This window comes from Clostridium sp. AM34-9AC (assembly GCF_003480225.1).
Taxonomy (GTDB): Bacteria; Bacillota; Clostridia; order Lachnospirales; family Lachnospiraceae; genus Acetatifactor; species Acetatifactor acetigignens.
Map to the genome: position 1 here is coordinate 7,269 of NZ_QUIU01000030.1, position 42,977 is coordinate 50,245.

General features: G+C 50.1%; 36 protein-coding genes. 29 read left to right on the top strand and 7 right to left on the bottom strand.

What is annotated here, in order from left to right:
- Nucleotides 1-166 precede the first annotated feature (166 nt).
- Complete coding sequence (gene nudC / locus DW835_RS15240) at nucleotides 167-1,102, bottom strand: NAD(+) diphosphatase (protein WP_347559397.1); 936 nt, start codon at nucleotides 1,100-1,102, stop codon at nucleotides 167-169.
- A 404-nt stretch (nucleotides 1,103-1,506) separates the two neighbouring features.
- On the opposite strand from nudC, the gene DW835_RS15245 reads away from it, so the two are divergent.
- The 6 genes from DW835_RS15245 to DW835_RS15270 all read left to right on the top strand — a co-directional run bounded on the left by DW835_RS15245 (nucleotide 1,507) and on the right by DW835_RS15270 (nucleotide 12,418).
- Nucleotides 1,507-2,472, top strand: coding sequence for a phospho-N-acetylmuramoyl-pentapeptide-transferase (locus tag DW835_RS15245; RefSeq protein ID WP_118505127.1), 966 nt, complete (start codon nucleotides 1,507-1,509; stop codon nucleotides 2,470-2,472).
- A 201-nt stretch (nucleotides 2,473-2,673) separates the two neighbouring features.
- Nucleotides 2,674-3,174, top strand: a complete 501-nt coding sequence (gene greA / locus DW835_RS15250) for a transcription elongation factor GreA (RefSeq protein ID WP_118669641.1) — start codon at nucleotides 2,674-2,676, stop codon at nucleotides 3,172-3,174.
- Between the two features lie 151 nt (nucleotides 3,175-3,325).
- Nucleotides 3,326-4,861 (top strand): HAD hydrolase-like protein, encoded by a 1,536-nt coding sequence (locus DW835_RS18740; RefSeq protein ID WP_118669640.1) that lies wholly within the window; start codon nucleotides 3,326-3,328, stop codon nucleotides 4,859-4,861.
- 252 nt (nucleotides 4,862-5,113) lie between these two features.
- A complete protein-coding gene (locus DW835_RS15260; RefSeq protein WP_022313132.1) occupies nucleotides 5,114-5,917 on the top strand; it encodes a glycosyltransferase in 804 nt (267 codons plus the stop codon).
- A gap of 307 nt (nucleotides 5,918-6,224) precedes the next feature.
- Nucleotides 6,225-10,772, top strand: a complete 4,548-nt coding sequence (gene gltB / locus DW835_RS15265) for a glutamate synthase large subunit (RefSeq protein ID WP_118731396.1) — start codon at nucleotides 6,225-6,227, stop codon at nucleotides 10,770-10,772.
- 152 nt (nucleotides 10,773-10,924) lie between these two features.
- A complete protein-coding gene (locus tag DW835_RS15270; protein ID WP_118669638.1) occupies nucleotides 10,925-12,418 on the top strand; it encodes a glutamate synthase subunit beta in 1,494 nt (497 codons plus the stop codon).
- On the opposite strand, the gene DW835_RS15275 is transcribed toward DW835_RS15270, so the two are convergent.
- Together DW835_RS15275 and DW835_RS15280 are read right to left on the bottom strand one after the other, a co-directional pair.
- Nucleotides 12,399-13,181, bottom strand: coding sequence for a type III pantothenate kinase (locus DW835_RS15275; RefSeq protein WP_172594785.1), 783 nt, complete (start codon nucleotides 13,179-13,181; stop codon nucleotides 12,399-12,401). The two genes, DW835_RS15270 and DW835_RS15275, sit on opposite strands and share 20 nt — an antisense overlap.
- A gap of 13 nt (nucleotides 13,182-13,194) precedes the next feature.
- Nucleotides 13,195-13,824: an ECF transporter S component gene (locus DW835_RS15280; protein ID WP_118669636.1), complete on the bottom strand. Its 630-nt coding sequence runs from the start codon at nucleotides 13,822-13,824 to the stop codon at nucleotides 13,195-13,197.
- Nucleotides 13,825-14,021: 197 nt separating this feature from the next.
- Here DW835_RS15280 and coaBC point away from each other — a divergent pair, with 197 nt between their 5' ends.
- Complete coding sequence (gene coaBC, locus DW835_RS15285) at nucleotides 14,022-15,218, top strand: bifunctional phosphopantothenoylcysteine decarboxylase/phosphopantothenate--cysteine ligase CoaBC (RefSeq protein WP_117466170.1); 1,197 nt, start codon at nucleotides 14,022-14,024, stop codon at nucleotides 15,216-15,218.
- Between the two features lie 135 nt (nucleotides 15,219-15,353).
- The gene (gene trpS, locus DW835_RS15290; protein WP_022313406.1) at nucleotides 15,354-16,442 is read left to right on the top strand and encodes a tryptophan--tRNA ligase; all 1,089 of its coding nucleotides are present in this window, start codon (nucleotides 15,354-15,356) and stop codon (nucleotides 16,440-16,442) included.
- A gap of 62 nt (nucleotides 16,443-16,504) precedes the next feature.
- Here the strand turns inward: trpS and DW835_RS15295 are convergent, their stop codons facing one another.
- The gene (locus DW835_RS15295; protein ID WP_118669635.1) at nucleotides 16,505-17,965 is read right to left on the bottom strand and encodes a DUF6056 family protein; all 1,461 of its coding nucleotides are present in this window, start codon (nucleotides 17,963-17,965) and stop codon (nucleotides 16,505-16,507) included.
- Between the two features lie 135 nt (nucleotides 17,966-18,100).
- Here DW835_RS15295 and DW835_RS15300 point away from each other — a divergent pair, with 135 nt between their 5' ends.
- Nucleotides 18,101-19,252, top strand: coding sequence for an SH3 domain-containing protein (locus DW835_RS15300; protein ID WP_022313404.1), 1,152 nt, complete (start codon nucleotides 18,101-18,103; stop codon nucleotides 19,250-19,252).
- A gap of 104 nt (nucleotides 19,253-19,356) precedes the next feature.
- Here the strand turns inward: DW835_RS15300 and DW835_RS15305 are convergent, their stop codons facing one another.
- Nucleotides 19,357-19,689, bottom strand: a complete 333-nt coding sequence (locus tag DW835_RS15305) for a nuclear transport factor 2 family protein (RefSeq protein WP_118539162.1) — start codon at nucleotides 19,687-19,689, stop codon at nucleotides 19,357-19,359.
- A gap of 13 nt (nucleotides 19,690-19,702) precedes the next feature.
- On the bottom strand, nucleotides 19,703-20,491 hold the full coding sequence (locus DW835_RS15310; RefSeq protein WP_117466166.1) for an SDR family oxidoreductase: 789 nt from the start codon (nucleotides 20,489-20,491) through the stop codon (nucleotides 19,703-19,705).
- 183 nt (nucleotides 20,492-20,674) lie between these two features.
- Between DW835_RS15310 and DW835_RS15315 the strand changes: the two genes are divergently transcribed.
- The 7 genes from DW835_RS15315 (at nucleotide 20,675) to DW835_RS15345 (ending at nucleotide 26,236) form a co-directional block, all read left to right on the top strand.
- On the top strand, nucleotides 20,675-22,081 hold the full coding sequence (locus DW835_RS15315) for a PLP-dependent aminotransferase family protein (RefSeq protein WP_243037209.1): 1,407 nt from the start codon (nucleotides 20,675-20,677) through the stop codon (nucleotides 22,079-22,081).
- 206 nt (nucleotides 22,082-22,287) lie between these two features.
- Nucleotides 22,288-23,310 carry a stage V sporulation protein AD gene (locus DW835_RS15320; RefSeq protein WP_118505145.1) on the top strand — a complete coding sequence of 341 codons (1,023 nt, stop codon included), beginning with the start codon at nucleotides 22,288-22,290 and terminating at the stop codon, nucleotides 23,308-23,310.
- Nucleotides 23,311-23,423: 113 nt separating this feature from the next.
- Nucleotides 23,424-23,675: a hypothetical protein gene (locus DW835_RS15325; RefSeq protein ID WP_022153424.1), complete on the top strand. Its 252-nt coding sequence runs from the start codon at nucleotides 23,424-23,426 to the stop codon at nucleotides 23,673-23,675.
- Nucleotides 23,676-23,764: 89 nt separating this feature from the next.
- Nucleotides 23,765-24,139, top strand: coding sequence for a RidA family protein (locus tag DW835_RS15330; protein ID WP_022312675.1), 375 nt, complete (start codon nucleotides 23,765-23,767; stop codon nucleotides 24,137-24,139).
- A 166-nt stretch (nucleotides 24,140-24,305) separates the two neighbouring features.
- Nucleotides 24,306-24,812 carry a shikimate kinase gene (locus tag DW835_RS15335; RefSeq protein ID WP_022313590.1) on the top strand — a complete coding sequence of 169 codons (507 nt, stop codon included), beginning with the start codon at nucleotides 24,306-24,308 and terminating at the stop codon, nucleotides 24,810-24,812.
- A 46-nt stretch (nucleotides 24,813-24,858) separates the two neighbouring features.
- The gene (locus DW835_RS15340) at nucleotides 24,859-25,821 is read left to right on the top strand and encodes a DMT family transporter (protein WP_243037210.1); all 963 of its coding nucleotides are present in this window, start codon (nucleotides 24,859-24,861) and stop codon (nucleotides 25,819-25,821) included.
- A 58-nt stretch (nucleotides 25,822-25,879) separates the two neighbouring features.
- The gene (locus DW835_RS15345; RefSeq protein WP_022313592.1) at nucleotides 25,880-26,236 is read left to right on the top strand and encodes a SpoVA/SpoVAEb family sporulation membrane protein; all 357 of its coding nucleotides are present in this window, start codon (nucleotides 25,880-25,882) and stop codon (nucleotides 26,234-26,236) included.
- Nucleotides 26,237-26,295: 59 nt separating this feature from the next.
- On the opposite strand, the gene DW835_RS15350 is transcribed toward DW835_RS15345, so the two are convergent.
- Nucleotides 26,296-26,790, bottom strand: coding sequence for a DUF5721 family protein (locus DW835_RS15350; protein ID WP_118669666.1), 495 nt, complete (start codon nucleotides 26,788-26,790; stop codon nucleotides 26,296-26,298).
- A 339-nt stretch (nucleotides 26,791-27,129) separates the two neighbouring features.
- On the opposite strand from DW835_RS15350, the gene DW835_RS15355 reads away from it, so the two are divergent.
- The 13 genes from DW835_RS15355 (at nucleotide 27,130) to DW835_RS15415 (ending at nucleotide 42,938) form a co-directional block, all read left to right on the top strand.
- Nucleotides 27,130-27,966: a DegV family protein gene (locus DW835_RS15355; RefSeq protein WP_118669665.1), complete on the top strand. Its 837-nt coding sequence runs from the start codon at nucleotides 27,130-27,132 to the stop codon at nucleotides 27,964-27,966.
- 523 nt (nucleotides 27,967-28,489) lie between these two features.
- On the top strand, nucleotides 28,490-30,343 hold the full coding sequence (locus tag DW835_RS15360; RefSeq protein ID WP_118669668.1) for an NAD(P)-binding protein: 1,854 nt from the start codon (nucleotides 28,490-28,492) through the stop codon (nucleotides 30,341-30,343).
- A 27-nt stretch (nucleotides 30,344-30,370) separates the two neighbouring features.
- Nucleotides 30,371-32,113 (top strand): NADH-dependent [FeFe] hydrogenase, group A6, encoded by a 1,743-nt coding sequence (locus tag DW835_RS15365; RefSeq protein WP_118669667.1) that lies wholly within the window; start codon nucleotides 30,371-30,373, stop codon nucleotides 32,111-32,113.
- 256 nt (nucleotides 32,114-32,369) lie between these two features.
- Nucleotides 32,370-32,834, top strand: a complete 465-nt coding sequence (gene rimP, locus DW835_RS15370) for a ribosome maturation factor RimP (RefSeq protein WP_117466160.1) — start codon at nucleotides 32,370-32,372, stop codon at nucleotides 32,832-32,834.
- Between the two features lie 97 nt (nucleotides 32,835-32,931).
- Nucleotides 32,932-34,056 (top strand): transcription termination factor NusA, encoded by a 1,125-nt coding sequence (nusA, locus tag DW835_RS15375; RefSeq protein ID WP_022313423.1) that lies wholly within the window; start codon nucleotides 32,932-32,934, stop codon nucleotides 34,054-34,056.
- A gap of 3 nt (nucleotides 34,057-34,059) precedes the next feature.
- Nucleotides 34,060-34,332 carry a YlxR family protein gene (locus tag DW835_RS15380; protein WP_022313422.1) on the top strand — a complete coding sequence of 91 codons (273 nt, stop codon included), beginning with the start codon at nucleotides 34,060-34,062 and terminating at the stop codon, nucleotides 34,330-34,332.
- Nucleotides 34,319-34,636: a ribosomal L7Ae/L30e/S12e/Gadd45 family protein gene (locus DW835_RS15385; protein WP_022313421.1), complete on the top strand. Its 318-nt coding sequence runs from the start codon at nucleotides 34,319-34,321 to the stop codon at nucleotides 34,634-34,636. Before DW835_RS15380 ends, DW835_RS15385 begins: the two co-directional genes overlap by 14 nt.
- Nucleotides 34,637-34,653: 17 nt before the next feature.
- Nucleotides 34,654-37,668, top strand: a complete 3,015-nt coding sequence (gene infB / locus DW835_RS15390; RefSeq protein ID WP_118669664.1) for a translation initiation factor IF-2 — start codon at nucleotides 34,654-34,656, stop codon at nucleotides 37,666-37,668.
- A 212-nt stretch (nucleotides 37,669-37,880) separates the two neighbouring features.
- Nucleotides 37,881-38,303, top strand: coding sequence for a 30S ribosome-binding factor RbfA (gene rbfA, locus DW835_RS15395; protein WP_118669663.1), 423 nt, complete (start codon nucleotides 37,881-37,883; stop codon nucleotides 38,301-38,303).
- The gene (locus tag DW835_RS15400) at nucleotides 38,303-39,259 is read left to right on the top strand and encodes a bifunctional oligoribonuclease/PAP phosphatase NrnA (protein ID WP_118669662.1); all 957 of its coding nucleotides are present in this window, start codon (nucleotides 38,303-38,305) and stop codon (nucleotides 39,257-39,259) included. The genes rbfA and DW835_RS15400 overlap by 1 nt, the downstream gene beginning before the upstream one ends.
- Nucleotides 39,259-40,173 carry a tRNA pseudouridine(55) synthase TruB gene (gene truB, locus DW835_RS15405; protein ID WP_117569056.1) on the top strand — a complete coding sequence of 305 codons (915 nt, stop codon included), beginning with the start codon at nucleotides 39,259-39,261 and terminating at the stop codon, nucleotides 40,171-40,173. Before DW835_RS15400 ends, truB begins: the two co-directional genes overlap by 1 nt.
- 2 nt (nucleotides 40,174-40,175) lie before the next feature.
- Nucleotides 40,176-41,087, top strand: a complete 912-nt coding sequence (locus DW835_RS15410; protein ID WP_118669661.1) for a bifunctional riboflavin kinase/FAD synthetase — start codon at nucleotides 40,176-40,178, stop codon at nucleotides 41,085-41,087.
- Between the two features lie 198 nt (nucleotides 41,088-41,285).
- On the top strand, nucleotides 41,286-42,938 hold the full coding sequence (locus tag DW835_RS15415) for a Na/Pi cotransporter family protein (protein ID WP_117569054.1): 1,653 nt from the start codon (nucleotides 41,286-41,288) through the stop codon (nucleotides 42,936-42,938).
- Nucleotides 42,939-42,977: the final 39 nt, after the last annotated feature.

The window sequence follows — 42,977 nt, forward strand, 5'->3', positions numbered from 1 at the left end:
GAGCGGGGCGCAGAAAGGAAAAGAAGCTGATTAAGCCCCGGGAAGATTGAGAGAGCGGGGCGCAGAGAGGAAAAGAAACTAAATAAGCCCCCGGGGCATGAAACCACGGGGGTACAAAGCCAAGGTATATCATGGAATAGAAGTGAAAAACTTTCAAATGTATCAATTATCTCTGGCAGAACGGATCCCCACCATTCTTGAATAATGTGATCATTTCTTGACCGACACTGATAGTGGAGGGCAGATCCGGGACATCCTCTCTGGAGAACCAGACAGCCTCGCCAAGCTCCGATTCCTGCAAAGTAATAGAAGGATCCCCCTCCAGCTTCGCAAAGAAGCCGATCATGGCGGAATCACTGAAGGACCAGGGCTGGGATTTGTAATAGACCAGATCGCTGACCTTTAAACCGACTTCTTCCATGATTTCCCGGCGGGCAGCACCTTTGAAGGTCTCACCGACTTCCACGAAGCCGGCCACCAGTGCCCAGTGACGATAGGAACCGCCGGCGTAACGGGTCAGCAGGATCTTGTCCCGCTCGGTATCCACGATGGCAATAATGACGGCTGGAGAGATCTTGGGATATTCAATCTGACCGCACTCCGGACAGATGCAGGCCCGTTCCGTAGTGCTAGGAACTGTGGGATGCCCGCAGCGGCCACAGAATTTCCGGTCCAGACGGAAACGATTGATCTGGGTGGCAGTGATTCCGGCAAATGCCAGATATTCCGGCTCAAAATTACGGAACATACCGGAAGCGTAGAGGTCTTCTTCCGGGAGCATGAGAGCACCGGCGTCCTCCGTCGTCTTGCGGAAGAATGCTCGGTCATCAATGGAAAAGAGATATTCACAGTCCAGAAAAAAACGTTCTATAGGCTGACGGATTCCCAAGAGTCCATGGACTTCTTCAAAAGTAGGAAGATATACTTGAGGGTGCTCAGAGATGCCGGCACCGGCGGAAGTATCCGTTACATCACTGTTTTCTGTATGGGAGGGCAGATAGACCTTTTCTCCGTCAAATAACAGCAGATAATCGGAAGGCTTTGGCTCCTGATTTCGGAATTCAGGATAGTATTTATGTGGTTCAATTTTATGGATCATCATAGGCATTTCTCCTTTTATGGCTATTTTTCAGAAAGTGTTCATAAGAATATAGTAGTCCACCGTGGGAGAACTGTCAAACGTAACAGTTCAGCCGCGCCGTTCACGGGAGTCGCGTTAACACGCTTTTATGTCACTTCGTGACTACCTTTGCTCATAGATTGGCGCTTAGCTCCTGCACATATTTGCCCGCAAAATCATGCAAGCATGATTTCTGCGCCCAGATATGTTCAGAACTGAACTGTTGTGGAAATTATTTGAGATTCCGGGATATTTGTGTTAAAATATTTTGTGACTGTTCTGAGGTGTTCATTTCTCGAATGCCCCTGTGAACAGTTACGGAATTTATCAGAAAATACAGCATGAGAGTACAAAAGTGAGTATCTCATGTGGAAACGAGGGATAGTATGTTACAGATGATCTTGCCGGAGGGAAGCAGTTCTCTCCTTGCTTTTTTTGGAATCCTTTTTGCTTTTGGAGCGACGGTACTGGCAACGGCGAAATTAAGTCCGTATCTGCCCAAGGATGCAGGAAGAGAATTTGCCCATGACGGAAAATTGTCTGCGGGGAAACCCAGAGGTGCCGGAATTATTTTTGTCATGGCATTTGTGGCATCCGTTCTGCTGTTTTCCCCTTTAAGCGCAGAGCTGGTGATCTATCTGCTGCTGATCGTGGTATGCATGATGACGGGATTTCTGGACGATGCTTCCAAGACTCCATGGGGTGAGTACAAAAAAGGTTTCTTAGATCTGTGCGTGGCGGCACTGGTAGCCATCACGTTCCTGAAATATAATTCCAACGTGGTGGAGCTGGCACTGTTTCATGTAAAGTTCACCCTGCCGCCTGTGGTATTCGCCATTCTCACGGTGATCCTGGTATGGACCTCCGTGAACGTGACCAACTGCTCCGATGGTGTGGACGGACTCTCCGGAACCCTCTCGATCATTACGATCATGTCCATCTATATCGTGGACCGTATGAAGGACGTCAATGAGACCTATTCTTTCCTGATCCTGCTGTTTGCCGTATGCATTCTGGGTTATCTGTGGTACAATGCAACACCCAGTAAGCTGATGATGGGAGATGCGGGTTCCCGGGCCATGGGACTGTTCATCAGCATCGCTATTTTAAAGAGCGGCTGTCCGTTTTTGTTTATTCCGCTGGCTCTGGTGCTGATTCTGGACGGAGGTTTGGGACTGCTTAAGGTTTCCCTGCTCCGCTTCCTGAAGATTCATATTTTGAAAAATGTGCGTACTCCCTTGCATGATCATGTGCGTAAGGTGTGGGACTGGTCCAATACACAGACCGTATTCCGTTTTGCCATTATTCAGATCATTCTGTCTCTGGCGGTAATCTACGCAATGCAGTTGTAGAATGCTAGGCACACCGGGACAGCATAGAGACTGCGACCGGTCATCCTCTGCAAGAAAAGAAGGTTGGCTGCCGGAAGGAAAAAGGTCGGTCGCCGAAGAAAAAGAAGGACGGCTGTTGGTAGAAAATCAGCATGTGCCGAGCCGGGAGAAAAACTTTCAATAAATGATATAAGTAATTGAACAGATAGGAATGGAGAAATTATGTACGATGAATTAACCCCCACTGACATTAAGAAAATGGAAGATGAGATCGAGTATCGTAAGCTGGTGGTGCGTCCCAAGGCACTGGAGGACGTGAAGGAAGCCAGAGCCCACGGAGATCTCAGTGAGAATTTTGAATATTATGCAGCGAAAAAATACAAGAATCAGAACGAGAGCCGGATCCGTTATCTGGAGAGAATGATCAAGACCGCAAAGGTGATCTCCGAGAACTCCGCCGTGGATGAGGTGGGCATCAACAACACTGTTACCGTGGAATTTATCGATGACGGCACCCAGGAGGATTACAAGATCGTGACCACCGTTCGCGGAAACTCACTGGAAGGTCTGATCAGCAACGAATCTCCTCTGGGCAAGGCACTGCTTGGCAAAAAAGTGGGTGATGTGGTCCATGTGCAGGTCAATGCCAATGTGGGCTATGACGTAGAGATCAAGGCACTGAAAAACACTGAGGATGACGGGGACAAGATCCGCAGCTTCTAATGCTTTGCGGACCCCACAAGCTATAGAAAGAAAGGGTAACTATTCAGAGCCTCATAACAATTACAGAATATTCTTGCGGATCCCGGTATTCAATGAATATTTTGCGATAGTTACAGGGCTTGGAACAGATACAAAAAAAGGAATTATAAGAATGAAAAAATATCTGCTGTTTGATCTGGACGGTACACTGACAGATCCCAAAATTGGAATTACGACCTGCGTGCAGTATGCGCTGCACTCTTTCGGTATTGAGGAACCGGATCTGGACAAGCTGGAGCCTTTTATCGGACCGCCCTTACGGGACAGCTTTATGGAATTCTACGGTTTTACCGCTGAGCAGGCGGAGGAGGCCGTGGCAAAATACAGAGAGCGTTTTCAGAATACGGGTATTTTTGAAAATGAAGTTTATGCCGGTATTCCGGAGATGCTGAAGAACCTGCAATCCAAGGGCTATTTTCTGGCACTGGCTTCCAGCAAACCCCAGATCTATGTAGAACGCATACTGGAGCATTTTGATCTGAAAAAATATTTTGCCGTGGTGGTAGGCAGTGAGCTGGACGGCACCAGAGAGACGAAGGATCAGGTGGTGCAGGAGACCCTGCATCAGCTGTTCAAGGAGAATCCCATAGAGCCGGATCAGGTCTACATGATCGGTGACAGAAAGTTCGATGTGGAAGGAGCCAGAGCGTTGGGCGTGGAGAGCGTGGGCGTGACTTATGGCTACGGAAGCAAGGAAGAGTTAAAGGAAGCAAAAGCGGACTACATCGTACAATCCGTGGAAGAACTGGAAAAATTTCTGCTTCGCGGCAGCGAGGAACTGGTGAACAGCAATCCCGACAATAAAAAGAAAAATCCCATGTACCAGAGAATCTGGACCATGGTGTATTCGTTCCTGATGTTTATCCTGGTGCGCAATGCTGTGCAGTATGCGCTACTGGCACTGTTGTATCAGCTGGCACAGTCTGGTGCTTCCGGTGGACTGGTAGATCTGCTGATCCTGCGGGATGAGACCGGCGCCTATAACGGCTATTCCGGAGATGTCTCCAGTATCATAGCGGCACTGGGCTTCATCGGCGGAGCACTGGCGGTATGGTCCACGGCAAAGCTTCTGATCACGAAGAACAAAGAGGATATGCATTTAAGCCATCTGAAAAAAGAAGGTAAGGCAAAATATGCCCTGCTGGTGGCAGTCACCATCGGTGCCGTTATCGGTTTCAACCTCCTGTTTGAACTTCTGGGTGTGACCAATAAATCCGAAGCCTATACCGAAGTTGCAACCCAGCAATATTCCGCACACTTTATTGTGGGTATTCTGGTATTCGGCTTTATCTCTCCGATTGCGGAGGAATTACTGTTCCGTGGAGTGATTTATGGTTACCTGCGCAGATTTATGGATCTGAAGCTTGCTATAGCTCTGTCTGCTCTGATCTTTGGCGTTTACCACATGAACTACGTGCAGGGCATCTACGGCTTTCTCATTGGCTGCCTCATGGCTTACGCTTATGAGTATTTCGGAGAATTCAAAATGGCAGTGTTCGTTCATGTGGCATCCAATGTCCTCGCCTACTGCCTGTCCTACACCGCCATCGCCGTCACCGGCTTCGTCAGCTGGCCCGTGTGCGTGGTATTCCTGGTAGTGGCAGCAGCATCCCTGATTACACTGCACCGACAGAAAAATATATTTTAACCGAATAACAAAATGCATTTTCAGTCAGTCCTAACACTTTCATAAGATGTATGGGCTGACTTCATAACCCGGCAGTCGAAAACAGGGTAAGGATAAGCAGGCCGTAAGCAGACGTCGGCACTTAGTGACCGTACTTTGGTCACTTATGTACCGTTACGCTCTGCGCAGAGTGAGAACGTGCCGCGTTCCTTACCCTGTTTGAGACTGCGAGGCATAATGAGATATCATGAGACATTATAAAAGGAGCAACATATGAAATTCAGCATTATCGTAGTATGCCTGAACCCCGGCACCAAACTGAATCAGACCCTTGACAGTATCCTGGCCCAGACCTGCCCAGACTTCGAAGTCATCGTCAAGGACGGTGGCAGCCGTGACGGATCCATAGAGTCCATGCGCACTGACGGGCGGATCCATTTCTACCAGGAACCGGATCACAGCATCTACGAGGCTATGAACCAGGCGGTCTCTCATGTGACCGGAGATTACATTCTGTTCTTAAACTGCGGTGACCTCTTCTATGACAAGGAAGTTCTGGCACACACCGCACAATTCATGGAACAGCACCCTATGAAACTGCAAGGCATCTATTACGGAGATACCTACAGCGCGAAAACGGACACGAAGATATCATCCCCGCCCCGAATCACCGGCTTTGTCTGCTACCGCAACATTCCCTGCCATCAGTCCTGCTTCTATGCCGCAGACCTGTGCCGACAGAAGCCCTACGAACCAAAATACAAGATCCGCGCAGATTATGAACATTTTCTGTGGTGCTATTACCGGGCGAAGGCTCCCATGCAGTATCTGGGGCTTACCGTATCTTCCTACGAAGGCGGCGGCTACTCCGAGACAAAGGAGAACCTGAAACGCAGTGCCACAGAGCATAAGGAGATCACGACAAAATACATGAAACCCGTAGAACTGTTCCGTTACCGCGCTGTGATGGCACTGACCCTGGCACCTCTCCGGACCGCAATGGCAGAAAGCAGACATTTCTCTGCAATCTATCAGGGACTGGCAAGCAAAGTGTATGGTCGAAGACAGGAAAAATAGGGAAAATCCCCAAAGAGTTGTGCTAAAAGCATGGCTTAAAAAAGAAAATTGGCACAATTCACAGACAACAGCCGTGTGAATAACTAAATTGACAAATTATCTGACAATTCAAGGAAAAATCTATATTTACAAATGAGAAAAATAGGTGTATAGTACAGAAAAGGTCGCAATGAGGCGCTCGAAAGAGTCTCATTGCGACCTTTTTTAGTTGCAGGAAAGTGCTGAAAGCACGGTCTTGCAAATGAGGTTATGAATAGTAACAGACAGATGAAAAAGAGAGAAATAGAAACCCGGAAAGGAGAACTATATGTTTGATGTAAAACAGGAGCTGCCCAAGGCACCGTTATATCGGGAAGAATTTGAGCATGATAACTGCGGTATCGGAGCCTGTGTCAATATTCACGGTGAGAAAAGCCGTGCTACCGTAGAGAATGCGCTGAAGATCGTAGAGAATCTGGAGCACAGAGCCGGTAAGGATGCGGAAGGTAAGACCGGTGACGGTGTCGGTATTCTGACCCAGATCCCCCACAAATTTTTTGCAAGAGTTACAAAGGCTCTGGGCATGGAAATCGGCGGAGAGAGAGAATACGGTGTTGGCATGTTCTTCTTCCCTCAGGAAGAGCTGCGCCGCAACCAGGCGAAGAAGATGTTCGAGATCATTGTGGAAAAGGAAGGAATGGAATTCCTCGGCTGGCGTGAAGTGCCCACCTTTCCCAATGTGCTGGGACACAAGGCTGTGGAGTGCATGCCTTACATCATGCAGGGCTTTGTGAAAAAGCCTGCGGATGTGGAAAAAGGTCTGCCCTTCGACCGCAGACTGTACATTGCAAGACGTGTGTTTGAACAGTCTTCCGATGATACCTATGTAGTCTCCCTTTCCAGCAGAACCATCGTATATAAAGGAATGTTCCTGGTAGGACAGCTTCGTACCTTCTTTGCAGATTTACAGAGTGAGGATTACGAATCTGCCATTGCTATGGTACATTCCCGTTTCTCCACGAACACCAACCCCAGCTGGGAGCGTGCGCATCCGAACCGTCTGATGGTACACAACGGTGAGATCAACACCATCCGCGGCAATGCCGATAAGATGCTGGCGCGCGAAGAGAACATGGAATCCGAGCATCTGAAGGGTCAGCTGCATAAGGTATTACCCGCCATCAGCAAGACCGGTTCCGATTCCGCGATGTTGGACAACACATTGGAGTTCCTGGTAATGAGCGGCATGGAGCTGCCTCTGGCAGTCATGATCGCCATCCCCGAGCCCTGGGCGAACAACAAAGCAATGTCCCAGACCAAGAGAGATTTCTATCAGTATTACGCTACCATGATGGAGCCCTGGGACGGTCCCGCATCCATCCTGTTCTCCGACGGAGATATCATGGGTGCTGTGTTGGACAGAAACGGTCTGCGTCCTTCCCGTTACATGATCACGGATGACGATACCCTGATCCTGTCCTCTGAGGTAGGTGTGCTTCCCATTGATCCCACGAAGATCAAAGTAAAAGAAAGACTTCGCCCCGGTAAGATGCTTTTGGTCGATACCGTACAGGGAAAAGTCATCGACGATGAGGAGATCAAAGAAAAATATGCTTCCAGACAGCCTTATGGAGAATGGCTGGACAACAATCTGACCGAACTGAAGAGCATCCATATCCCGAACTATCGTGTACCGGAATACACCTACGAAGAGCGCCAGCGGATGCAGAAGGCTTTTGGCTACACCTATGATGAAATGAAGCAGAGCATTCTGCCGATGGCAAAGAACGGCAGCGAAGCCATCGCAGCCATGGGTGTGGATACGCCACTGCCAGTGCTGAGTAAGACGAATCATCCGCTGTTCCATTATTTCAAGCAGCTGTTTGCACAGGTGACGAACCCGCCTATTGATGCTATCCGAGAGGAGATCGTAACCTCCACCACCGTATACATCGGTACCGAGGGCAACATCCTGGAGGAGACTCCGAAGAATTGTAACGTTCTGAAGGTCAACAACCCGATCCTGACCAACACGGATCTCTTGAAGATCAAGAACATGAAAGTAGACGGCTTCAAGGTAGAAGTCGTACCTATCGTATATTATAAGAACACCAGCTTAGAGCGTGCCATTGACCGACTGTTCGTGGAAGTGGACAGAGCTTACAGAGAAGGCGTGAACATTCTGATCCTGTCCGACAGAGGCGTGGATGAGAACCATGTGCCCATTCCTTCCCTGCTTGCTGTATCTGCCCTGAACCAGTATCTGGTACGCACCAAGAAGAGAACCAGAGTCGCATTGATCCTGGAGTCCGGCGAACCCAGAGAAGTACACCATTTTGCTACGTTGCTCGGTTACGGTGCCTGCGCCATCAACCCTTATCTGGCACAGGATACCATCAAGGAGCTGATCGAGAGCAATATGCTGGATAAGGATTACTATGCAGCAGTGGATGATTACAACAATGCTGTCCTCCACGGCATCGTCAAGATCGCATCCAAGATGGGTATCAGTACCATCCAGTCCTATCAGGGTTCCCAGATCTTCGAGGCTATCGGTATCGCGCCGGAAGTTATCAGTAAGTATTTCTCCAACACCGTATGTCGTGTGGGAGGTATTACCTTAAAAGATATTGAGCAGCAGGTAGACGACCTGCACTCTCAGGCATTTGATCCGCTGGGACTGAAAAACGATCTGACCTTAAACAGCCCCGGACATCACAAGATGCGTAGCGGCGGTGACGAGCATCTGTATAATCCCGCTACCATCCATATGTTACAGGAATCCACCAGACGCGGTGATTACCAGATGTTCAAGCAGTACACCGCCATGGTCAATGACGAAGATTCCATCAAGAACCTCAGAGGACTGATGGACTTTAACTATCCGAAAAAGGGCGTGCCCATCGAGGAAGTAGAGCCGGTAGAATCCATCGTGACCAGATTCAAGACCGGTGCCATGTCCTATGGCTCCATTTCCAAGGAAGCCCATGAGACCATGGCCATCGCCATGAACCATCTGCACGGCAAGAGCAATTCCGGTGAGGGCGGTGAGGATCTGGACCGTCTGACCGTAGGACCGGACGGACTGAACCGTTGCTCCGCCATCAAGCAGGTAGCCAGCGGACGTTTCGGCGTCACCAGCCGTTACCTGGTGAGTGCACAGGAGATCCAGATCAAGATGGCACAGGGAGCAAAACCCGGCGAGGGCGGACATCTGCCCGGAGGAAAGGTATATCCCTGGATCGCCAAGACCAGACATTCCACACCCGGTGTGTCCCTGATCTCTCCGCCCCCTCATCACGATATTTATTCCATTGAGGATCTGGCGCAGCTGATCTATGATCTGAAAAATGCCAACACCCAGGCAAGAATCTCCGTGAAGCTGGTATCCGAAGCCGGTGTGGGAACCGTAGCAGCCGGTGTGGCCAAGGCGGGAGCCCAGGTCATCCTGGTATCCGGTTATGACGGCGGTACCGGTGCGGCACCGAGAAACTCCATCCACAATGCCGGACTACCCTGGGAACTGGGACTGGCAGAGACCCATCAGACCCTGATCATGAATGGATTGCGTAATAAAGTCCGTATCGAGACCGACGGTAAGCTCATGAGTGGCAGAGACGTAGCCATCGCAGCCATTTTAGGCGCCGAGGAATTCGGTTTTGCTACCGCTCCTTTGGTAACCATGGGTTGTGTCATGATGAGAGTATGTAATCTGGATACCTGTCCGGTAGGTGTGGCTACCCAGAATCCGGAGCTGCGGAAAAACTTCCGCGGTAAGCCGGAATATGTGGAAAACTTTATGAAATTTATCGCACAGGAGCTGCGGGAATACATGGCAGCACTGGGCGTGCGTACCGTAGATGAACTGGTGGGCAGAACCGATCTGCTGAAGAGAAAAGAGCATCTGACCGAGCGTCAGGAGGAAGTGGATCTGACCCAGATCTTAAGCAATCCTTACGAGGGCAGCAAGCAGAAGGTGACCTTCGATCCCAGACAGGTCTATGACTTCCAGTTAGAGAAGACACTGGATGAGAAGGTATTATTAAAGCAGTTAGGAAAAGCCATCGATGCAGGACAGAAGCGCAGTATCGAAGTGGATGTCAGCAACACTGACCGTGCCTTCGGTACGATCCTCGGAAGTGAGATCACCAGAAAACTGGGCGATGACGTGGAAGAAGATACCTATCATGTACTGTGTAAAGGTGCCGGCGGACAGTCCTTCGGAGCCTTTATCCCCAAGGGCCTGACACTGGAGCTGGTGGGCGACAGCAATGACTACTTCGGCAAGGGCTTATCCGGCGGTAAGCTGGTGGTATATCCCCCTCAGGGCAGCAGGTTCAAGGCGGAGGAAAACATCATCATCGGTAACGTGGCACTGTACGGTGCAACCTCCGGTAAAGCATTCATCAACGGTGTGGCAGGCGAACGTTTCTGCGTACGTAACTCCGGTGCCATTGCGGTAGTCGAAGGTGTGGGTGATCACGGTTGTGAGTACATGACCGGCGGACGTGTGGTAGTCTTAGGCCCCACCGGTAAAAATTTTGCAGCCGGTATGAGCGGCGGTATCGCTTATGTTCTGGATGAAGGCAACGATCTGTACAAACGCCTGAATAAGGAAATGGTATCTTCCAGTGAGATCACATCCAAATATGATGTGCTGGAACTGAAATCCATGATCCAGGAGCATGTGGCACTGACCAACTCCGCCAAGGGTAAGGAAGTGCTGGATAACTTTGGAGAGTATCTGCCCAAGTTCAAGAAGATCATCCCTCATGACTATGAGAGAGTCCTGAAGACCATCGTCCAGATGGAGGAAAAGGGACTGAGCGCAGAGCAGGCACAGATCGAAGCATTCTATGCCAACACCAGAAAGTAAATGGAGGCAGTGTGAAAAGTAATCTTGATAGATTGCTTTTCACACGACTAATTTGTGCCGCGGGCGCCACAAATTAGTTTATCGCAGAACTAAATATGAAATTTAGTTCGCGATTCTTCCGATGCCGAAGCGTCTGCAGAATGGAGAGAGTCATGGGAAAACCAACGGGATTTATGGAATATAAAAGGGAAGTCAGCGTGGCTGAGGATCCGAAGAAGAGAATACAGCATTTTAATGAATTCCATGAGCATCTGCCGAAGGAAAAGCAGCGTTTACAGGGTGCCAGATGTATGGAATGCGGTGTGCCGTTCTGTCAGTCGGGCATGATGATCTGCGGTATGGCCAGCGGATGCCCCCTGCACAATCTGGTGCCGGAGTGGAACGACCTGGTATATACCGGCAACTGGCAGCAGGCTTACAACCGCCTGAAGAAGACCAACAATTTCCCCGAGTTCACGTCCAGAGTATGTCCGGCTCTGTGTGAGGCGGCATGTACCTGTGGACTGAATGGGGATCCGGTCTCCACCAAGGAGAACGAATATGCAATTATTGAAAACGCCTACAGCGAGGGTTATGCGGCAGCCAAGCCCCCTGTGGTGCGTACCGGCAAAAAGGTGGCAGTCATCGGCAGCGGTCCTTCCGGACTGGCAGCGGCGGATCTGCTGAACCAGAGAGGACATCAGGTCACAGTATTTGAGCGCTCCGACCGTGTGGGAGGACTGTTAATGTACGGCATCCCCAACATGAAGCTGGAGAAACAGATCATTGACCGTAAGATAGCCATCATGAAGAAAGAGGGCGTCACCTTTGTCACCGGTACGGATATCGGTAAGGACATCAAGGCATCCAAGCTGTTACATGATTTTGACCGTGTCGTACTGGCCTGTGGTGCTTCCAATCCCAGAGACATCAATGCGCCAGGCAGAGATGCCAGGGGAATCTATTTCGCGGTGGATTTTCTGAAAGCCAATACCAAGAGCCTGCTGGATTCGAACTTTGAAGATAAAAAATATGTGGAGACCAAGGGTAAGAACGTGGTCATCATCGGCGGTGGTGATACCGGTAATGACTGTGTGGGAACTTCCATCCGTCACGGTGCCAAGTCTGTGACCCAGATCGAGATGATGCCCAAGGCTCCGGACAAGAGAGCAGAGAACAATCCCTGGCCCGAATGGCCGAAGGTCTGCAAGACCGATTACGGTCAGGAAGAAGCCATTGCAGTCTACGGACAGGATCCGAGAATCTATGAATCTACGGTCAAGGAATTTATCAAGGATAAGAACGGCAACCTGAAAGCCGTGAAGATCGTGAAGCTGTCCTGGGAAAAGGATCCGGCTACCGGACGCATGAAGATGCAGGAGATTGCCGGAAGTGAGCAGATCCTGGATGCGGAGATTGTACTGATCGCAGCAGGATTTTTGGGAAGTCAGAAATATATTACCGATGCTTTCGGGGTGGAATTAAATGAACGCACCAACGTAAAAACTGCCCCCGGCAAATACCAGACCAGTGTGGAAAATGTATTCGTCACCGGTGATATGCACAGAGGACAGTCCCTGGTGGTGTGGGCGATCCGTGAAGGCAGAGAAGCCGCACATGCTGTGGATGAGAGCCTGATGGGCTACTCTAATCTGGTGATCCAGTAGAGGTATTATTCTCGTAGATGGATCTCAGACCCTTCATAAGAAGATTCTGATCGATATGGATCTTCGTTTCACAATGTGGAATGACGGTCGTTGCGTACCCTCCGGTGGCAACGACCGTTGCTTTTTGCCCTAACTCTGTCTGGATACGGCGGATCAGTCCGTCGATGGCACAGGCGTTGCCCAAGAGCATTCCTCCGGTGATGCATTCCTGCGTATTCGCACCGATGGTGTGGGCGGGCATATGAATGTCCCCTTTCGGGAGCTGGGCGGTCCTGCCTAAAAGTGCCCTGTGGGCGGTTCCCACGCCGGGAAGGATCAGGCCGCCTAAAAAGCGACGGTTCTCATCCAACACGTTAAATGTCGTGGCGGTGCCCAGATCAATGGTGATCAGTGGCAGAGGATAGCGGGAAATGGCTCCGGCGATATCTGCCAGGCGGTCGCAGCCCACCTTTTCCGGAAATTCCGTACAGATCTCATAGCCAAGATCCAGTTCATGGGTAAGAAGCAGAGGCTTCTGCCCCAGAAAAGCTTCCAGAGCAGAGGAAAAAACGGCTGTCACCGAAGGCACAACCGAGGAGATCACAGATCCCTCAAAGGCTTCGGCGGACAGACCGTGTTTGTCTAAAATCATATTCAGTTTTTTTCTATATCCGGCATCAGACAGGGGACGGCGGGACGATATCTTCTCAATAAAGAGCAGCTTATTTCCCTGAAATCCCCCGATGCCGATCGTAGTATTTCCGATGTCGATTGTCAGTACCACGGGTATACTCCTGTTATGCTGCAGACTCTGCTTTCTGATATACAGGAATGACTTTTGCCTTGATCAGTGCCAGCCCTACCGCTCCGGTCAGGAACGTGGATGCACACATCTCGAAGACCGCATTCACACCTACAAAAGAGCAGATGAATAAAATCGCGTTTTTACCACCCATCAGTCCCTGCACATAGGAAGTATTGCCGAACAGCAGTACTAAAAGGGACATGAAAAATGCGGTGTTGAAAAATGCGCTGCAAAATCCGGTGATTATGCAGGCGATTCTGTCTCCTACGGCTTTGCGGCTGTAACGGAAGACATATCCCAACAGAAATCCGTCCAGAAGTCTGGGGATGAAACGCTGGATGAAGGCCAACACAGGGTTGATGCCAAAAAGCATTGCTCCCATGGCGCTGGTGCCTCCCACACCGATGCATTGCAAAAAGCTGGTCAATCCGAATACTGCTCCCATGGCGGCTCCGCCTACAGGGCCAAGAGTGATTGCAGCCAGTGCAACGGGGATGACATTGAAGGTGATTGCCAGGGGGCCGATGTTCAGGTACCCGAGCGGGGTATAAGCCATCAGCAAAAGTACCGCAGCAAACAATCCCATCAACGTGAGTCGCATTGTCTTACTTTGTTTGTTCATATGAAATTTTCCTCCTTGTTACCATTCTCCCTCTGGGAGATACAATACAAGCTGCCCCGGTGATTCGGGACACTCCTACTGTTTATATCATATCCCGGACAAAAAGAAAAGTGATATTTGCATAAAATATGCACTTATGGTATTTTAGGAGTACAGTTTTGAAGTATTTTTGATAAATCAGGCAAAAGGAGACGACTATGCTGAAGGGAAAGACCGTAGTTCTGGCAATCTCGGGAAGTATTGCTGCATATAAAATGGCCAATGTAGCGCGGATGCTGTTAAAACAGCACTGTGATGTGGAAGTGCTGATGACACAGAATGCCACGCAGTTCATTAACCCCATTACTTTTGAAAGTCTGACGGGACATAAATGTCTGGTGGACACCTTTGACCGCAATTTCCAGTACAGTGTGGAACATGTGGCACTGGCAAAGCGGGCGGATGTGGTTCTGGTGGCACCGGCTTCTGCCAATGTGATCGGCAAGATTGCAAACGGCATCGCAGATGATATGTTGACTACTACGGTCATGGCATGTCCCTGCAAGAAGATTGTGTCCCCTGCCATGAATCATAATATGTATCACAACCCCATCGTGCAGGATAATATCGAAAAATTAAAGCATTTCGGCTATGAGATCATCACTCCGGCCACGGGAATGCTGGCCAACGGCGATATCGGTGACGGCAGAATGCCGGAGGAGTCCGTACTGTTCGAAGCCGTGGTGAAGGAGATCGCCTGCGAGAAGGATCTGGCGGGCAAAAAGGTGCTGATCTCCGCAGGTGCCACCAGAGAACCCATTGACCCGGTGCGTTTTATCACGAATCACTCCAGTGGAAAAATGGGTTATGCCCTGGCGAGAGCTGCAATGCACCGCGGCGCAGAAGTGACGGTGGTGGCAGCCCATACGGATGTGGAGCCGCCTTTGTTTGTAAATGTGGTGCCGGTACAGACGGCAGAAGAGATGTACGATGCAATCGTGTCCAGAGCGCAGGACTATGATTTTGTCATCAAGGCAGCAGCCGTGGCAGACTACACCCCGGCAGTGACAGCAGACAATAAGATTAAGAAAAAAGACGGAGACATGTCGATCCCTCTGGTGCGGACGAAGGATATTTTGAAGACCCTTGGGGAAAACAAGAGACCGGGACAGATTTTGTGTGGATTTTCCATGGAGACGGAAAATGTACTGGAGAATTCCCGGAAGAAGCTGGAGAGCAAGCACTGTGACATGATCTGTGCCAACAGTTTGAAGAGCGCAGGAGCGGGCTTTGGCACGGACACCAATATTGTGACACTGATCACAAAGAATTCCGAGGAGAGCCTGGAACTGATGAGCAAGGAACAGGTGGCACATAAAATTCTGGATAAGTTGCTTGCAATAGTTCAGCCATAGAACAGCAGAACGAATGCGAGGGGGCTTGCACACAAAGCGTTAATTCTGTAGAAAAATCATTTGCTTCTATGCAAAAAGATGGTATGATAGAAGCAATGATGTATAGCCGCGTAGACGGCGGATTGAGAGGACGAAATGGACAAGATTATTTTGACAGGTGACAGACCTACCGGAAGATTACATGTGGGACATTATGTAGGCTCCCTGAGAAGACGTGTAGAGCTGCAGAATTCCGGTGAATATAAGAAAACTTTTATCATGATCGCAGATGCACAGGCACTGACGGACAATATCGAGAATCCCGAGAAGGTGCGTCAGAATATTATCGAAGTGGCGCTGGACTACATGTCCTGCGGACTGGATCCCAGTAAGGCAACAATCTTCATCCAGTCTCAGATTTCCGAGCTGTGTGAACTGACCTTCTATTACATGGATTTGGTAACCGTAGCAAGATTACAGAGAAACCCGACCGTAAAGAGTGAGATTCAGATGCGTAACTTCGAAGCCAGCATCCCTGTGGGATTTTTTACCTATCCCATCAGCCAGGCTTCCGATATTACCGCTTTCAAGGCGACCACCGTTCCCGTAGGTGGTGATCAGCTGCCCATGATCGAACAGACCAGAGAGATCGTACACAAATTCAACACCGTATATGCACCGGTACTGGTAGAGCCCAAGGCATTGTTGCCTGAAAATGAGGCATGTCAGCGACTGCCCGGCATCGATGGCAAGGCGAAAATGAGTAAATCCCTTGGCAACTGCATCTATCTGGCAGACAGCGCAGACGATGTACGCACCAAGATCATGAGCATGTACACCGATCCCGAGCATCTGTTGGTCAGCGATCCCGGACATCTGGAGGGCAACACGGTATTCACTTACCTGGATGCTTTCTGCAAGCCGGAGCACTTCGAGAGATACCTGCCGGATTACGCAAATCTGGACGAGTTAAAGGCGCATTATACCAGAGGCGGTCTGGGTGACGTGAAGGTGAAGAAGTTCCTGAACAACGTAATGCAGGAGACCTTGGAGCCCATCCGTAACCGTAGAAAAGAACTGGAGAAGGATATTCCCGCAGTATATGAGATCCTGAAGAAGGGCAGTGACGAGGCCCGTGAAGTGGCAGCACAGACCCTGTCTGAGGTAAAGAGCGCTATGCGTATCAATTACTTCGACGATGCAGAACTGATCCGTATGCAGAGTGAGAAGTACGAAGGACAATAAGAATAGTAAAAGATAACAAAAGGACGTTTCCGGAAAAACCGGAAGCGTCCTTTTTTGGGGGATTAATTGCTGTAATCTACGTATATGGAATTTTTTCCAAAGTATTGGGCGGTCTTTTTACTGGTGGGATCCTCCGGGTCTCCGGGGAGATCACCGGTATAGATCATGGCAGGCTGATGGATAAACGGCGTCAGAACCACATCCGTAATCTCCGGATTATTCAACAGAAGCAGTCGTTCTTCGTATTCTGCAGCATAGGCAGCGGCTTCCCCGTCTGCCAGCACCTGGATCGCTTTTGCGGCGGAGGTCTCCTGCCATACTCCGGTGAAAAGGATGACGGCCAACAGGACCGTCATGGCGACATAACGGGCAATTTTCAACTTGCCGAGGACCGACATTTTCTCCGGAGTATTCTGACGCATTTGCAGCTTCCGGACTATATATCCGAGCCAGTAGAAGAACACAGCAAAACTGATCAGCAGAAACGTATAGTAGACAATGGCTACGGCCCGGCCGGGTCCTGTGGAGTTCATGGTATAGAACAGAGGACAGGACATGGAGCAGAACAATCCGTAGGAATATCCGGTAAAAAGGAGGGGATGGGAGAAAAACCCTCCGTTTTTCTTCTGTAAAATGCGCAGGAAGACCGGCAGCAGAAGCAGGGCGGCAAGCAGCCACCACAGTCCGGTCCAGGCGAAGGTATAGCGGACACCCTGCAACAGGCACTTTGCAATGGCTTTCCATGCGGGAATTTTCCACATGCCGTCCTGCCGCACCTGATTGCCGGGGGCCATGGCACTGACGGCAAAAGATAGCAGGAGAACAGCGGAGGTAATTCCGCAGACATAAGTCTTTTTATTTCTCTGCAATAGCAGTAGAAAGGTTACGGTTACCACAAACAGCATGCAGGGGAGAAGGGACACGTAATTGCCACCGCCTAAGAAAATTGCGAACAGGAGAAGCGGAAGCATCAGTATCTTTTTCCCATTGTACAGGTAGCGAAGCAATGTGCCCAGGAAAAACAGGGTCACGGCAAAGAAACCGGTGTAATACATGGAGCCGTTGTACCAGTAAAAGCTGTCGCTCTGAAAGGCCACTGTCTGGATGCACAGGAAACTGAATACTGAGGAAATCGTGATCCATTCCCCACATATCCCCGGCAGAAAATGGCAGACCAGAGGCCGTAGCAGATAGAAAATGCTGCCGCACAGCAAAAGAAGGATCACAAAAGTCACCAGATGATAGGCGGTATTGGAGAAGGCATTGGGCGCAAGATACATCAGAAACAGCGCTGAATAGGTTCCCTGCCAGATCTGATAGCTTTTGGCGACACCGGCACAGGCGGCGGAAATGGCCTGTGGTATGCTTCCGGTCTGCTGCCAGACCAGATGGGCTTCCGTACCGTAATAATAATCATCCCCGGTGGGATAATTGTAACGCCCCAGCCATACCAGAGGAACCAGGCTGGCGAGCAGGACCGCGAGGAAAATATAAGGTTTCCATTTGGCAAGTTTATTTTTCATAGAGAATATAACTCCTGAGAGGTTTTTATAATGCTACAGTCAGTATAACATACCTGCAAAGACAGGAAAAGGTACTTGTTTTGCAAAAGAGGGAAGTATATAATCAGCTTAAAGATGGCGGAAGGAGGGCATGCCATGGAAGAAAAGGGTGTCAGAGACCGGAAAAGGGAACCGGAAGAATATAATTTTGACTATGAAGAACTTGCGGATGCAGAGGTGGATTCTGAACAGGCGGGACGACGTGATGATGCTGTATGGGAAACAACCTGTGATACAGAGGATCCGTATACTGTGGAATCGGAGGACTTTACGGAGGATGAGGACTATGGGGAGTATCCGGAAGGGGATGACCTGGATGACTTCGACGAGGGGGACGGGATTGGCTTCCGGTTCCGGCCATGGATGATTCCGGCTTTTGCGGGCATGATGGTTCTGGCGGTCCTGATCTGTATTCCGCTGTGGAAACTGAGCCATCATGACAGAACTACGGAAAATAATGAATTCGCGGCGGTGACAACAGAAGCGCAGAGCTCAGAACAGGCTTCTGCAGAGACCCCGGAGACCGGGATCGCATCGGAAAAGGTGGCAACGGCGGAACCGGAGACTACACAAATCCCCGAGACGGTTACTCCGGAGCCTGCGGCAGCAGTGACAGAAGCACCGCAACCGACACCTACACAGGCTCCGGAAGCACAGCCGCAGCCGACAGAGGCACCGGTGGCAACCGAAGTCCCCGCTACCAATAATACGGGAGATGCTCTTGCGGAGGGAAATTCCATGACGTTCGGTGATGTGAACGAGACGGTCACTGCCAAGGATGTGAGTAATCTTCGCAGTACACCCTATACCGGAGATGAGGGCAATGTGGTAGGGCAGCTGAAGAACGGAGAGACTCTGGTACGCACCGGAAGGAACGATTCCACCGGATGGTCCAGACTGGAATACAACGGTCAGACGGTTTATGCAGTATCAGCATATCTGACCACGGATCTTACCTATAAGACCCCGGAGAAGCCGACATATCCCAACCGCGTCAGCACCCAGGACGGCAGAGTGATCGTCTTTACGGATTGTGATGATTATATTACCCCCAAAGATCTGATCAATCTGCGGACGGAACCAAGCACCAGCGAGGGAGAGAGCACTGTACGTACCCAGGTGCGGAACGGAACCAATCTGCATCGTACCGGCTACAGTGAAGGATCTGGCTGGTCCAGAGTGGAGTACAACGGTGAGATCCTGTATGCCGTGACCAGCTATGTGATCTCTGGCAGTGCTCCGGAATGACCGACGTATTCGGAAGATAGAATGTAAAAGAAGCTGTACCGTAGGGTGCAGCTTCTTTTACATTAAGATTCTATATAGAGAAAAGTATAAGGGGATAGCAAAAATTATTTCGGTCTTACGGTAAGTCTCTGGATCAGACCGTTTTCATCGGTCTCACGAACCGTGGCGATGGCCATGATGTTGTAGCCTCCGAAGTTGGCAATGAACTCGGCCTGCTCATCATTTACGACCTCAGCATCCAGAATGGAGTAGCGGCGGAAACCGAATTTGTTACGGAAGAACATATTGATGGCCTCTTTTCCGTAGATATGATATTCCTGCTGGGAAGCGGAGGTGGTACAATAGTCACACAGAATGCCATCAGGGGTGAACAACTCTGCAAGTCCGGCAAAATCTTTATTTTCCATAGCTTCTACATATTTTTCAATGGGTCTCATAGCGTGTTCCTCCTTAATATACCTTTTCAGAATTTAACAGTGCGTCAGTACCGCCGTCTACGAACATGATGTTGCCGTTGACACCTCTGGCGGAATCGGATGCCAGGAATACCATCACCTCAGCGATCTCTTCGGGAGCCATCAGACATTCCTGACCGTACTTGGTGGGAATGGGAAGGGCATTCAGTGCCATTTTCGCGGTGGTGCTCATGGTAGCGGTCATGGCAGTATGTACGTTGCCGGGAGCTACCGCATTGATGCGGACACCGTTGGCAGCCCAGGTAGCAGAGACTCTGCGGACCCATCTGGCCAGAGCATATTTGGTGGATACATAGAGACTGTTGCCCACGGAGAGGTTAGTGGAATCCATGGAGGATACCAGGCTTAATACTCTCTTTTCATCACCGATATTGTTCAGCAGATCTACGATATCTTTACGTCCCGCACCCTGGGAAATGGTGTTGGATACGGTGACTACGCAGCTGCCGTGTTTTTTCTTAAGGAGGTCATAGACGCCCTTTGCAATGGCTACGGTTCCGAAATAGTTCAGGGAAATGATCAGTTCCAGATTGCCGCAGGCACCGGAGACACCGGCATTGCAGATCATGCCGTCCAGACCTTCGGGATGCAGCTCATGCAGCTTGTCTACAGCGGCCTGTCTTCCTTCCGGGGTTGCCAGGTTCACGCAGATATCGCCGTCCTTCAGATCGATATTGATGACTTCGTGTCCTTTTTGAAGTAACAGTTCTTTTGTCTTGGCGCCGATTCCGCTGGATGCGCCGGTGATTGCATATACGCCCATGTTAAATCCTCCCTTGTTTTCCGAAGGAAAATCCTGCTCTTCTTGAGGAGCTGCCCTCTTGAGGAGTCACCCCCTTGGCGGGGGGAGAATCTGTCCTTCCTGCTTGCTTTTACTTTATGAGTTCATTATAATAAAATCTGATATCTTTTAAATAACCAAAATAAGAAAAAATGAGGATACCAGATGCTGACCTATGATCTGACTGCCCGTGGCAGAAAAACCATGTATGAATACTTATATGAAGCGATGAAAGCTGACATCTTGAGCGGCCGGCTGACTGCCGGTGAGAAGCTTCCTTCGAAGCGGGCGTTTGCCGAGCACTTACAGGTCAGTGTCAAGACCGTGGAGAATACCTATGAACAGCTGCTGCTGGAGGGCTATATCCGGTCGGAGGAAAAGAGAGGGTATTTTGTCAACCGTCTGGAAGTGAAGAACGTCTCCGCCCCAGCCTATGCATCCTTTGTGACCCGTTTCCGGGAGGAAGAATATCTGGCGGATCTGACGGCCAACAATATTCAATATGATAAGTTCCCCTTTGCCACCTGGGCGAAGATCATGCGGCAGACCCTGACGGATTATGATACGTCTCTGCTTAAGACGGTTCCTTTTAACGGAGTGGAAAAACTAAGGGTGGCCATTGCAGAGCATTTGTATCGGTACCGTGGCATGCATGTGTCACCGGATCATATTATTGTGGGAGCGGGAACAGAATATCTCTACAGTCGTCTGCTACAGTTATTGGGCAAAAATGCAAAATTCGGTGTGGAAAATCCTGGGTATCGCAAGATTACGAAACTGTATGATGTGGGCGGTGTGACCTGGGATTATGTGGACATTGACGGTCAGGGAATGAAAGTGGAACAGCTGGATCAAAAGGGTATTACCGTGGCGCATGTATCGCCGGAACATCATTTTCCCATCGGACTGGTCATGCCAGTGGGAAGACGGCAGGAACTGCTTCGCTGGGCGGCGAAGGAACCGGAGCGCTATATCGTGGAGGACGATTTCGATTGTGAATTCCGCATGGTGGGAAAGCCGGTTCCCTCCATGCAGTCCATGGACCGCAACCACAGAGTTATTTACATCAACACTTTTTCCAAGACCATGGTGCCATCCCTGCGTATCGGCTATATGGTGCTGCCGGAGAAATTGATGGAACGCTATATTTCCACTATGAATTTTTATTCCTGCACGGTATCCGGTTTTGAACAGTATGCCATGGCAGCGTTTCTGGAAAAAGGGTATTTTGAACGCCATATCCGGAGACTGCTCAACGATTACAGAGGGCAGCGGGAGCGGATCTGCCGGATGTTTCGGGAGTCACCTTTAAGTCAGATCAGCCAGATCTATCAGGATGATGCCGGGACTCATTTTCTGCTGCATGTGCGGACGGAACTTAGTGATGTGGAGATCAAGTGGGCGGCCAGACAGCGGGGAATTCTCGTGAACTGTCTGTCGGAATATTGCTTTGCGGATGCGCAGAAATATCGGGGAATTCTGGTCATTCACTATTCGGATATGGCGGATGAGATATTACAGAAGGTGATTGGGGCGCTGGAGGAGATATTTTGTAACTATTCAGAGCCATGAAAAACTGCATTCTGCGAATGCTTGCATTCAGGCAGATAAGCAGTTTTATATGGCGAAGTAACCACATGAGCAAAAGGAAAGCTACGAAGTAGCGGTTTTGCGAATGGGGTTCTGAATAGTTACAATTTTTTGTAATTCATAATTCTTCCCTAATGCGGGAACACTGACAAAAAAGAATGCAGTGTTATCGCATGGAAGGAGAAATTATGAATCAGAGAGTGGGAAGAAGCAGTATCCGTCTGGCACAGCCGGTGTGTGTGATCGCCGGTGCCAGTATCGTGGGAAAAAAAGAAGGCGAAGGACCGTTAGGCACCCTGTTCGACATGGTGGGAGAGGATGATCTCTTCGGCTGTAAGACCTGGGAAGAGGCGGAAAGTAATCTCCAGAAGGACGCAGTCTACATGGTCATGGAAAAGGCCGGATGGAAAGCGGAGGATGTGTCGTATCTCTTCGCCGGTGATCTGTTGGGGCAGTGCATTGCCACTTCCTTCGGTATCTCCGCTTACAATATTCCTCTGTTTGGAGTCTACGGTGCCTGCTCTACCTGCGGGGAAGCGCTGACACTGGGAGCTGTGATGACAGCGGGAGGCTATGCGGAGCATGTGGTCTGTGTGACCTCCAGTCATTTTGCCAGTGCGGAGAAGGAGTTCCGTTTTCCGTTAGATTATGGGAGCCAGAGACCTCTGTCTGCCAGCTGGACGGTGACGGGAAGCGGAGCCTTTGCATTGGGACTAAATCAGAAGTGCAGAGCCCACATTACCGGCATGACTCCCGGAAGGATCGTGGATTACGGCCTGAAAGACTCCATGAACATGGGAGCATGCATGGCCCCGGCCGCTGCAGACACCGTTGCCCGTCACATGGAAGATTTTCATGTGACCCCGGAAGAATATGACCGGATCATCACCGGGGATCTGGGAAGCGTGGGACAGACGGTATTGATCGATCTTTTGCGGGAAAAGGGAATTGACATCGCCGACCGGCACATGGACTGCGGTATCGAGATTTTTGACGCAGAAGCCCAGGACACCCACGCCGGAGGCAGCGGCTGTGGATGCAGCGCTGTGACCCTGGCGGCATACATCCTGCCGAAGCTGGAATCCGGCGAGTGGAAAAAAGTCCTCTTTCTACCCACCGGCGCCCTGCTCAGTAAGACCAGTTTCAACGAAGGTAAAAGCGTGCCGGGGATCGCACATGCGGTAGTATTGGAGAGTCCGGCGGTGAAATAGGGAAAAGCAGCAGGTCAGAAATGAAACACACTCTTGCAAGCGCTGTAAGTTACTGGTAAAATAAACCTCAAACGGCGAAAACACATTATGCCGGGAATGGCTGGTGAGTCAAAATGCGCAGGATAGAATTTAAGATGGAGCGGCCGGGACTGTTGGAGGTCGGACAGAAGATCACAGTGACCGAGGGACTTCTGCCCAGTAACTATTATTATACGATAGACCCGTCTCTGGCCATGTCCCCCAATATTCCTTTTCGTTATCGGTTGAAGAATCGCGAAGGAGTTGTGGCGGATATCGTGGAGAATTCCAGAGGATTCTACGTGACGGCGGAATTTGATGAGCCGGAGGTAGATATGACGAAGTAAACGCTATGTGCATGCTGCATCGGATTTTGGATGTGCCAGGATCCGGAGGCATCCTCAGGGCGTAATTATAGGAAGAAGAGGAGAATATTATGTTACAGAAGATTTCAACAGACAAAGCACCCGCAGCAATCGGACCTTATTCCCAGGGAATCGTACTGGGCAATATCTTTTTCGCATCCGGTCAGATCCCTATTGATCCTGCAACCGGAGAGATCCACGGCACCACGATTGAAGAGCAGGCAGAGCAGGTAATGAAGAACATCGGCGAGCTGCTAAAGGCAGCAGGTACCGGCTACACCAGAGTAGCCAAGACCTCCTGCTTCCTAGCAGACATGGGCGATTTCGCAGCTTTCAATCAGGTCTATGCAAAGTACTTTACTGAGAATCCTGCCAGAAGCTGCGTTGCAGTCAAGACCCTTCCCAAGAACGTATTATGTGAAGTGGAAGTCATTGCGGAAGTATAAAGTGTAAGTAACCACCATGAGCAAATAGCATGATGTCGGGGTCAAAATCCCCACAGAGGCAGTTCTGCAAATGGGGCGCTACGAAGGTTATAAAGAAGAACAGGACGGAAGATCGTCGCTTACAGGCGGCGATTTTCTTGTGTATAGGTAAGGTGGACAGAAATTTATGAAAAACAATATTACTCTGATCGGCATGCCGGGTTCGGGAAAAAGTACGGTAGGCGTGGTTCTGGCAAAGCGCCTGGGCAGACGTTTTGTGGATTCGGATCTGGTGATTCAGGAAAGACACGGTAAATTATTGCATGAACTCATCACGGAACACGGCGTGGAGGGCTTCTGGCAGATTGAGAGCAACGTAAATGCCTCTCTGAATCTGGAAAACAGCATCATTGCCACCGGCGGAAGCGCCTGCTACGAGCCGGAGGGTATGCAGCATCTGCGGGATATCAGCACCGTGGTATATTTGAAGCTTCCTTATGAGGAAGTGGAACAGCGGCTGGGAGATCTGAATGCCAGAGGTGTGACCCTGCAGCCCGGTCAGACATTGAGGGACCTGTACGAGGAGAGAACCCCTTTGTATGAAAAATATGCGGATCTGATCATAGACTGTAGCAGAAAAATGCTGCGGGATGTAGTGGCGGAGATTGCTGAGAGATATAAGAAACAGCCCTGACAAGATCACATAACCGTAAAGCAGCATGGAACGAAAAATATAAGGAATGGAAAATACAGCTATGGAAAATACGAGAACAAAAACTACGAGAAACAGCCTGATCCTGCTGTTAACGGCTGCCATCTGGGGCATGGCATTCGTCTCCCAGAGCAAGGGCATGGACTATATGCATCCGTTCACCTTTAACGGTGTCCGTTCCCTGATCGGTGCCGCCAGCATTCTGGTGTATATTCTGATCAGCAGAAAGATTGCAGGGGACAAAGCTGCGCCCCTTGACTGGAAACTGAATGTGAAAGCAGGACTTTTGTGTGGCATTTTCCTAACGATCGCCAGTACCTTGCAGCAGTTCGGTATTAAATACACCAGTGTCGGTAAGGCGGGATTTATCACAACGCTATATATCATTTTTGTCCCCATGTTCGGTATCTTTTTGAAGAAAAAAGTGGCGCCGGTGGTCTGGGCGGCAGCAGTCATGGCAGCCGTGGGCATGTATCTGCTCTGCATGACCGAGTCCCTGCGTCTCGGAGCCGGAGATATCATGGTATTTTTATGTGCCATTGCATTTGCCATACAGATCATGACCGTTGACCATTATGCAGCAAGAATTGACGGAGCTGTGGTATCCTGTATCCAGTTCACGGTCTGTGGAGTGGTCTGCTGCATCGGAGCACTCATCTGGGGACAGCCCACCTTCGGTCAGCTGCAGGAAGGCCTGGGAGCCCTGTTATATGCCGGTGTTTTAAGCTGTGGTGTGGGTTATACCTTACAGATCGTAGGCCAGAAAGGACTGAATCCTACGGTGGCGGCACTGATCATGAGCCTGGAATCCGTGATCGCTACGATTTCTGGCTGGATCGCTTACAAGATCGGATTTCTGACTACTGATCAGACACTGACAGCCAGGCAGATCGCAGGCTGCGTTATCGTATTTGCAGCGGTGATCCTGGTACAGCTTCCGCCGGAATGGTTTCGTTTTGGCAAAAAGAATGCATCAATAAAGAATGCATAATTTTAAGAAAAAGTGCAGAGACTGTCCTTAAACAGATAGTAAGGGGGAAATGCAGAGAATGGATTATATCAATGCTTTCTGGGTGGGCGGCCTGATCTGTGCTTTGGTGCAGATATTAATGGAAAAAACGAAGATGATGCCGGGACGCATCATGGTGCTTCTGGTGGTCACCGGTGCGGTCATCAGTGCACTTGGCTGGTATGAACCGTTTCAGGATTATGCGGGAGCCGGTGCCAGTGTACCGTTATTGGGCTTTGGAAATGTATTAATGAAGGGCGTGAAAGAAGCGGTGCAGGAACAGGGATTTTTAGGACTGTTTGCCGGAGGATTCAAGGCTGGAGCCGTGGGAACCTCCGCAGCGCTGATCCTCGGTTATCTGGCGAGCCTGCTCAGCAAACCGAAGATGAAGGAGTGACCGTCAGGAACCGCTCCTATGAATGATTCGAAGAACTGGGGATACCCCGGAGAGCGGGATCAGAGTTCTTCGTAGGAGATACCCTTCAGATCCAGATATTTTTTTAATGCCTTGTCCCATGCGGTGTCGGCACTTTTGTCCATGGTGAAGGTCTGGTAGGCGCACCCGGTGGTGAGAACCGTTTTTTCCCCGTCGTAGCGGATGTTCAGCACCAGTGCCCGGATGACGTCAGGGTCCACCTGGGCTTTTGTAAGCATGGCGGCGGCTTTATCCGGCTGCATATGAAGCACGAATTTAAAATACAAAGGAGTGTGTTTTCCCTTGATGAGGTCAAAGCACAGTCCTTTTATTTTGCTCCAGGACTGCAGATCCCAGGGGATGCAGTCTTCCCCCCGTTCGTCCGCGGGATAGAAGTCCTTGTTGATATGCCCGTCGATCGTCACGGTGAGAGCCGTACTGACGGTGGCTTCTTCCAGCAGGAAAGGATCGAAAGTATCCGCTACCAGCAGGTGATTCATAAAATTTTTCATGGATGTAATCTGTAATGCGATCATAGGGACTCCTTATATGTTTGTGAGAAGAACTCTGTGAGGAGCTTCGGTCGAAACGGAACAATCCGTAGGCATCAAAGTCGGGGACTTTTGGCCCCGGCATCATAATATGCTGACTATATAGAAATAGTATAAACGAAGTCCGCCGAAAAGGGAATATGAATATTTTGTGTAAAGGCTTTACGAACGGAATGTTTCGTGTTATTATAAGTAGTATTAAAAACTACATAGTATGGTTTTTAAAAAATGAAAATAATTGTAACTATTCAGTGCCCCATTCGCAGAATGACTCTTTGGGAGTTATATTTTTGAATAGCTGCAATCAATGATATGGAGATTAATATGAGTTTTAAAATCGTAGTAGACAGCTGTTGTGAATTGCCGGAAGAATATTTGCAGGATTCCCGGTTCGAGATCGTGCCCCTGGGATTGGAAGTGGGAGATTACCAGATTCAGGATGATGAGAATTTTGATCAGGCGGAATTTCTGAAGAAGGTGGCAGAGTATCCGAAGTGCCCCAAGTCGGCATGTCCTTCCCCAGAGCGTTTCAGGGAAGCCTACCACACAGAAGCAGAGCATGTGTATGTGATCACTTTATCCTCCCACCTCAGCGGAAGCTATAACAGTGCGGTGCTGGGAATGAATTTATATCGGGAAAAATACGGGAAGAAGCAGATCCACGTCATCGATTCCGAGTCCGCCAGCTGTGGTGAGACTCAGATCGTGAAGAAGCTGGTAGAACTGGAGGAGCAGAGACTTTCTTTTGAAGAGATCGTGAAGCAGATCGAAGAGTTCCGAAGCAATGTGCATACCTATTTTGTACTGGATAATCTGGAGACGCTGCGCAAGAACGGCAGACTGACCGGTGTGAAAGCACTGGTGGCATCCACACTGAACATCAAGCCGATCATGGCCGGAGACAAGGGCAGTATCGTGCAGAGAGGCCAGAGCGTCGGCATGAAGAAAGCACTCCGAAGAATGGCGGAGATCGTTCTGGAAGAGGCAGGGGATACGAAGGAACGTTTCCTGATGATCACCCACTGCAATGCTCCTGACCGCGCCGAGACCATGAAGAAGCTTCTTATGGAAAAGGCAGAGTTCAAAGGATGCCTGATCATGGACACCCGCGGTGTCAGCAGCATGTACGCCAACGATGGCGGCGTGATCGTGACGGTGTAAAAAGATTAATATCATAGGCAATATAGCTCCGGCGGATTAGCCTGTCATTTTTTGTTTCTGACAGCCTGTTCCGCCTGGGCTATTTTTTTCATAAAAAGCAAATATAGAGGGCATTTTATGAAAAACAGAATTTGAGAGAGCGGTTCCATGAATCTGGCAGAATAAGAAATTGAAATGTAAGAGCTTACATACACATCAGACAAACATCCTCATGCATATTCCACAAAAAGATAGATAAAAAATTAACTTTCCTAAAAACTATTGATAGTTTTTATTATTTAGGATACAATTACACATATACAAAAATCAGTAGCCGACAAGAAACGGCTATTTTTTAAAAAATAAAATGTAAGCACTTACACGGCGCAACAGGCAGCCTGCTCAGGTGGCCAATGCCATAGTACGTGTCAGTAAAACACCGCGCCTGCAGACGGAGAGCAGCACGCCATAGCCGTTGCCGGCAGCGCCCGTGGCGCAGGGCATAAAAGTAACGCAGGCATCAGCCCGCAGAATGGAGAAGATTATGAGCCGATTGAAGATAGCTACCCCGAATAAAGCACAGCTTACGGTGGAACGCCTGTACAAAGATCTGGAGAGAAGAATTATCGCCAGCCCGCCCGGATTATGTCCGGTGGACCTGCAGCTTTCTTTTCTGAAAATGTGTCATGCCCAGACCTGTGGTAAATGTGTGCCCTGCCGTGTGGGACTGGGGCAGTTGCAGAACCTGATGGAGGATGTATTGGCAGGCAAAGCCACCCTGAAGACACTGGATCTGATCCGGGATACCGCTTCCGACATTGTGGACTCCGCTGACTGTGCCATCGGTTACGAGGCGGCCCATATGGTACTGGCCGGACTGGAAGGCTTCCGTGAGGATTATGTCTACCACATTGAACATGGCGGAAAATGTTCCTGCCATATTACCCAGCCGGTTCCCTGTGTGGCGCTGTGCCCCGCAGGTGTGGATATCCCCGGTTACATAGCACTGGTGAAGGAAGGGCGTTATGCAGATGCCGTGAAGCTGATCCGCAAGGACAATCCTTTCCCCACCGCCTGTGCCCTGATCTGTGAGCATCCCTGTGAGGCAAGATGCCGCCGCAACATGATCGATAGTGCCATCAATATCCGCGGCCTGAAGCGTATGGCAGTGGACAATGCCAGAGCCAACACGGTTCCTGTGCCTGAGAAAGCGGAGAGCACCGGTAAAAAAGTAGCAATCATCGGCGGAGGCCCCGGCGGACTGTCTGCGGCATATTATCTGGAGCTGATGGGACACCATGCCGTGGTATTTGAGGAAAAGAGCAAGCTGGGCGGTATGCTGCGCTACGGAATTCCCAACTATCGTTTCCCAAGAGAACGCTTACAGGAGGATATTGACACTATTCTGTCCACCGGAGTGGAAGTGAAATTGAACACCAGAGTCGGCAACGGCGAAGGTGAGATTTCTTATAATAAGCTGCACGAAGAATACGATGCAGTCTATATTGCCATCGGTGCCCATACGGATAAAAAGATCGGTATCGAGGGAGAGGATGCCAACGGTGTCATGTCTGCAGTGGAAATGCTGCGCCGCATCGGTGACGATGACATGCCGGACTTCAAGGACAAGACCGTAGTCGTAGTCGGCGGCGGTAACGTAGCCATGGACTGTACCCGTTCCGCCATTCGTCTGGGTGCGAAAAAGGTGGGAATTGCCTACCGCAGAAGACAGACCGATATGACGGCGCTTCCTGAAGAAGTGGAAGGCGCCATCGCAGAGGGCGCAGAGCTTTACAGCCTGAAAGCACCTCACAAGATCGAAGCCGACGAGAACGGCAATGTGACGGCTCTGTGGGTAGAACCGCAGATCATCGGCCCCATCGATGCCTGGGGACGAGCCCGTCCGATCCAGGCGGATGTGCCTCTCCTTCGAATCCCCTGTGATATCGTCGTGGTGGCCATCGGTCAGGGTATCGAGACCCGCCATTTCGAGGAGGCGGGTATCTCCGTAAAACGAGGCACCATTACTGCCATGAGTGACAGTGAAGTCAAGGATGTCCACGGTGTATTTGCCGGTGGTGACTGTGTGACCGGTCCGGCTACCGTCATCCGTGCCATTGCCGCCGGAAAAGTAGCTGCAGCCAATATCGATGAATATCTGGGTTACCACCATGTAGTACCCTGTGATGTGGAGATCCCGCCGGTATCCTACGAGGACAAGGAACCCTGCGGACGGATCCAGCTGAGTGAAAAGGAAGCCGGAGAGCGCAAGACGAATTTCGATGCATTTGAATGCGGCATGACGAAGCAGGAAGCCTGCCAGGAAGCGGGCAGATGCTTACGCTGCGATAAATACGGCTACGGAAGCTTAAAGGGCGGCCGAGCTGCCATCTGGTAAAAAGAGGAGCAAACAATGGGCGAGAAAATGATAAACCTTACAATAGACGGCGTGCAGCTGCAGGTCCCGGAGGGAACCAGCGTCATGAGCGCGGCAGCAGGCGTGGGAATCGAAGTACCGCATCTGTGCTTTTTAAAAGACATCAATGAGATCAGTGCCTGCAAGGTCTGCGTGGTGGAAGTGCAGGGAAAAAGCAAGCTGATCACAGCCTGCAACAGCCCGGTGGAAGAGGGAATGGTAGTGTATACCAATTCTCCGAAGGTACGCCGTGTGCGCAAGACAAATGTGGAACTGATCCTGTCCCAGCATGATTGTCACTGTGCCACCTGCGTCAGAAGCCGTAACTGTAATTTACAGCAGATTTCCAACGATCTGGGAATTCTGGAAGTACCTTTTACCGAGGAAGTTCCCGAGACACCCTGGGATCATTCTTTCCCTCTGATCCGGGATTCCAGAAAATGTATTAAATGTATGCGCTGTGTACAGATCTGCGATAAAGTCCAGGCCATGCATGTCTGGGATGTACAGAACACCGGATCCCGTACCACAGTAGATGTGGCGGATAATAAGACCATCGATTGCTCCGACTGTACACTGTGTGGACAGTGTATTACCCATTGTCCTACCGGAGCATTGCGGGAACGAGACGATACATACAAGGCTTTCGAGGCACTGGCGGATCCCGAGAAGGTCACAGTAGTCCAGGTGGCACCGGCGGTAAGAACCGCATGGGGCGAGGAACTGGGACTGAATGCGGAGGAAGCTTCCGAGGGCAAAATGGTGGCAGCGCTGAAGCGCATTGGTTTTGACTATGTATTTGATACCAACTTCGCAGCGGATCTGACGATTATGGAAGAGGGAAACGAACTGCTGGATCGGCTGGACAATTCCCGGAAATATGCATGGCCCATGTTTACCTCCTGCTGTCCCGGCTGGGTAAGCTTCGTGTCCAAGAAGTATCCGGAGTATCTGCGGAATTTGTCCACGGCAAAATCCCCCCAGCAGATGTTCGGTGCCATGGCGAAGACTTATTTTGCACAGAAGAAAGGGATTGATCCCAATAATATCTGCTGTATCTCCATCATGCCCTGCGTATCCAAGAAGAGAGAGGCTTCTCTTTCTTATATGAAGAGCGCCGGAGCCGGACAGGATGTGGATATTGTACTGACCACAAGAGAATTCGTGCGGATGATCCGTGCCGAGCATATCAATACCCGGTTCTTAAAGGAGCAGGCTTTTGATTCTCCTCTGGGAGAAAGCACCGGTGCCGGAGTGATCTTCGGCGTCACCGGCGGTGTCATGGAGGCAGCACTTCGTACTGCATATGCAGTAGTGGAAGGCAAGAATCCGGAAGCAGATGCTTTCCGGGCAGTCCGGGGAAGAGACGGCAGAAGAGAAGCAGACTTCACACTGGGAGATCAGACCTTACATACCTGTACTGTCAGCGGACTGGCCAATGCGGAGAAGCTGATGGAGGACATTAAGGCAGGAAGGGTATCCTATGATTTCGTGGAAGTCATGGCATGCCCCGGTGGTTGTGTCGGAGGCGGCGGACAGCCCATCCACGACGGATGCGAATTCGCGGAGCGGCGCGGAGGCACCCTGTACCGTCTGGACAGTGAGAGAAAGCTTCGCTTCTCCCATGAGAACCCCGAGGTACAGAAGGCCTACGAAGAGTTTCTGGGCAAGCCCCTCAGCCGCACCGCCCATAAGCTTTTGCATTCCGAACACGTGAACGAACTGTACTTTGAAACACATAACTACTTGTAATACCAGGTGACCGATTCAGCCGCAGGGCATGCTTGCATGCGCCTGCGGCTGAATCAGGGAACCGCCCAAACATGAGGAAGAAGCGATTTGCGAAGCAAATCAGCGGAATCCGAATGTTTGCAAGACCCTATTGACATTTTTTCACACAGGGTCTATACTGTGTATAGTTTAAAGATGATTACTAGAGTAAGAGTGGACGTGCGCCACTCTTTCTTGTTGTTGTAACGACAGCTCATATCAGTAAAGGAGGGCCTACATGTCCAAACGAGAGGACTACGAAAACAGAACCGAAGAACTGCTGACGCCCATCGCAGAAGTAAGTCAGGTGGAGATCTACGATGTGGAGTATGTAAAAGAAGGCAGTGACTACTATCTGAGAGCTTACATCGACAAGCCGGAAGGTGTGAACATTCTGGATTGCGAGAATGTCAGCAGAGCATTATCCGAAGCTCTGGACAAGGCTGATTTCATTCCGGATGCTTACATTCTGGAAGTCAGCAGCCCGGGACTGGGTAGAACGCTGAAAAAGGATAAGCATTTGCAGAAGAGCATTGGTGAAGAAGTAGAGATCAAGCTGTTCAAGCCCATTGACAAATGCAAAGAGTTTTCTGGCATTCTGGAGAGCTTCAATGCAGATAACATTACGATCACGGAAAACGGCAGCCCGAGAACTTTTGCCAGAGCAGACATTGCCCTGATCCGTCTTGCATTAGATTTTTGATACTATTCAGAGCCAAAGGGCGAAGGAATAGTTATAGCTTGTAGAATAAGAAGAAACCATACACTAAGAAAAGGCGAAAGCCGGAATGGAGGAAATGATGAATAAGGAATTAATGGAGGCACTGGACGTTCTGGAGAAGGAGAAGGAGATCAGCAAGGAGACCTTGTTTGAAGCCATCGAGAACTCCCTGATGACAGCCTGCAAGAACCATTTTGGAAAGGCTGACAATGTCCATGTGGAGATTAATAGAGAGACCTGCGATTTTCTGGTATATGCTGAGAAGGAAGTCGTTCCCACGAAGGATGATGTGGAGGATGACTGCCTACAGATTGCTCTGGAGGATGCACAGGAGATCTCCAAGAGAGCACAGGTGGGCGACATGATCCATGTGGAGATCAAGTCCAAGGAGTTCGGCCGTATCGCTACCCAGAACGCCAAGAACGTGATCTTACAGAAGATCCGTGAGGAAGAGAGAAGCGTGATCTACAACCAGTACTACGAGAAGGAAAAGGATGTTGTGACCGGCGTAGTACAGCGTTATGTAGGCAAGAACATCAGCATCAATCTGGGTAAGGCAGATGCCATGCTGACCGAGAACGAGCAGGTAAAGGGCGAAGTATTCAAGCCCACCGAGCGTATCAAGGTTTACATTGTGGAAGTAAAGAACACCCCGAAGGGACCCCGCATCAATGTCAGCCGTACCCATCCGGAACTGGTAAAGAGACTGTTCGAGTCCGAAGTTACCGAGATCAAGGACGGTACCGTAGAGATCAAGAGCATTGCCAGAGAGGCAGGAAGCCGTACCAAGATCGCTGTATGGAGCAATAACCCCAATGTAGATGCTGTCGGCGCCTGTGTAGGTATGAATGGTGCCCGCGTCAATGCTATCGTGGAAGAGCTGCGCGGTGAGAAGATCGATATCGTGAACTGGGATGAGAACCCCGGTAACCTGATTCAGAATGCACTTTCTCCTGCCAAGATCGTAGCAGTATTTGCAGATCCCGATGAGAAGACCGCAAAGGTAGTCGTACCCGATTATCAGTTGTCTCTGGCTATCGGTAAGGAAGGTCAGAACGCAAGACTGGCAGCAAGACTGACCGGCTACAAGATCGACATCAAGTCCGAGACTCAGGCCAAGGATGCTCCCGGCTTCCGTTATGAGGACTATGTGGATGATTACGAAGATGATACCGTAGACGATTTTGATGGAGAGCAGGAATAATCAATGGCAAAAAAGATTCCACTGAGGCAGTGCGTAGGCTGCGGAGAAATGAAAGGCAAAAAAGAAATGCTGCGTGTCCTGAAAACACCGGAAGATGAGATATGTCTGGATGCAACCGGCAAAAAAAACGGACGTGGTGCATATATATGCAGACAGAAGGAATGTCTGCAGAAAGCCCGGAAGAATAAAGGATTAGAACGTTCTTTCAAGATGAGTATTTCTCCTGAGGTATATGATACACTGGAAAAGGAGTTTGATCAGCTTGAAACAGAATAAGATTTATTCCCTTTTGGGACTTGCGATGAGGGGGCGTAACCTGGTAAGCGGTGAATTCCAGACGGAGGACGCTGTGAAAAAAGGTTCTGCCATGTTGGTGATCGTTGCAGAGGATGCATCGGCCAATACGAAAAAGTTGTTTCACGACAAATGTTCCTATTATGAAGTCCCGGTATATGAATATGGCACGAAGGAAGAACTCGGCTGGGCCATCGGCCGGGATCTGAGATCTTCGGTAGGTGTGTGTGATGCGGGACTGGCAGATGCACTCATCAAGCAATTGGAAGCGAATTTGCCCGGTTAGGCAGAATGGAGGAAAGCATGGCGAAAATCAAAGTACATGAACTCGCAAAAGAATTGGAACTACAGAGTAAGGATATATTAAGTTTTTTACAGGAAAAAGGAATTGAGGCAAAGGCAGCACAGAGCTCGCTGGAAGAGGATGCGGCAGCACTGGTACGCAACAGCCTCGGAAAGAAAAAAGCAGCTGCACCCGCAGCACAGAAAGCTCCGGTAAATGCCGAAAACGCAAAGCCTGCTGAGGAAAAGGCTCAGGCACCCGCAGGGGAAGCAAAGGCTCAGGAAACGAAAGTTTCCGAGGAGACCAAATCTACTGAGGAGACGAAAAAGAAGAAAAAGATTATTTTCGTTAGCAACCCTCAGAATTCCAAGATGCCCGGACAGCGTCAGGGTGGTCAGAGTGGACAGGGACAGAGAAATGCAGGCGGACAGCGTCCGAATCAGGGCGGCAGATACCAGAACAATGGTTACCAGAATAATTCCTACGGCAACCGTGTTCAGGCACAGGCTCCCGTACGTCCCATCAAGCCGCTGACCCCTCCGTCTCCCACTCCCAGCGTGGCAATGGTACCCGGCAACCGTGGACAGCAGCCTGCGAAAAAGCCTCAGACACAGGCACCGGTAAAGGAGCAGGCAGTACAGAATACTGCAGCCGCACAGGCACCTCAGGCAGCACAGCCTGCACAGAATGTGGCACAGACCAGACCGGCAGACAAACCTCAGAACGGTAACCGTGACAACCGCGATAACCGTCAGGGCGGTTACGGTCAGAATAATCGTGACAACCGTGGACAGAACGAGCGTGGCCAGGGCGGTTACAACCGTGACAACAGAGACGGCAATCGTGACAATCGTCAGGGTGGCTACGGACAGGGTAACCGTCAGGGCGGACAGAATGGTAACAGAGGAGGTATGGGCAATGGCAGACCTCAGGGAGGCGGATTTAACAGACAGGGTCGTCCGGGTATGGAAGGCGGTCAGGGTGATCGCCGCGGTAACGGCAATGGTGAGCGCGGTTACGGCAATAACGGCCGCGACGGAAGAGGCAATGGCGGATCGGGTAATCGATTCGGAGATAACAGACAGAATAAGGGCTTCGCTCCGGAACCTGCAGGCAAGGATCTTGAGAAGAAGCGCGAAGATGAAAAGAGACGTTTCAGCCAGGAGAAGGACAACAAGCGTTCCAAGAAGGACCATATCTACGAGGACGAGGACGCGCTGAAGAACAAGCCCGGACGTTTCATCAAGCCGGAAAAGAAGAAGGAAGAGGTACAGGAAGAGCAGATCAAGGTGATCGTGCTGCCGGAATCCATTACCATCAAAGAACTGGCTGAGAAGATGAAGTTACAGCCCGCAGCCATCATCAAGAAGCTGTTCCTGGAAGGTAAGATTGTAACCGTGAACCAGGAGATCTCCTATGAAGATGCAGAGAACATTGCCATGGAATATGACATTCTCTGTGAAAAAGAGGTCAAGGTAGATGTTATCGAAGAGCTGTTGAAGGAAGATGAAGAGGACGAGGCAGATCTGGTGGAGAGACCTCCCGTAATCTGTGTTATGGGTCACGTTGACCATGGTAAGACTTCCCTGTTAGACGCTATCCGTAAGACCAACGTAACCGATCGTGAGGCAGGTGGTATCACCCAGCACATCGGCGCTTATACTGTAAATGTGGGAGACCGTAAGATCACCTTCTTAGATACTCCCGGACACGAAGCATTTACCGCCATGCGTATGCGTGGTGCCAATGCGACCGATATCGCTATCCTGGTAGTAGCAGCGGACGACGGCGTAATGCCTCAGACCGTAGAGGCGATCAACCATGCAAAGGCAGCAGGTGTGGAGATCATCGTAGCAGTGAACAAGATCGATAAGCCCTCAGCCAACATTGACCGTGTAAAACAGGAGCTGGCAGAGTACGAGCTGATCCCCGAGGATTGGGGCGGAAGTACCGTATTTGCACCGGTATCTGCGAAGAGCGGAGAAGGTATCGACCAGCTGCTTGACATGATCCTGCTGACCGCAGATATCATGGAACTCAAGGCCAACCCCAAGAGAAAAGCAAGAGGTCTGGTCATCGAGGCAGAGCTGGATAAGGGACGCGGTCCCGTGGCTACCGTACTGGTACAGAAAGGTACCCTGCATGTGGGAGATTTCATTTCCGCAGGCGTGGCACACGGTAAGGTAAGAGCCATGATCGATGATAAGGGACGCAGAGTAAAAGAAGCAGGACCGTCTACCCCTGTAGAAATCCTGGGCCTGTCCGATGTTCCCAGTGCAGGTGAAGTATTCCTGGCTCATGATAATGATAAGACAGCAAAATCCTATGCGGAGACCTATCTGGCACAGAACAAGGAAAAGATGCTGGAAGAGACCAAGGGCAGAATGTCCCTGGATGATCTGTTCAGCCAGATCCAGGAGGGTAATCTGAAGGAACTGAACCTGATCGTCAAGGCTGACGTACAGGGTAGTGTCGAGGCTGTAAAACAGTCCCTGATGAAGCTGTCCAACGAAGAAGTAGTAGTTAAATGTATCCACGGCGGCGTAGGTGCCATCAATGAGTCCGACGTATCTTTAGCAAGTGCGTCCAACGCGATCATCATCGGATTCAACGTTCGTCCCGATGCGACTGCCAAGGCAACCGCAGAGAGAGAGGGCGTGGATGTACGTCTGTACAAGGTCATCTACCAGGCTATCGAAGATGTGGAAGCTGCCATGAAGGGTATGCTGGATCCCGTATACGAGGAGAAGGTTATCGGTCATGCAGAGGTTCGTCAGATCTTCAAGGCATCCGCTATCGGTAACATTGCAGGTTCCTATGTTCTGGACGGTGTGTTCCAGAGAGGCTGTAAGGTTCGTATCACCCGTGAGGGCGAGCAGATCTTCGAAGGCAACCTGGCTTCCTTGAAGAGATTCAAGGATGATGTGAAGGAAGTTAAGGCCGGATATGAGTGTGGTCTCGTATTCGAAGGCTTTGACAAGATGCAGGAGCTGGATATCGTAGAAGCATATATCATGGTGGAAGTACCACGGTAGGTTACTAGAACGCATCCGTTCGCAGATGCATTCCGCTTACCCACGCTCGCGCTCTGCAAAAAACGTAGCGGACACTAAGAATCTTCCTGCGCTTTGCTTGCAAGATTCAAGTGCCGACGTTTTTCAACGGGGTTACGCGAAACGCATTCTGTTCGCGGATGCTCGCCAAGACGTCTACGATACCCGCAGGAAAGAATTAAGAAGGAATAAGAATGAGAAAGAATAGTGTGAAAAATACCCGTATCAACGGGGAAGTACAGCGCGTTCTGGCAGAGATCATCCGGGGCTGTCTCAAGGACCCCCGGATCAGTCCCTGGACCAGTGTGGTCGCTGTGGAAGTGGCACCGGATCTGAAGAGCTGTAAGGCATGGATCAGCGTGCTGGGAGACGAGGAAGTCAGAAAGTCTACCCTGCAGGGACTGAAGAGCGCCGAAGGCTTTATCCGCAGAGAACTGGCTCGTACCATCAATCTGCGTAATACTCCGGATATCACTTTTGTGATGGATCAGTCCATTGAATACGGTGTCAATATGTCCCACAAGATCGATGAGGTCATTGCAGCGGATGAACAGGCACAGAAGCCGGAAAATGAAGTGGTGGAAGATACGGAAGAAACAGAGGAAGGTGACGAGTAATGGATTTGCGTGAAGAATGTCTGGGTGCGAAAAAGATCGGCATCAGCGGACATATTCGTCCGGATGGAGACTGTGTGGGTGTATGTCTTTCCTTACAGATGTATCTGCGTAAACTCCTTCCCGAAGCGGAAGTTACCGTATATCTGCAGAAGCCGTCCGAAGAGTTTTCATATCTGAAAGGATACGATGAGATTCAGACTGAATGTCCCGTGCAGGAGCCTTTTGATGTGTATTTTGCGCTGGATTGCAGTGGGGATCGTCTGGGAGATGCGGAGACGTATTTCCAGAATGCGAAAAAGAAGATCAACATTGATCATCACATCAGCAATTCCGGTTGCGGTGATGTGAATCTGGTCCGTCCGGAAGTGGGAAGTGCCTGTGAGGTGCTGTATCACATTATGGATGCGGAACTTATTGACAAGGATATTGCGGAAGCGCTGTATACCGGCATCATCCATGATACCGGTGTATTCCAGTATTCCAATACGACACCGGAGACGCTGCAGGCAGCAGCGTTTCTGATCTCCTTCGGATTCAATTTCCCGAAGCTGATCGAGGAAAGCTTTTATCAGAAGACCTATCTGCAGACCCAGATCATGGGCAGAGCTCTGATGGAGAGCATTCGTTTCATGGACGGACGCTGCATCGTGAGCATGGTGGACCGCAAGACCATGGAATTCTACAATGCGGTACCGGGAGATCTGGACGGCATTGTGAACCAGTTGCGCAATATCAAGGGCGTGGACTGTGCGATTTTCATGTATGAGACCAACGTACTGGAGTACAAGGTCAGCATGCGTTCCAATGAGAAAGTAGATGTGGCGAAGGTGGCATCTTTCTTCGGAGGCGGCGGACATGTACGTGCCGCAGGCTGCACTATGAAGGGAACCTTCCATGATTGTGTCAACAATTTGTCACTGCACATCGACAAACAACTGCGGGGAGAACAGGATTAATGGACGGCATCATCAATGTATATAAGGAAGCGGGCTTTACCTCCCATGATGTGGTAGCCAAGCTTCGCGGGATCTGCCGGCAGAAAAAGATAGGGCACACAGGTACACTGGATCCACAGGCTACCGGTGTGCTTCCTGTATGTCTGGGGAATGCTACCAGAGCATGTGAAATGCTGACGGACAGGACCAAGGAATATGTGGCAGAACTTCTGCTGGGACAGATCACAGATACCCAGGATATCACGGGAACCGTTCTGGAAGAGCGGGAAGTGGCGGTGAGTGAAGCACAGGTACGTGAAGTGATCGCCGGTTTTGTCGGCGGCTATGACCAGATCCCACCCATGTATTCTGCACTGAAGGTCAATGGGAAAAAGCTCTATGAGCTGGCCAGAGCGGGCAAAGAAGTGGAACGGCAGGCAAGACATGTGGATCTGCCGGCAATCGAGATTCTGGAAATAAAGTTTCCCGTGGTAAAATTCCGCGTGGAATGTTCCAAGGGAACCTATATCCGCAGTCTCTGTGCCGATATTGGGGAAAAACTGTGCTGCGGCGGCACCATGCAGAGCCTCGTTCGCACCAGAGTCGGGGAATTCCGGCTGGCAGATGCCCTGACACTTGCACAGCTGCAGGAACTTCGGGACACGGAGAGGCTGGAGGAAGCACTGCTTCCCACAGACCGTATTTTTTCGGATTTTCCCATGTTGCATGTGGAGGAAAAGTGGCGGAAACTGATCGATAACGGGAATGCTTTTTATCCGGGACAGACTGTGGAACAGACCACACATCCGGCAGGAGAGTGGGTGCGCATCTACAGAGAGGATGACAGCTTCGTGGGCATTTATGCGTATGATGAAACGAAGGAATGGTACAAGCCCGTGAAGATCTTCCCAAGTAATACAGAAAGCAGGAAATAGACTTGGAAATCATTGCAGGAACAACAGACTTTTATCTGGAAAAAGATACAGCAGTAGCCATCGGTAAATTTGACGGAGTCCATCTGGGCCACAGGAGACTTTTGGAAGAGATTCTTGGCCGAAAAAAATATGGGCTGGCGGCGTGCGTGTTCACCTTTGACCCTACACCGGCAGTGCTGTTCGGCCTGTCTGACGGTAAAGAACTGACCACCAGAGAGGAAAAAAGACGCCTGTTTGAACGTCTGGGAATCGACACTCTGATCGAGTTCCCTCTTACGAAGGAGACTGCAGCCACAGAGCCAGAGCGTTTTGCAACAGAGATTCTGGCCAAACAGATGAATACCCGGTTTGTGGCGGCAGGCGAGGATCTGTCTTTTGGCAAGAACGGCGCAGGAAATGCCGAACTTCTGGAGAGAATGGCGCCGCATCTGGGCTTTTGCGTCCAGACCATAGAGAAGATCGAAGTGAACGGCATCGAAGTCAGCTCCACTTACATCCGCAAGCTGGTGGAAGAGGGCCGGATGGAAGAGGCCGAAGAGATGCTGGGAATGCCTTATACACTGGTGGGAGCAGTGGAGCATGGCAATCATATCGGACATACCCTGGGATTTCCAACGGTGAATCTGCTGCCTCCCGCAGGCAAACTTCTGCCGCCCAACGGAGTTTACTATGCGGCGGTGCGCCATAATGGAAAGATCTATAAGGCCATCAGCAATGTGGGAACCAAACCCACGGTTTCTTCTGAAAAAGTGATGGGGGTGGAATCTTATCTGTATGATTTTGACCAGGACATCTACGGGCAGGAGATCGAGGTGGCTTTGAAAAGATTTCGGCGCCCGGAACGCAGATTTGGATCGCTGGAAGAACTTAAGGAGCAGCTGGACCGGGATATTGCGGATGGTCGAAATGCGTAGGAAAAACAGCTGTTTTACGCAAACACGGTAGAAATTGCGTAAAGTTTTGTAAAGAAAAGTAAAAGAAAAGTAAAATTTACATTGCAAGTTTTTATTCTATCTCGTAAAATATATTTTGGATTGTTTATATAAGAATAAATTTGAAAATTATTGTTTTGGTTTTTCGGAAGAGAATCAAGAGAGATTGAGGGATTAAAAATGAGCTTTGGAACAATATTGACAATGGCAGGAGGTCTGGGACTGTTTCTATTCGGAATGGAGTTGATGAGTGATTCCATTGAGAAGGTAGCAGGTGCCAGACTTCGACGTATTCTGGAAATCTTTACCACCAACCGTTTCATGGGTATGATCGTCGGTATTATTTTTACCGGTATCATCCAGTCTTCTTCGGCATGTACGGTTATGGTCGTCAGCTTCGTTAACTCTGGTCTGATGAATCTGTATCAGGCGGCGGGCGTTATCCTCGGTGCAAACATCGGTACTACCATTACTTCACAGCTGGTATCTTTTAATTTATCCAAAATAGCACCGCTGATCCTGCTGGTGGGTGTGGTCGTGATGATGTTTACGAAGAAGGAAAAGGTCCGTAAGGTGGCGGAAGTGGTCGTTGGTTTCGGTATCCTGTTCGTAGGCCTGAGCACCATGTCCCAGGCTATGGCGAACATGAAGAATGAGCCACAGGTGGTCAATCTGCTGATGTCTCTGAAGAACCCGTTCTTAGCCACATTGATGGGATTTGCTCTGACAGCCATTATCCAGAGTTCGTCCGTAACGGTCAGCATTGTGTTGTTGCTGGCTAATCAGGATCTGCTGCCGTTACCTATTACGCTGTACATTATCCTGGGATGTAATATCGGTGCCTGCGCTACCGCAATGTTAGCTTCCATGACCGGTAAAAAGGACGCAAAGAGAGCAGCACTGATCCATCTGCTGTTCAATATTATCGGTACGGTTATTATTTACATTGCCCTGTTTGTGGCAGGAGACCAGATTGTGGAACTGATCAAGTCTATCTCTGCGGACAACGGCCGGTTCGTAGCAAATGCACATACGCTGATCAAGATTGCGCAGGTAATTATGCTGTTCCCGTTCACTGGCTGGCTGGTGAAGATGACTTACCTGATCGTACCCGGCGAGGATCAGAAGGTTGGTTACAGAGAGAGCTATCAGTTAAAATACATCGGCGACAAAGTGGTGTTCAACCCCGCCACTGCAGTGGTAGAAGTTATCAAGGAGCTGGAGCGTATGGCTTCTCTGGCAGAGGAGAATCTGAACCGTGCCATGAATGCCCTGATCACGTTGGATGAAGAGGACATCGAGGAAGTCTACGAGGTAGAGAAAAATATCAATTTCCTGAACCATGCCATCACGGACTATCTGGTAAAGATCAACCAGACCACGCTGCCCATCGAAGACTTGAACAGTCTGGGTGCCCTGTTCCATGTGGTGAACGATATCGAGCGTATCGGTGATCATGCGGAGAACGTGGCGGATGCTGCCAGACAGCGTAAGGAAGAAGGCGTTTCCATCAGTAAGGAAGCCCAGAAGGAACTGGGAGATATGCTGGAAATGGTCAACAAGATCATTCGTTATGCTGTAGAAATGTTCGCCAAGAGCGATGAATCCCATATGCAGGAGATTGTTACTCTGGAGGATCAGGTAGACGAGAAGGAACGCGAACTGCAGAAGAAACATGTAGAGCGTCTGACCAAGGGAGAGTGTTCTCCCGAAGCCGGCATGATCTTCTCCGATATCGTATCCGGACTGGAGAGAGTAGCAGACCATGCCACCAATATCGCTTTTGCCATTACCACAGAAGAGGATGCCGAAGACGGCGATATCAAACGGTAATTAACTAGAAAGTTAGCCTAGCTACGAGCCATGCAAAAA

Excerpts from the sequence above, each read along its gene's own strand:
- DW835_RS15295 (WP_118669635.1), bottom strand. The coding sequence starts at position 17,965 with ATGAAAAATAAACTTGCCAAATGGAAACCTTATATTTTCCTCGCGGTC.
- coaBC (WP_117466170.1), top strand. The coding sequence starts at position 14,022 with ATGCTGAAGGGAAAGACCGTAGTTCTGGCAATCTCGGGAAGTATTGCT.
- DW835_RS15270 (WP_118669638.1), top strand. The coding sequence starts at position 10,925 with ATGGGAAAACCAACGGGATTTATGGAATATAAAAGGGAAGTCAGCGTG.
- DW835_RS15245 (WP_118505127.1), top strand. The coding sequence starts at position 1,507 with ATGTTACAGATGATCTTGCCGGAGGGAAGCAGTTCTCTCCTTGCTTTT.
- infB (WP_118669664.1), top strand. The coding sequence starts at position 34,654 with ATGGCGAAAATCAAAGTACATGAACTCGCAAAAGAATTGGAACTACAG.
- rimP (WP_117466160.1), top strand. The coding sequence starts at position 32,370 with ATGTCCAAACGAGAGGACTACGAAAACAGAACCGAAGAACTGCTGACG.
- DW835_RS15300 (WP_022313404.1), top strand. The coding sequence starts at position 18,101 with ATGGAAGAAAAGGGTGTCAGAGACCGGAAAAGGGAACCGGAAGAATAT.
- DW835_RS15335 (WP_022313590.1), top strand. The coding sequence starts at position 24,306 with ATGAAAAACAATATTACTCTGATCGGCATGCCGGGTTCGGGAAAAAGT.
- DW835_RS15380 (WP_022313422.1), top strand. The coding sequence starts at position 34,060 with ATGGCAAAAAAGATTCCACTGAGGCAGTGCGTAGGCTGCGGAGAAATG.
- DW835_RS15320 (WP_118505145.1), top strand. The coding sequence starts at position 22,288 with ATGAATCAGAGAGTGGGAAGAAGCAGTATCCGTCTGGCACAGCCGGTG.
- DW835_RS15310 (WP_117466166.1), bottom strand. The coding sequence starts at position 20,491 with ATGGGCGTATATGCAATCACCGGCGCATCCAGCGGAATCGGCGCCAAG.
- DW835_RS15350 (WP_118669666.1), bottom strand. The coding sequence starts at position 26,790 with ATGATCGCATTACAGATTACATCCATGAAAAATTTTATGAATCACCTG.
- trpS (WP_022313406.1), top strand. The coding sequence starts at position 15,354 with ATGGACAAGATTATTTTGACAGGTGACAGACCTACCGGAAGATTACAT.
- DW835_RS15365 (WP_118669667.1), top strand. The coding sequence starts at position 30,371 with ATGATAAACCTTACAATAGACGGCGTGCAGCTGCAGGTCCCGGAGGGA.
- DW835_RS15360 (WP_118669668.1), top strand. The coding sequence starts at position 28,490 with ATGAGCCGATTGAAGATAGCTACCCCGAATAAAGCACAGCTTACGGTG.
- nusA (WP_022313423.1), top strand. The coding sequence starts at position 32,932 with ATGAATAAGGAATTAATGGAGGCACTGGACGTTCTGGAGAAGGAGAAG.
- nudC (WP_347559397.1), bottom strand. The coding sequence starts at position 1,102 with ATGATGATCCATAAAATTGAACCACATAAATACTATCCTGAATTCCGA.
- DW835_RS15260 (WP_022313132.1), top strand. The coding sequence starts at position 5,114 with ATGAAATTCAGCATTATCGTAGTATGCCTGAACCCCGGCACCAAACTG.
- DW835_RS15355 (WP_118669665.1), top strand. The coding sequence starts at position 27,130 with ATGAGTTTTAAAATCGTAGTAGACAGCTGTTGTGAATTGCCGGAAGAA.
- greA (WP_118669641.1), top strand. The coding sequence starts at position 2,674 with ATGTACGATGAATTAACCCCCACTGACATTAAGAAAATGGAAGATGAG.
- gltB (WP_118731396.1), top strand. The coding sequence starts at position 6,225 with ATGTTTGATGTAAAACAGGAGCTGCCCAAGGCACCGTTATATCGGGAA.
- DW835_RS15325 (WP_022153424.1), top strand. The coding sequence starts at position 23,424 with ATGCGCAGGATAGAATTTAAGATGGAGCGGCCGGGACTGTTGGAGGTC.
- DW835_RS15345 (WP_022313592.1), top strand. The coding sequence starts at position 25,880 with ATGGATTATATCAATGCTTTCTGGGTGGGCGGCCTGATCTGTGCTTTG.
- DW835_RS15305 (WP_118539162.1), bottom strand. The coding sequence starts at position 19,689 with ATGAGACCCATTGAAAAATATGTAGAAGCTATGGAAAATAAAGATTTT.
- DW835_RS18740 (WP_118669640.1), top strand. The coding sequence starts at position 3,326 with ATGAAAAAATATCTGCTGTTTGATCTGGACGGTACACTGACAGATCCC.
- truB (WP_117569056.1), top strand. The coding sequence starts at position 39,259 with ATGGACGGCATCATCAATGTATATAAGGAAGCGGGCTTTACCTCCCAT.
- DW835_RS15340 (WP_243037210.1), top strand. The coding sequence starts at position 24,859 with ATGGAAAATACAGCTATGGAAAATACGAGAACAAAAACTACGAGAAAC.
- DW835_RS15400 (WP_118669662.1), top strand. The coding sequence starts at position 38,303 with ATGGATTTGCGTGAAGAATGTCTGGGTGCGAAAAAGATCGGCATCAGC.
- DW835_RS15315 (WP_243037209.1), top strand. The coding sequence starts at position 20,675 with ATGCTGACCTATGATCTGACTGCCCGTGGCAGAAAAACCATGTATGAA.
- DW835_RS15330 (WP_022312675.1), top strand. The coding sequence starts at position 23,765 with ATGTTACAGAAGATTTCAACAGACAAAGCACCCGCAGCAATCGGACCT.
- DW835_RS15280 (WP_118669636.1), bottom strand. The coding sequence starts at position 13,824 with ATGAACAAACAAAGTAAGACAATGCGACTCACGTTGATGGGATTGTTT.
- DW835_RS15415 (WP_117569054.1), top strand. The coding sequence starts at position 41,286 with ATGAGCTTTGGAACAATATTGACAATGGCAGGAGGTCTGGGACTGTTT.
- rbfA (WP_118669663.1), top strand. The coding sequence starts at position 37,881 with ATGAGAAAGAATAGTGTGAAAAATACCCGTATCAACGGGGAAGTACAG.